The sequence below is a fragment of the Staphylococcus capitis subsp. capitis genome (assembly GCF_040739495.1).
GTDB lineage: Bacteria > Bacillota > Bacilli > Staphylococcales > Staphylococcaceae > Staphylococcus > Staphylococcus capitis.
Map to the genome: position 1 here is coordinate 1,384,113 of NZ_CP145263.1, position 57,671 is coordinate 1,441,783.

Annotated in this window: 47 protein-coding genes and 3 pseudogenes (2 of these 50 cut by a window edge); 17 read left to right on the plus strand and 33 right to left on the minus strand. The window is 31.6% G+C overall.

The genetic code is table 11. The features are described 5' to 3' along the window. From V6C74_RS07000 to phoU, 5 genes are all read left to right on the plus strand, one after another. A protein-coding gene (locus tag V6C74_RS07000) for a PstS family phosphate ABC transporter substrate-binding protein (RefSeq protein ID WP_002453211.1) crosses the window boundary here: on the plus strand, positions 1–822 show its 3' portion. 159 nt of this gene lie to the left of the window's left edge; only the last 822 of its 981 coding nucleotides appear in the window; its start codon lies off the left edge, out of view; it ends in the stop codon at positions 820–822. A 204-nt stretch (positions 823–1,026) separates the two neighbouring features. Then, positions 1,027–1,953 (plus strand): phosphate ABC transporter permease subunit PstC, encoded by a 927-nt coding sequence (gene pstC, locus V6C74_RS07005; RefSeq protein WP_002453209.1) that lies wholly within the window; start codon positions 1,027–1,029, stop codon positions 1,951–1,953. Position 1,954: 1 nt separating this feature from the next. Further along, positions 1,955–2,860: a phosphate ABC transporter permease PstA gene (gene pstA, locus V6C74_RS07010; RefSeq protein WP_002433680.1), complete on the plus strand. Its 906-nt coding sequence runs from the start codon at positions 1,955–1,957 to the stop codon at positions 2,858–2,860. An 84-nt stretch (positions 2,861–2,944) separates the two neighbouring features. Next, positions 2,945–3,823: a phosphate ABC transporter ATP-binding protein PstB gene (pstB, locus tag V6C74_RS07015; RefSeq protein ID WP_002433584.1), complete on the plus strand. Its 879-nt coding sequence runs from the start codon at positions 2,945–2,947 to the stop codon at positions 3,821–3,823. Positions 3,824–3,829: 6 nt separating this feature from the next. Then, positions 3,830–4,477: a phosphate signaling complex protein PhoU gene (gene phoU / locus V6C74_RS07020; RefSeq protein WP_002453208.1), complete on the plus strand. Its 648-nt coding sequence runs from the start codon at positions 3,830–3,832 to the stop codon at positions 4,475–4,477. Positions 4,478–4,543: 66 nt separating this feature from the next. Here the strand turns inward: phoU and pepF are convergent, their stop codons facing one another. Next, positions 4,544–6,352, minus strand: coding sequence for an oligoendopeptidase F (gene pepF / locus V6C74_RS07025; RefSeq protein WP_002453207.1), 1,809 nt, complete (start codon positions 6,350–6,352; stop codon positions 4,544–4,546). A gap of 249 nt (positions 6,353–6,601) precedes the next feature. Between pepF and V6C74_RS07030 the strand changes: the two genes are divergently transcribed. From V6C74_RS07030 to V6C74_RS07050, 5 genes and pseudogenes are all read left to right on the plus strand, one after another. Further along, positions 6,602–6,952, plus strand: coding sequence for a membrane protein (locus tag V6C74_RS07030; protein WP_002433873.1), 351 nt, complete (start codon positions 6,602–6,604; stop codon positions 6,950–6,952). Positions 6,953–7,133: 181 nt separating this feature from the next. Continuing rightward, positions 7,134–8,138, plus strand: a complete 1,005-nt coding sequence (gene nikB / locus V6C74_RS07035) for a nickel ABC transporter permease (RefSeq protein WP_016898150.1) — start codon at positions 7,134–7,136, stop codon at positions 8,136–8,138. Then, a pseudogene (gene nikC, locus V6C74_RS07040) lies at positions 8,128–8,963 on the plus strand (nickel transporter permease). The gene nikB and the pseudogene nikC overlap by 11 nt, the downstream one beginning before the upstream one ends. After that, positions 8,944–9,723, plus strand: coding sequence for an ABC transporter ATP-binding protein (locus V6C74_RS07045; protein ID WP_002453204.1), 780 nt, complete (start codon positions 8,944–8,946; stop codon positions 9,721–9,723). Before nikC ends, V6C74_RS07045 begins: the two are co-directional and overlap by 20 nt. After that, positions 9,723–10,417 (plus strand): annotated as a pseudogene (locus tag V6C74_RS07050) (ATP-binding cassette domain-containing protein). Before V6C74_RS07045 ends, V6C74_RS07050 begins: the two are co-directional and overlap by 1 nt. An 80-nt stretch (positions 10,418–10,497) precedes the next feature. Here the strand turns inward: V6C74_RS07050 and V6C74_RS07055 are convergent. The 12 genes and pseudogenes from V6C74_RS07055 to V6C74_RS07110 form a co-directional block, all read right to left on the minus strand. Then, positions 10,498–11,262, minus strand: coding sequence for an HAD-IIB family hydrolase (locus V6C74_RS07055; RefSeq protein WP_002453202.1), 765 nt, complete (start codon positions 11,260–11,262; stop codon positions 10,498–10,500). 1,188 nt (positions 11,263–12,450) lie between these two features. Further along, positions 12,451–13,704, minus strand: a complete 1,254-nt coding sequence (locus V6C74_RS07060; protein WP_016898148.1) for an aminoacyltransferase — start codon at positions 13,702–13,704, stop codon at positions 12,451–12,453. Positions 13,705–13,732: 28 nt separating this feature from the next. Next, positions 13,733–14,986: an aminoacyltransferase gene (locus V6C74_RS07065; RefSeq protein ID WP_049388949.1), complete on the minus strand. Its 1,254-nt coding sequence runs from the start codon at positions 14,984–14,986 to the stop codon at positions 13,733–13,735. A 273-nt stretch (positions 14,987–15,259) separates the two neighbouring features. Next, a complete protein-coding gene (locus tag V6C74_RS07070) occupies positions 15,260–15,919 on the minus strand; it encodes a type 1 glutamine amidotransferase domain-containing protein (protein ID WP_002453199.1) in 660 nt (219 codons plus the stop codon). A gap of 143 nt (positions 15,920–16,062) precedes the next feature. Continuing rightward, entirely contained in the window at positions 16,063–16,794 is a 732-nt protein-coding gene (gene trpA / locus V6C74_RS07075; protein WP_002453198.1) for a tryptophan synthase subunit alpha, read from the minus strand. Continuing rightward, positions 16,787–17,995: a tryptophan synthase subunit beta gene (trpB, locus tag V6C74_RS07080; RefSeq protein ID WP_016898146.1), complete on the minus strand. Its 1,209-nt coding sequence runs from the start codon at positions 17,993–17,995 to the stop codon at positions 16,787–16,789. Before trpB ends, trpA begins: the two co-directional genes overlap by 8 nt. After that, positions 17,973–18,620, minus strand: a complete 648-nt coding sequence (locus V6C74_RS07085; protein WP_016898145.1) for a phosphoribosylanthranilate isomerase — start codon at positions 18,618–18,620, stop codon at positions 17,973–17,975. The genes trpB and V6C74_RS07085 overlap by 23 nt, the downstream gene beginning before the upstream one ends. After that, on the minus strand, positions 18,617–19,399 hold the full coding sequence (trpC, locus tag V6C74_RS07090) for an indole-3-glycerol phosphate synthase TrpC (protein WP_002453195.1): 783 nt from the start codon (positions 19,397–19,399) through the stop codon (positions 18,617–18,619). Before trpC ends, V6C74_RS07085 begins: the two co-directional genes overlap by 4 nt. A 2-nt stretch (positions 19,400–19,401) precedes the next feature. After that, complete coding sequence (gene trpD, locus V6C74_RS07095; protein ID WP_002453194.1) at positions 19,402–20,397, minus strand: anthranilate phosphoribosyltransferase; 996 nt, start codon at positions 20,395–20,397, stop codon at positions 19,402–19,404. A 2-nt stretch (positions 20,398–20,399) separates the two neighbouring features. Next, positions 20,400–20,966, minus strand: a complete 567-nt coding sequence (locus V6C74_RS07100; protein WP_016898144.1) for an aminodeoxychorismate/anthranilate synthase component II — start codon at positions 20,964–20,966, stop codon at positions 20,400–20,402. Then, positions 20,963–22,368, minus strand: a pseudogene (locus V6C74_RS07105) (anthranilate synthase component I). Before V6C74_RS07105 ends, V6C74_RS07100 begins: the two are co-directional and overlap by 4 nt. A gap of 488 nt (positions 22,369–22,856) precedes the next feature. After that, positions 22,857–23,891, minus strand: coding sequence for a M42 family metallopeptidase (locus tag V6C74_RS07110; RefSeq protein WP_016898143.1), 1,035 nt, complete (start codon positions 23,889–23,891; stop codon positions 22,857–22,859). Between the two features lie 154 nt (positions 23,892–24,045). On the opposite strand from V6C74_RS07110, the gene V6C74_RS07115 reads away from it, so the two are divergent. Beyond that, on the plus strand, positions 24,046–25,137 hold the full coding sequence (locus tag V6C74_RS07115) for a prephenate dehydrogenase (RefSeq protein ID WP_002453188.1): 1,092 nt from the start codon (positions 24,046–24,048) through the stop codon (positions 25,135–25,137). An 80-nt stretch (positions 25,138–25,217) separates the two neighbouring features. Here V6C74_RS07115 and V6C74_RS07120 read toward each other — a convergent pair whose 3' ends face one another. Continuing rightward, a complete protein-coding gene (locus tag V6C74_RS07120) occupies positions 25,218–26,480 on the minus strand; it encodes a Y-family DNA polymerase (RefSeq protein ID WP_002453187.1) in 1,263 nt (420 codons plus the stop codon). Between the two features lie 153 nt (positions 26,481–26,633). On the opposite strand from V6C74_RS07120, the gene V6C74_RS07125 reads away from it, so the two are divergent. Continuing rightward, the gene (locus V6C74_RS07125; RefSeq protein WP_002453186.1) at positions 26,634–26,819 is read left to right on the plus strand and encodes a 2-hydroxymuconate tautomerase; all 186 of its coding nucleotides are present in this window, start codon (positions 26,634–26,636) and stop codon (positions 26,817–26,819) included. A gap of 99 nt (positions 26,820–26,918) precedes the next feature. Here the strand turns inward: V6C74_RS07125 and V6C74_RS07130 are convergent, their stop codons facing one another. After that, complete coding sequence (locus tag V6C74_RS07130) at positions 26,919–27,905, minus strand: LCP family protein (RefSeq protein WP_103175546.1); 987 nt, start codon at positions 27,903–27,905, stop codon at positions 26,919–26,921. Between the two features lie 136 nt (positions 27,906–28,041). On the opposite strand from V6C74_RS07130, the gene msrA reads away from it, so the two are divergent. Further along, the gene (gene msrA, locus V6C74_RS07135) at positions 28,042–28,545 is read left to right on the plus strand and encodes a peptide-methionine (S)-S-oxide reductase MsrA (RefSeq protein ID WP_016898141.1); all 504 of its coding nucleotides are present in this window, start codon (positions 28,042–28,044) and stop codon (positions 28,543–28,545) included. Positions 28,546–28,603: 58 nt separating this feature from the next. Here msrA and mprF read toward each other — a convergent pair whose 3' ends face one another. From mprF to parE, 6 genes are all read right to left on the minus strand, one after another. Next, positions 28,604–31,126, minus strand: a complete 2,523-nt coding sequence (gene mprF / locus V6C74_RS07140; protein ID WP_002453183.1) for a bifunctional lysylphosphatidylglycerol flippase/synthetase MprF — start codon at positions 31,124–31,126, stop codon at positions 28,604–28,606. A gap of 258 nt (positions 31,127–31,384) precedes the next feature. Next, a complete protein-coding gene (locus V6C74_RS07145; protein WP_002453182.1) occupies positions 31,385–32,599 on the minus strand; it encodes an AI-2E family transporter in 1,215 nt (404 codons plus the stop codon). 160 nt (positions 32,600–32,759) lie between these two features. After that, positions 32,760–33,608 carry a PRD domain-containing protein gene (locus tag V6C74_RS07150; protein WP_016898140.1) on the minus strand — a complete coding sequence of 283 codons (849 nt, stop codon included), beginning with the start codon at positions 33,606–33,608 and terminating at the stop codon, positions 32,760–32,762. Positions 33,609–33,777: 169 nt separating this feature from the next. Next, the gene (locus V6C74_RS07155) at positions 33,778–35,241 is read right to left on the minus strand and encodes a sodium:alanine symporter family protein (RefSeq protein ID WP_016898139.1); all 1,464 of its coding nucleotides are present in this window, start codon (positions 35,239–35,241) and stop codon (positions 33,778–33,780) included. Positions 35,242–35,455: 214 nt separating this feature from the next. After that, complete coding sequence (parC, locus tag V6C74_RS07160) at positions 35,456–37,858, minus strand: DNA topoisomerase IV subunit A (RefSeq protein ID WP_002453179.1); 2,403 nt, start codon at positions 37,856–37,858, stop codon at positions 35,456–35,458. Next, positions 37,855–39,849 (minus strand): DNA topoisomerase IV subunit B, encoded by a 1,995-nt coding sequence (parE, locus tag V6C74_RS07165; protein WP_002453178.1) that lies wholly within the window; start codon positions 39,847–39,849, stop codon positions 37,855–37,857. Before parE ends, parC begins: the two co-directional genes overlap by 4 nt. 209 nt (positions 39,850–40,058) lie before the next feature. Here parE and plsY point away from each other — a divergent pair, with 209 nt between their 5' ends. Continuing rightward, a complete protein-coding gene (gene plsY / locus V6C74_RS07170) occupies positions 40,059–40,667 on the plus strand; it encodes a glycerol-3-phosphate 1-O-acyltransferase PlsY (protein ID WP_002453177.1) in 609 nt (202 codons plus the stop codon). 166 nt (positions 40,668–40,833) lie between these two features. Next, positions 40,834–41,130, plus strand: a complete 297-nt coding sequence (locus V6C74_RS07175; protein WP_016898137.1) for a HesB/YadR/YfhF family protein — start codon at positions 40,834–40,836, stop codon at positions 41,128–41,130. Positions 41,131–41,176: 46 nt separating this feature from the next. Here V6C74_RS07175 and V6C74_RS07180 read toward each other — a convergent pair whose 3' ends face one another. The 3 genes from V6C74_RS07180 to V6C74_RS07190 form a co-directional block, all read right to left on the minus strand. Beyond that, on the minus strand, positions 41,177–41,644 hold the full coding sequence (locus V6C74_RS07180) for a thioesterase family protein (RefSeq protein ID WP_002453175.1): 468 nt from the start codon (positions 41,642–41,644) through the stop codon (positions 41,177–41,179). A gap of 135 nt (positions 41,645–41,779) precedes the next feature. Beyond that, entirely contained in the window at positions 41,780–44,485 is a 2,706-nt protein-coding gene (acnA, locus tag V6C74_RS07185) for an aconitate hydratase AcnA (RefSeq protein WP_002453174.1), read from the minus strand. 277 nt (positions 44,486–44,762) lie between these two features. Continuing rightward, a complete protein-coding gene (locus V6C74_RS07190; RefSeq protein ID WP_002453173.1) occupies positions 44,763–46,403 on the minus strand; it encodes a BCCT family transporter in 1,641 nt (546 codons plus the stop codon). Positions 46,404–46,616: 213 nt separating this feature from the next. Here V6C74_RS07190 and mscL point away from each other — a divergent pair, with 213 nt between their 5' ends. Then, positions 46,617–46,973, plus strand: coding sequence for a large conductance mechanosensitive channel protein MscL (gene mscL / locus V6C74_RS07195; protein ID WP_002453172.1), 357 nt, complete (start codon positions 46,617–46,619; stop codon positions 46,971–46,973). Between the two features lie 54 nt (positions 46,974–47,027). On the opposite strand, the gene sbcC is transcribed toward mscL, so the two are convergent. The 7 genes from sbcC to sosA all read right to left on the minus strand — a co-directional run bounded on the left by sbcC (position 47,028) and on the right by sosA (position 55,590). Continuing rightward, positions 47,028–50,057 carry an exonuclease subunit SbcC gene (gene sbcC / locus V6C74_RS07200; RefSeq protein ID WP_049389155.1) on the minus strand — a complete coding sequence of 1,010 codons (3,030 nt, stop codon included), beginning with the start codon at positions 50,055–50,057 and terminating at the stop codon, positions 47,028–47,030. Positions 50,058–50,060: 3 nt separating this feature from the next. Continuing rightward, on the minus strand, positions 50,061–51,185 hold the full coding sequence (gene sbcD, locus V6C74_RS07205; protein ID WP_002453170.1) for an exonuclease subunit SbcD: 1,125 nt from the start codon (positions 51,183–51,185) through the stop codon (positions 50,061–50,063). 111 nt (positions 51,186–51,296) lie between these two features. Next, positions 51,297–51,764 carry a CcdC family protein gene (locus V6C74_RS07210; RefSeq protein WP_002453169.1) on the minus strand — a complete coding sequence of 156 codons (468 nt, stop codon included), beginning with the start codon at positions 51,762–51,764 and terminating at the stop codon, positions 51,297–51,299. A 614-nt stretch (positions 51,765–52,378) separates the two neighbouring features. Further along, entirely contained in the window at positions 52,379–52,615 is a 237-nt protein-coding gene (locus V6C74_RS07215) for a YneF family protein (protein ID WP_016898133.1), read from the minus strand. A 218-nt stretch (positions 52,616–52,833) separates the two neighbouring features. Further along, positions 52,834–54,822 carry a transketolase gene (gene tkt / locus V6C74_RS07220; RefSeq protein ID WP_016898132.1) on the minus strand — a complete coding sequence of 663 codons (1,989 nt, stop codon included), beginning with the start codon at positions 54,820–54,822 and terminating at the stop codon, positions 52,834–52,836. A 129-nt stretch (positions 54,823–54,951) separates the two neighbouring features. Further along, the gene (locus tag V6C74_RS07225) at positions 54,952–55,191 is read right to left on the minus strand and encodes a DUF896 domain-containing protein (protein WP_002453167.1); all 240 of its coding nucleotides are present in this window, start codon (positions 55,189–55,191) and stop codon (positions 54,952–54,954) included. Positions 55,192–55,356: 165 nt separating this feature from the next. Continuing rightward, on the minus strand, positions 55,357–55,590 hold the full coding sequence (sosA, locus tag V6C74_RS07230) for a DNA damage-induced cell division inhibitor SosA (RefSeq protein ID WP_002453166.1): 234 nt from the start codon (positions 55,588–55,590) through the stop codon (positions 55,357–55,359). Positions 55,591–55,732: 142 nt separating this feature from the next. Between sosA and lexA the strand changes: the two genes are divergently transcribed. Beyond that, positions 55,733–56,353, plus strand: coding sequence for a transcriptional repressor LexA (lexA, locus tag V6C74_RS07235; RefSeq protein ID WP_002433936.1), 621 nt, complete (start codon positions 55,733–55,735; stop codon positions 56,351–56,353). Positions 56,354–56,573: 220 nt separating this feature from the next. Here lexA and V6C74_RS07240 read toward each other — a convergent pair whose 3' ends face one another. Beyond that, on the minus strand, positions 56,574–57,590 hold the full coding sequence (locus tag V6C74_RS07240; RefSeq protein ID WP_029625700.1) for a CAP domain-containing protein: 1,017 nt from the start codon (positions 57,588–57,590) through the stop codon (positions 56,574–56,576). Between the two features lie 22 nt (positions 57,591–57,612). Then, positions 57,613–57,671, minus strand: the end of a protein-coding gene (gene guaC, locus V6C74_RS07245; protein ID WP_002453164.1) for a GMP reductase. 919 nt of this gene lie beyond the right edge of the window; 59 of the gene's 978 nt are visible here — the last part of the coding sequence; its start codon lies beyond the right edge, outside the window; the stop codon is at positions 57,613–57,615.

Below are 57,671 nucleotides of genomic sequence, written 5' to 3' on the forward strand. Positions count from 1 at the left end.
AATGAAAAATGGGCGAAAAATCACAAAGACGCTAAAATTTCTTCTGGACAAGCTGGTACAGGTGCTGGATTCCAAAAATTCATTGCTGGCGAAACTGATTTCTCAGACGCTTCAAGACCTATTAAAGACGAAGAAAAGAAAAAATTAGAAGATAAGGGTATTAAATACCACGAATTTAAAATTGCACAAGATGCTGTTACTATCGCAGTAAATAAAGATAATAAATTCGTAAAATCATTAACTAAATCTCAATTAAAAGATATTTATTCTGGAAAAGCTAAAACTTGGAAAGATGTAAATTCTAAATGGCCAAACAAAAAAATCAATGCTGTATCACCTAACTCAAGTCATGGTACATACGACTTCTTCGAAGAGGAAGTAATGAACAAACAAGATATCAAGGCTGAGAAAAATGCTGATACTAACCAATTAGTTAGCTCTGTAACTAAAAACAAAGAAGGTATTGGTTACTTCGGTTATGCGTTCTACGAACAAAATAAAGACAAATTAAAAGAAGTTAAGATCAAAGATGATAACGGCAAATTAACTGAACCAACTAAGAAAACAATCAAAAATGGTTCATATGCTTTAAGTAGACCATTATTCATCTACGTTAAAGATAAATCATTAAAAGATAACAAAGTAATGTCTGAATTCATGAAATTCGTTCTTAAAGATGAAGGTAAATCTGCTGAAGCTAAAGATGAAGTAGCTGCTCCTAAGAAAACTTATAAATCTCAATTAAAAGAGTTAAATAAGTTTTTAGATAAACATCAAAAATCTGATAAAAAATCAGATAAAAAATCAGACGACAAAAAATAAAAATTAGTGTACTTAATATAAAAGGGTTGGGAATTTGCAAAAGTATAAGACAAAGTGGAGAACAACCACTTTGTCTGTACTTTTTTCTTCAGGGAAGATTATTGAGTTTTTATAAACAATTGATTCATTTGAACTCATCATTCCCTAAAGTAATTCCCAATCTTTTTTAAATTATTTTGGGAGAAATTAGAAAGAGGGATTTACATGGCTTCACAAACAAATGTTAGAGAAATGATAGCCAAGAATAATGCTAAAAAGGGTGGAGCAAGTGATAAAATCGTTCCTATCATTTTGGGTATTATTTCAGCTATTTCAATCTTAACCACTATTGCTATTTTATTTACTTTACTCACTGAGACAATCACTTTCTTTACACGTGTACCATTTTCTAAATTCTTTTTAACAGGAACGTGGAATCCTACGGGTTCAAATCCTGAATATGGCATTTGGGCATTGATTATAGGTACATTAAAAATTACTTTCATTGCAACTATCGTATCAGTTCCAATTGGACTAGGCGCTGCAATTTATCTTAATGAATATGCAAGTGATAGAACACGTCGTATCATCAAACCAATCCTAGAAATATTAGCAGGTATACCTACGATAGTATTCGGTTTCTTTGCCTTAACTTTTGTAACACCAATTTTAAGAAGTATTATTCCTGGTTTAGGCGAGTTCAACTCTATAAGTCCCGGTATAGTTGTTGGTATTATGATCGTGCCTATTATTACAAGTTTGAGTGAAGATGCAATGTCTTCTGTACCTAATAAAATACGTGAAGGCGCTTTTGGTCTTGGTGCAACTAAATTTGAAGTTGCTACTAAAGTTGTCTTACCTGCAGCCACTTCAGGTGTTGTCGCATCAATTGTATTGGGTGTTTCAAGAGCGATTGGTGAAACTATGATTGTTTCATTAGCAGCTGGTAGTACACCTACATCTTCATTAAGTCTAACTAGTTCCATTCAAACAATGACTGGTTATATTGTTGAGGTTGCAACTGGTGACGCGCCATTTGGCTCAGATATCTACTACAGTATTTATGCGGTAGGATTTACTCTATTTATCTTCACTATAATAATGAATCTACTTTCACAATGGATTTCAAAACGATTCAGAGAGGAGTATTAATATGAGTTCAACAACAAATCCTACTAATAAAGCGTTAATAGATAAAAATAAGGTAGATAAAAACATTTCTACTCGTGGTACTAAGAATAAAATATTTAAAGGATTATTTTTTCTATGCACAGTCATCGGTCTCGTAGTATTAGTTGCTTTACTAGCACAAACAATTATTAAAGGGGCAGGACATTTAACACCTGAATTCTTTACGAATTTCTCATCTTCAACACCTGCAGATGCCGGTATTAAAGGTGCATTGGTTGGATCTATTTGGTTAATTGTTACTATTATTCCAATTACTATCATTCTTGGAATTGGTACAGCAATTTATCTTGAAGAATATGCAAAGGACAATATTTTTACAAGCATTGTAAAAATAAGTATTTCAAACTTAGCTGGTGTACCTTCAATCGTATTCGGTTTATTAGGTTACACACTTTTCGTTGGAGCAGCAGGTATGGGCAATAGTGTCTTAGCTGCTGCATTGGCAATGTCATTATTGATTCTTCCAGTTATCATCGTTTCAAGTCAAGAGGCTATTAGAGCTGTACCTGGTTCGGTGAGAGAAGCGTCATTTGGATTAGGTGCTAATAAATGGCAAACGATTAGAAGAGTCGTATTACCTGCAGCATTACCTGGTATCTTAACTGGGTTTATCTTATCGTTATCTCGTGCATTAGGTGAAACTGCACCATTAGTAGTTATTGGTATCCCAACTATTCTTTTAGCTACACCTTCTGGCTTATTAGATCAATTCTCTGCACTTCCAACTCAAATTTACACTTGGGCTAAAATGCCTCAAGCTGAATTCCAGAATGTTGCATCAGCAGGAATTATCGTCTTACTAATTATTTTATTAGCAATGAATGCAGTAGCAATTCTTTTACGTAATAAATTCAGTAAAAAATATTAATTAAACTTATAGGGAAATAGTTATTCAAATAGTCGAGGGTGATACGTATAAAGCCTCGACTATATATAGAAGGAGTTTTTAATTATGGCTAATTCACAAGTCGCAGAAAAAAATAAATTAAATGAGCAAACAGAGAAAAATAATGGCTCTGTGTCTACGATTATTACTACTGAAAATGATAAAAAAGACAAGACACCTGATAGTCAAAAAAACATCGTATATTCTACTCAAAATTTAGATTTGTGGTACGGTGAAAATCATGCGTTACAAAACATTAACTTAGATATTTTAGAAAATAATGTAACAGCAATTATCGGACCATCAGGTTGTGGTAAATCAACTTACATCAAAACTTTAAATCGTATGGTTGAGCTTGTACCTTCTGTTAAAACAGCTGGTAAAATCTTATATCGCGATCAAAACATCTTCGATGCTAAATATTCTAAAGAGAAACTAAGAACTAATGTAGGAATGGTCTTTCAACAACCGAACCCATTCCCTAAATCAATTTACGATAATATTACTTACGGTCCTAAAACACATGGTATTAAAAATAAAAAAGTTTTAGACGAAATTGTAGAGAAATCATTACGTGGCGCTGCAATATGGGATGAATTGAAAGATAGATTACACACTAATGCTTATGGCTTATCAGGGGGGCAACAACAACGTGTTTGTATCGCTAGATGCCTAGCAATTGAACCGGATGTTATTTTAATGGATGAGCCAACATCAGCATTAGACCCAATTTCAACTTTAAGAGTTGAAGAATTAGTACAAGACTTAAAACAGAATTATTCAATTATTATGGTTACACATAACATGCAACAAGCTGCACGTGTATCTGATAAAACAGCATTCTTCCTTAATGGTTATGTAAACGAATACGACGACACTGATAAAATCTTCTCTAATCCTTCTGATAAACAAACAGAAGATTATATTTCAGGACGTTTCGGATAATTATATATGGCAATCATTAGACATAAATACGAAGGTCAGCTAGATGAGTTAATCAAAGATTTACGTCGTCTTGGCCTTCGTGTTTATTTTAATATCAAAAATGCATTAGTGTCGTTAAGTGAAGAAAAAAGAACGTTTGCTAGAGAAACCATTGAGAAAGATAAGGAAATTAATCAATTAGATTATGAGATTAATGAAAAAGTCATTATGTTAATCACTAAACAGCAACCAATTGCTACTGATTTACGCATGATGATGGCAGCATTAAAAATTTCTACTGACTTTGAAAGAATGGGGGACAATGCTGCAAGCATCGCACATATACGTCTAAGAGTGAAGATTAACGATGATTATGTGTTTACACGTTTAAAGACGATGGGTAAGTTAGCAATGCTTATGCTAGAAGACTTAAATACAGCAGTTAAAACCGAGGATTTAACATTAATTAAGGAAATTATTGAAAGAGATAAAGACATTGATGATTTATACATTAATATCGTTAACACAACATACTTAATTGACAATGATCCATTCGTTGCTGGTCAAGCACATTTAGCTGCTCGACACTTAGAACGCATTGGAGATCATATTAGTAATATTGCCGAAAGTGTCTATTATTATTTAACCGGAGAGCATTACGATACATTTGACTAATAAAAAAATCGCCCTTATAGGATAAATTATATCCTGTAGGGGCGATTTTTCATATTCAATTATTCTTTATTCAGCTTCAATTTCATCTGTTAATCTCTCTAATTCATCCACCAACTCTGAGATATACTTTATTGTAGCTTTTAATGGAGCTTCAGTAGTAATATCAACACCGGCAGTTTGAGCTAATTCAACTGGAGACATACTACCGCCAGCTTTTAATGTATTTAACCAGTTATCTACAGCTGGTTGACCTTCATTTTTAATTTTTTGAGATACAACTGTACCAATAGTTAAACCAGCAGAGTACGTGTATGAATATAATCCCATATAATAATGTGGTTGACGCATCCATGTTAGTTCAACACCATCAGTCATTTCCACCACATTACCGAAGAATGTTTCGTACACATCTAGCATAATTTTATTTAGGATCGGAGCTGTGAGTGATTCTCCTTCATCTACTAATTGATATACTTTACGTTGATATGCAGCTTCTAATAAATGCGTTACCATATTGTGGTAATAAGTTCTTGATAGAATTGAACCAATCACCCAACGTTTGAATTTAGGATCATTACTACTGTTAAATAGGTAGTTAGCCATTAACATTTCATTCATTGTAGAAGGCGCTTCAACAAAGTACATTGATGCCTCAGATTCCAGTAAATTTTGATGGTCTTGTGCTAATTTAAAATGTCCTGCATGACCTAACTCATGAGCAAGAACGAAAGTTTCAGCCATTTTGCCTGTCCAAGAGATAAACACATAAGAGTGCGTAAAGTAAGGGCTCGCACAATAAGCGCCTGTCTCTTTACCTTTATTTTGTGCGAAATCAATCCAACGATTGTTGTAAGCAGTTTCTAACATATTTACATAATCATCACCTAAAACGTTAAGCGCTCCATAAATATATTCTTTTGAAGTTTCAATAGATATATCAGGTTCATAACTTGGGTCAATAGATATTTTCAAATCTTCAAAGCGCATTTTATCAAGACCATGTACACGTTGAATGATTTTAGCATATTTCTGCATTACAGGAGCTAAATCACTCATAATGACATCAATTTGACGGTCAAACATATCACGCGTAACTTCTTGTTCTTGAAGTAAATAATCTATTACGGAGTCATACCCACGTAAATCCGCTTCAATTTTCTCTTGTTGCACTTGCATGTTATATGTAGCTGCCGTTGTATTTTGATATTTACGTATAGCATCACTAAATGTTTTAAAACTCTTTCTTCTAAATTCAGCATCTGGATGATCTTCGTATTCATTTTCAAAAGTTGCGTAATCCAATGGATAGGTAACACCATTATGTTCAAATGACTCGAAGTCTATATCCAAACTTTTAGTAGTGCCATATAATTCAAACGGACTTCTTAAGGTAGGTGTTAATGTGGCAAGTACTTGTTCTACTTCAGTTGATAATTGATACGGTTTTCTATCATGTAATCTCTTAAAAAAGTGAGGATAATTAGTTTTTTCTTGTAATTCATTTAACGTTTCCTCGGATAATGCCAAGATTTCTGAATCTACAAATGATAATAAACCAGCAATTTTTCCAGACATCGTATTAAGTTTAGCATTTACTTTTTGTGCTTCTTCATTAGAAGTATCAACACTAACTCTTAATTCAGGATAATTATATAGGCGATCTAATTGCACTAAAATGTCCTCATAATCTTTCAACGCTCGTTCGACATTCTCAATGTTAGTAAGTTGATTTTTATATTTAGAATTAAACTCTTTAGAAGACTTAAATACTTGATTTAAAGTTTCATAAAATGCTTCATCATTAATAAAAAGATCTTTGAGGTCCCATGTTTCTTGCTTTGGAACATCTTTTCTTAAAGGTAGACCTTGTGTCATCAGTCACACACTCCTTAAATTAGAATTACTTATATTATACAAAACTCAATTCAGAATAACATTTCATGTGGTTATCTAATAGTTTGTTTATCTAATATATAAGCAGGGAATTAAATATTTAATCTTGTATCATGAATAGGCTAGAATTAAGCGTGATTTATAAAACTTTCCTACTTGAGCCTGAGTAGTTTAATGTACATCAATAGTATAATAAAATTATTATTAATTAGAGAACGAGGAGATAGTATAATGACAATTTTTGATATGCCTAATTATTTATGGATTACTATCTTAGCAATGATTTTGTTAACAGTATTCTGTACTCTTGTTTTACATAAATGGTTTTCGGCCGCAATCATCACATTTGTAGTTTTAGCATTATTAGCATTCTTTATTCCAAATTTCCATGATATTTCTTATCAACCTTTGTTAGGTTATGCTGCCTTTTTAGCTATAATGAGTTTAATCATAAGTTTCTTATTGTGGTTCTTTACTCGTAAATGGCGACGTGAGCGTAAGAAAAATAAACTTGAGAAAGAAATTCGTAAATATGAAGATGATGACGATTTTAAAAAGTCGAGACATCGTTTTCGTAAATAAAATTTTTTAAAGACTCCGCACATTCGGTAATTCGAAAGTGTTGAGTCTTTTTTATTTAACGCTCTTACTATTAATTTTTTAAAATCACTACTATAATAGAAAGATGATAACAAAAACAATTTAATGTTAAATTTTATTATATAAATATTTAATTCATTTAAAGTGGAAGGATGCTTCTATGATGTTTAAAACAATCATTTCCAAAATATTGCAAATGATGATTGTTCTGTTTGTAATCACAACGCTCACATTTATTCTGATGAAATTATCACCAGGTAATCCTGTTAATAAAATCCTTCATCTTGATACAACTCAGGTTTCTCAATCCCAAATTCAAGCAACAGAACAGAAATTAGGTTTAAATGACTCTATATTTGTTCAATGGTGGCACTGGATGAGTCATTTATTACACTTCAATTTAGGTACAAGTTTTCAAACTAATGAACCAGTAACACAAGAAATCGCAGGTTATATTGGCCCAACATTGATTATTACCTTTGGCACTCTAATTGTATCTATGATTATTTCTATACCATTAGGTATTTTTGCGGCATTAAACTATCACAAAACTTTAGATCACTTGATACGTATTTTTACTTCTCTTTCGGTAAGCTTACCTTCATTTTTTATTGGATTAATTTTATTATTTATTTTTAATCAAAAACTCAATCTCTTACCAACATCGGAGGAGGGGTCTATAGACATATATGTATTACCTATACTTACAATGAGCATTGGAATGTGTGCATATTATATTCGACTCATTCGATCTAATTTATTAGAACAATACCAAAGTCCAATTGTGGAAGCCTCTAGGTTACGAGGAATGTCAGAACGTTATATTTTATTTAACGACATCTTTAAACCTTCATTACTTACCATTATCCCATTATTAGGTTTATCAGTAGGTAGTTTAATAGAGGGCACTGTAGTCATTGAAAACTTATTCGATATTCCAGGTTTAGGTTACATTTTAGTAGATAGCATCAAATCAAGAGACTATCCTTTAATACAAGGTTGCGTTTTATTTATAGGCTGTTTCGTAGTGATTATCAATACGATTGCAGATATTTTAAGTTTGATGATGGATCCTAAACAACGTTATAACTATAAAGATGGAATAAATATTTTCAAATCCTCTCGCCAAAGCCAGCATAGACAAGAAGGTGATCGTCATGAAGCGTAAACTAGCCAACCGTAATTATATTTTTTATGTGTTTGGTATTTATATCTTTATAATCATTGCCTTACAATTATTTGTAAGTCAGACGCAGCTTTCAATGTTCATTTATCAGAGACGTTTAAACCTATAAGCTTCAAACATTTATTAGGCACTGACGATTATGGTCGCGATTTGTTTAGCCGTCTTATCATAGGTGCTCGTACAACTTTATTCATTACATTACTTACGTTACTTTTTACTATTTTAATAGGTGTGCCATTGGGTCTTTTGACAGGCTATAAAAAAGGGATTATTGATTCAATCATTATGAGGATTATCGATATCGGTTTAAGTATTCCAGAGTTTGTCATAATGATTGCTTTAGCAAGCTTTTTTCATCCAAGTATATGGAATTTAGTCATTGCGATTACACTTATTAAATGGATGAATTATACAAGTGTAACGAGAGGGATTGTTAATTCTGAAATGAATTATTCCTATATCAAAATGGCTAAACTATTCAATGTTTCAACTTTTAATATTTTATTTAAACATTTATTACCAAAGGTCATACCATCTATTTTGGTCATTATGGTAGTTGATTTCGGTAAAATTATATTATACATTAGTTCGCTATCATTCTTAGGATTAGGGGCGCAACCGCCTTCTCCTGAATGGGGAGCTATGCTGCAAGCAGGACGAAATTTCATCACGTCTCATCCTATTATGATTATTGCACCAGCCACACTTATTTCAATCACAATATTGTTATTCAATCTTACTGGTGGTGCAATTCGAGACCGCTTATTAGAGAAGAGAGGTGCCGAGTTTGACTCTTTTAAAAATTAAAAATCTTAACATTAGCGATCTAAACGGTACAAGTTTAATTAAAAACCTAAACTTAGATGTTCGCAAAGGAATTTTAAATGTAATTATTGGAGAAAGTGGGGCAGGTAAAAGTCTCACAGCTAGAGCACTGTTAAATTATTTACCTAAAGGTCTTGATATGAATTTTACGGAATATCAATTTGAGAATAATGAGGCTCGGGACATAAAAAAATTTTTAGGTAAGGACATTGGTTATATTTCTCAAAATTACGCTCAAAGCTTTAACGAACATACTCGTTTAGAAAAACAACTCATCGCAATATACCGTACTCACTATGATGCAAGTCGTTCTGAAGCATTAGAAAAGATAAAGAATGCATTAAAATGGGTGAATTTAGATGATTCTAATATTATAAAAAAATATAGCTTTGAACTTTCAGGTGGTCAGCTAGAACGCGTATATATTGCTAGTGTACTAATGCTAGATCCTAAACTTATTATCGCAGATGAACCTGTAGCTTCATTAGATGTGGTTAATGGTCATAAAATAATGCAACTGCTTCAACACATTGTCAAAGATCATCATAATACGGTACTACTTATTACACATAATATGAATCATGTCCTTCGTTATGGAGATTATTTTACTGTTATGAAGCGTGGGGAAGTGGTAGAGACTGGTGAAGTTGGCAACCTCTTAGAAAATAGAGTATCTCATTCCTATACAAAACAATTATTAGAAAACAGAAATACCTTGAGTCAAAGGGAGATAAATGAATAATGATAAGATTACAAAACGTCTATTATGAATATAGTAAAAATCATCCAGTACTTAATGGTATTAATTTAGACATTAAAGAAAATGAAAAGGTAGGTATTCTAGGCGAGAGCGGGGCAGGTAAAACTACCTAGTTAAACTAATATTAAATGAGATCAAATCTATAAGAGGTAAAGTTAATGTAGATTCCAAACGTGTATTGCCTATATATCAACATGCATTTGAAAGTTTTGATAGACACTATACAATTCAACAATCATTAGAGGAGCCCCTTATTTATTACAATAAAGTTAAAACTTCATTTATAAAAGAACAAATTTTAAATTATTTAGATGCTTTTCACTTATCTCATCAATTGTTGCAAAAGTATCCCAATGAGGTAAGCGGCGGTCAATTGCAGAGATTAAATATTATAAGAACTTTACTAGCTCAACCAGACATCTTGATATGCGATGAAATAACATCAAATCTTGATGTTATCGCAGAACAAAAGGTAATTGATTTCTTATTGAAATCCGAAATAGACATACCTCAAACGATGATTGTTATATCACATGATTTATCAGTGTTGCAACGTTTAACAAATCGAATTATCGTTTTAAAAGATGAATTAATTGTTGATGATTTCAAAACAAATGAATTATTTGATTCTGAACGTAATGAGTACACTAAATTATTAATTGAAACATTTGAATAATAGAAACTCCCCGCTTAATACATGCTTGATATTGAGTGGGGAGTTTTATATTGATTTTTATGTTCTACGATTAATACCTCTTAAAGATATTTATCTAAGACATTACAAATTGCTTCATTAGTATTATTTATAACTTCTATATTAGGGTTCTTTAAAAAAGATTGATACTCTACATTAGCATTTGAGACGAAATAACCATGAGAAGCATTATTTAACATATGTATATCATTATGATCATTGCCGAATGCGATATAATCCGCATCAGCACCTAATATGTACTGAATCGTCGTATGCTTATCTATACCTTGAGCAGTAACATCAATGTACGATTCATTGTAATGGTGTATAAGCTCAACTCCATTAGATTCAGTTTCTAAAGTATTAGCAATAGTATCAAATTCTTCAGATTTAATATTTAAAAGTATAGCCTTAATCGGGTCCTTTATAGCATCCATATGTATAGATTGTGCCGTACGATTAGGGTCTATACGCTGATATAATTCAGTATCAGCATTTAGATTTGTCGAGTAATTGAATTTATCATCAATGATATACGTTAAATTGTATTGCTTAATGATTTGTTTGATAAGCGTGATATCATGAACGTCTATTTCCGAAATGATTTCGATTTGTCCGTTTTGAGAAATAATAGCTCCATTTCCACCAATTAAAGTATAATCCGCAAATTCAGGAATTACTGGTAGCAAATCTCTTATAGGACGTGCAGATGCGAATATTACATTATTGTGAGCATTTTTGAGTTTTACAAGCCGATGTTTAATAGATTGGTCAACATGATGACCATCAAAACAAATTGTACCATCTATATCAAAAATAAAATTCATTATCGAGTCACTCCAAATTTAGTAATAATGAATTCAGTATAGCATACAAAATACATCAAAATGATTAACTATAGCTACACATTAGATTTATAAGTGTGAATACATATATAGTTGCAATTTCTATTAACTAATATCATAAAGGATAAGATTTTAGAAACATATGCGTTGAGTAATGATTGTAATCCAGCTTACTAATAATGTAAGACAATAGAGAAATAAAACAAATAGTTAAACAACAAATAACGCGAGTAAGTAATATTTTATAGACGACAGGTAAGGTCCTCTGAACAAATATACATAACTTCCTATAATATATATTATGTAAACTAAAATATTTAAAATCATATAACATTACATAACGTGTCGGCCAGTCTTAATATTGTACATATGTATGTAACTTATACTACTTAAAATCACATTATTAGTTCGTTTTATAAATATGCTAATGCAACTAGTAATAATTATTCTGAGTCAGCTATATATTAGATTTTATAGTTTGTTATGCGAGATACAATCACACGCACTCGTTATAACTTATCATATGTAGTTATGTTTTAAGTAATTGCTATAAGTTATTTGAATATTATTTTCTGCAAAAGCATTAATCAATATTGGATAGCTATATTTAATACAATAGCAGATTATAAGCTCGTTATATCTTATGTATATCCCAAATTACCTTCAATATCTTTGTTGTAATATGTTTTAAGCATGGCATAATATACCCTTAAATTGCTTGTTTTAAAGCAATTACATCTTTATAGTTTACATAATATTTTTATAATCACCTATACATTGTAACTAACTTTAAATATCCATACTTTACAGTTGCTTAAATTAATAAACTCACATAAAACTATTTAGAATAAGTAAATAATATAATTTAAACTTTAAGCTCCTTTAAAAGACTACATCATTAAACTTTGTAATTCTCTTTTTATCTAAACATTTATATAAATCATAACTTTTACAGGTATAAAAACTTTATTAAAAATTAATCTAAGAGCATTATTGTGCAATAAAAATAATATGCTATTATTAAATGTGTAGGGAACAACATGATTTCGACAACTAAGATTTATATTCTACCTACACTAGCCAGTTAGAGTTTTCCAACCCTTCTCTAATATGGCAAAAGAGCATATTGGCTCTATCCCAATATGCTCTCAATATTAAATATATAGATAATTATTTTTTCACCTTACTACGTATACGATCTAATGTCGTGAATAACCAATATTTCACTTTATTAATTGGTTTATAGAAATCTCCGATTAATTCTTCAATTTGAACATTAAATCCTCTCTTGAAGCGATAAACGCCATAATCTTCACTATCTTTAGTAAAGTCTCCAGATAAACCATAGAAATTATATCTCGCATAACCATTATCAAAGCAATAATTTATCATATGCCAGTGCATTGCATAAGGTCCCATATACTGGTTGAACTTTTCTGAAGAACCTCCAGAGAAATAATTGACTTCATATGCATTAGCAAAGTATACACCTGAAGCTAAGTTTAAAATAGATCCCTCAGTTTGACGAATTTCACTAGCATTGAGTAATTCTTTTTTGTCATGCTCAATTTGTTTATCTAATTCGGCAATTTTTCTTAATTGCTTATCATTTTTATTTTCTTTAGCCATCATGTCATCACGACGATTTTCTTTATCATTTAAAGAGTGTTGAACTTTTTCTATGTATTCATCTAAGTCTATATAAGCTAATGGTAAAAGAGCTTTGTCGCCATAGTGATCAATGAAGTTATAGAAATATTGATCTGTTTTAGATACAAAACCTGTTCTAGCTTCAGTTTCACGATATAAATCTAAGAATATATCAAATTCATCTCTCTTAAGAAATCTCACTTTAATTCCGTAGTTTATCGCTTTATTGATATTTCTTTTACGTTGACTATCAAATTCCTTTTTCAAAGAAGAAGGTGTCTTACCTTCTAAATCTAAAACGCCCATCCATCTTACTTGGCTAGAAGTATCATATTCAGTTGTGAAACCATGATGTTCATAACCATGTGATTTAAAGAGATTAACTAAAGCGTCGTTCTTCTCAGTTAAAGGATTGATATCTTTATCATAGACTCTATATATCCAATATGGATCTAGTTTTACATATAAACATTGATGTTGGTGTAGATAATTTTCCAATTCTCTTAAATAAAAATCAACTAACCCCAAATCTGAATAATCCATAACTGGACCACGATTTGAATAATATACATAACTTCCCATTGTAGGAATTTTAGAGAAAAGACTTGCTGCGATTACTCTATTGTCATCATCTTTAACACCTAATAATACAACTTGGAATCCATCTGCTTCACGCGTAGCAATATTTTCCTTCACCTGAAAATAATGGCTTTCTAACGATGGATTTTGTACAAAGTTTTCGAATTCTTTAACTGTTAACTCTGTAAATTTCATAATTAGATAATTCCCTTCCTAAAAAAATCTATTTCTTTAACTTTTTAAGTGCGTTATAGATTGCATACATAGGTTTATTGATTGGCTTGATAAAATCACCTACATATTCAATAACATCAGCATTATAGCCTTTTTTGAACTTAATTACTCCTACATCTTCAGCGTCTTCACTGAAGTCCCCACTAACTCCATAAAAATTATAACGGTTAATTCCATGTTCTAAAGCATAGTTTATCATTTTCCATTGAATTGCATAACTTCCGGCATAGTGACGATAACGATTCGATGTGCCACCTGCGTAATAAACAACTTCAAACGGATTAATGAAGAAATATCCAGCTGAAATAGGTAATTCATTACCATGTTCTTGTTGTAAGTTTTTAGCTTCATCAATTTTTTGTTGATTTGCATCTAATTGTTGTTGAAGATTATCTCTTTTGTTATAAGCTTTCTTATTATCAGGTCTCTTCTCAATATCTTTGAGCGCCTTATTTAAATCTTTATTAAGAACATCTCTTTCATTATTAAGTTCTTCAATATACTCATCGAAGTCAACATATGCTAATGGTACTAATACTCTATCTTTAAAGTATTTTAATCGATTATAATAGAAACTATCATCTCTATCGGCGAACTCTTTCGTTTCTGTAGTATCTTCCATAAATGATCTAAAGATAGGTAATTCATCTTCGGATAGGAAACGGACTTTGACACCATTTTTTTGTACTTTCTTAGTATTACGCTTTCTTAAACTATCCATTCCTTTGAGTACATCTTTAGCCGTTTTATCTTTTAAATCTAAAACTGAATGATATCTTACTTGTAAGATAGGATGGAAGCCTTTATGAAAGCCTTCATGTTCAAATCCTAATTCTTCCATCTTATTGAAAAACCAATCATGGCCAGCATTTCCAATAATTTCACCGTCATGATTTAAGTATTGATAAGGAAGATAAGGGTCAACTCTTAGATAAAGACAATTATGCTTTTTTACATATTTACTTAATTCATTAAAGAAAAAGTGAACAAGCTCTTTATTATCATAATCAATCACTGGCCCGCGATTTGAGTAAAAATATTTAAAAATTTTCATTACAGGTACAGCAGTTAATAAACATGCTGCAATCACTTGGTTGTCATTATTTTTAATTCCTACGAGATGTGAATCCGTACCTTCAGCAACTTTAAGTTCATAATTACCTTCCATCTGAGTAAAATGGCTATAAGGCATTTGATCAGTAAAGTCACTAAATTCTTTAGCTGTTAAATTCGTAAACTTCATTATCATAACTCCTATTAATATCTTTATAACTCTCTTTATTTAACATTAAGGATGATAGATTGTTGTTAAATATAAATAGTATGAAACTGTATGATTATATATGTATTCTATACTTCTAATCTAGACAAGTATACAATAGTTATACCCAAAACTAAAATGTTAACTAATTTAAAAATTGCACTAAATTGGTAATCTACATTAGATTTGAATAATTATGTAAAAAATAATATGGACTAAACAAAGGTTTGAGCCCATATTATTTTGTGACCAGTTTTATTTTAATGCATTTACAAGTGCTTTACCAATGACTTCACTTGATTGAGGGTTTTGACCAGTAATAAACTTACGATCTTCTTCTAAATGAGATGTAAAATCATTACTTGTAACAAAATCAGCACCTTGTTCTTCTAATTTAGATTGCGTTAAAAATGGTACTTTTTCTTCTAAGCCCATTGCCTTTTCTTCACTATCAGTAAAAGCAGTTAAGCGTATACCATCTACAAGATATTTACCATTACTTGTTTTAACACCAACAAATGCACTTGGTCCATGACAAACTGATGAAATAATTTTGTCATGATCTCTAAAATGTACTAAAATATTCGCCAGTTTTTCATTATTTGCGAAATCAAAGACTGTACCATGCCCTCCTGGTAAATAAATGGCATCATACTCGTCTACATTTATCTCTTCAATACTAGGTGTAGTATTCAAATGCGAAGTAAATGAAGTATATTTGTTTAATAACTCATCAGAGGTGGAATTAGGGTCTAAATTAACCTTACCACCTTTAATTGATGCTATATCTACATCAATGCCTTCATTTTTCAGAATATCATAAGGTTCTCCAGCTTCTTCTAACCATAAACCTGTTTCTGTACCATCAGGATATTGACTAGTGCTAGTTAGAACGAATAATACTTTTTTACTCATTCACTCTCACCTCTTTAACTTGTTATAAAATTAATTTACCCTGTTTAGCTGTGAAATATTCAAATATAAAATTAAAATAACTACCGTAAAATATGAATAAAGGTTGGGATAAAATGAGTGCCCCAACCTTATAAACATTACTTTTAAATTTGATCAAGGGTCATTCTAATACTTCGTAAATATTGAAACGTCTCATCAGGTTTATTCTCAGCGAATTTTTTTACTATTTCACTGCCGATTACTACGCCATCTGCTATACGCCCAATATCTTTCACGTGTTCTTGATTTCTAATCCCAAATCCAGCAACTACTGGTACATCGGTTACACCTTTAATTAATTGGATCTTTCTTTGTAATTCAGGATGAAATTGGCCGTTTTCTCCAGTAGTCGCATTCATCGTAACCGTGTAAATAAAACCTTCTGCCTTTTTAGCAATTCTCTCAATTCTATCCTTTGAAGTCGTCATTGCTATAATTGAAATTATTTTAATGTTTTTATTTGGGTAGTCTTTTTTAAACTTTTGAGTTAATTCAAAAGGCAAATCTGGAATAATTAGACCATATACGCCTGCTTCCTCACATTTCTTTAAAAATTCATTCTCTCCATATGAAGAGATAATATTATAATAGGTCATCAATACATACTTAGAACTTATAGTTTCTTTATATTGAATTAGCTTTTCAAATATAAAATTAATATTCACGCCTGCTTCAATAGCCTTCGCTCCAGCGTTCATTATTGTTGAGCCGTCTGCTACTGGATCTGAAAAAGGGACACCAATTTCTATAATATCAGCACCTGCTTCACTCAGTGTCTTTAAATTTTCAATAAACTTTAAATCTCCCATTATGTAAGGGATAAATAACTTACTCATCTTTCTCACCACGACTTTCAGTATAATTTCTAATTGTTTCCATGTCTTTATCCCCTCTACCGGAGACAGTAATAACAATGATTTCATCTTTTTTCATTGATGGAGCTAACTTTTCAACATAACTAATCGCATGAGCACTTTCAATTGCGGGGATAATACCTTCAGCTCTAGAAAATCTTATTAGAGCTTCCATGGCTTCTTCATCACTTGCATTTACGTATTTTACTCGTCCTATATCATTATAGTATGAATGCTCCGGACCTATACCTGGGTAATCTAGTCCAGCTGAAATAGAATGCGCTAGCTTTATTTGACCGTAATCGTCTTGAATCAGATACATCTTAGATCCATGTAGCACACCCGGTCTTCCCTTTCCTATAGCTAAAGCATGTTTATTTGAGTTAACTCCTTTACCTGCAGCTTCAACCCCGTAAAGTTTTACATCATCATTAATAAACGAATAAAAAGTTCCAATAGCGTTAGAACCCCCACCGACACATGCTACTAGAGCATCCGGTAAGCGCCCTTCTTTATATTTAATTTGTGTTTTGATTTCACTTCCAATGACACTTTGAAAATCTCTAACCATTGTAGGAAAAGGATCAGGTCCTAAAGCTGAACCTAATAAATAATGAGTATCGTCCACATGGCTTACCCAATATTTGAGAGCCCTATTAACTGCATCAGATAATGTTCCTTGACCATCTTCTACTGAAACAACTTTTGCACCTAGAAGTTCCATTCTAAACACGTTCAATTGTTGCCTTTTAACATCTTCTTTCCCCATAAAAACGATGAGTTCCATATCGAATAAAGCAGCTACTGTGGCACTCGCAACACCATGTTGTCCTGCACCTGTCTCTGCGACTAACTTAGTTTTTCCCATACGCTTCGCTAACAGTGCTTGACCTAGAGCGTTATTAATCTTATGAGCCCCAGTATGATTTAAATCTTCACGTTTTAAATAGATTTTTGCTCCACCTAACTGTTCGGTAAATGATTTAGCATAGGTCAGTGGCGTTTCTCTTCCAACATAGTCTTTAAAATAACTTGCGAGTTCATCTTGAAATGTTTGGTCTTGTTTAGCTTGTTGATAAGCTTTTTTAAGTTCTATAATTGCAGGCATAAGTGTTTCAGGCACATATTGACCACCATAATCACCGAAAAAGCCTAGTTCGTCAGCTTCTGTTTGTATGTTCATCTCTTTCATCTCCTTTAATGATTTCAATCATTTTTGTCATTTTATCCAAATCTTTTACACCATTAGTCTCAATTCCACTAGCTATATCATATCCACACTGACCTAAATTAAGGTGTTTAAGTTCCTTAATGTTATTTTTATCTAAACCTCCAGCTATTAAAAACCTTGATTCTCGAATATTATTAAGTATATTCCAATCGAATGAATCACCCGTACCACCGTAATTTTGAGATGGCGTATCAATGATAAATAAATCAACAGCTTTTTCATATTTCTCAATATTTCTATTTAAATCATTATCGGCTGGAAGTGCTTTGATTATTTTAATTGTGGAATTTAAATTTCTAATTGCTTCTATGAATTGAATAGATTCATTTCCATGAAGTTGCACGACATTGATATGAGTCTCTCTGAGGATTTGTTTTACTAATTCCAATGTTGGATTTACTAAGACTACAACGCGATTAATATAATCTGGAACTAGCTTGGATAAAAATTTTAATTGATTAATACTTATATGTCGCTTACTTTCAGGAAAATGAATAAACCCTACTGCATCAACATTTAAATTTTTAACCTTTTGAATATCTTCTTCACTTTTAAAACCGCAAAATTTTAAAATCATTGATAAATTTTCTCCAATTTTAAGCTTGGTAAAAATACACTTAAGTCGTTACATTTCATTAATGATTCTCCTACTAGTAAGCCATCAATACCTGAGTGTAGAATGTGCTCAACATCACGAGTGCTATGAATACCGCTTTCTGAGATATAATGAAAACCTTTCTTTTTAAAATTTAAGATTTGGTTTGTATGTTCAACGTTAGTAATAAAACGTTTCAAATCTCGATTATTGACTCCAATAATTTTCGGTGATAATTGATGAGCTCTCTCTAATTCATTTTTATCATGTACCTCAACTAAAACTTCTAAGTTTAGTTCCGTTGCATAACCATATAGAGTTTTTAGCTCTATGTCTGTAAGAATGTTAAAGATAAGTAAGACAATTGAAGCGCCTGCTTTCTTAGCCACATCAATTTGAATTTTATCAACAATAAAATCTTTACATAGTACTGGTAAAGTCGTTTGGACTGTTAGTTCTCTTAATCGTTCGAAACTACCGCCAAAGTATTTTTCATCAGTTAAAATCGAAATTGCATTCGCACCATATAATTCATAATCTTTGACTTGGTCTATCAGGTTTCTTTTAGGTAATTGCTTTAGAGTTGGACTTTTTGACTTTATTTCTGCGATCACTGATAACTTTTTGTCATTTTTTAAAGCTTCAATTAACTTTTTCTTATTTGAAACATCTACGTGTTCAAGTTCTTCTAATTTATGCCTATAATATCCCGCGTCGATTAAGTCCTTTTTATAATTAACTATTTCGTTAAGAATTGTCATGATTACACCCCCATCTTTAAATATTGTTTGATAGCTTGACCACTCTCTATAAGATGACGAGCTAATTTAATACCAGAGCGAATATCTTCTACTTTCTCAGCCACATAAAGAGCAATTGCTGCATTGAGTATAACGACATCTCTTTTGCTCGATTGATCGTTTCCATTTAATATATTTATGGCTATATTCTTATTTTCTTCAGGTGTTCCACCTTTTAGTGCGTCATTTTCAGCAGAAGCTAAACCGTAATCTTTAGCATTAATAGTGTACTGTTTGATAGGTTTATCTTGGTTAATTTCATAAATGATATTGTCACCCGACAATGTTGCTTCATCCATACCATTGGCACCATGAATGACTATAGCTCTCTTTCTACCTAAATCTTTAATTGTTTGAGCAATCTTAGCTAGTTGCGTTACATCATAGACACCCATCACTTGATAAGTAAGTTTGAAAGGATTGATAAGCGGCCCTACTAAATTAAATATAGTTGGAGACTTTATTTGCTTTCTAATAGGTTGAATGTATTTCATAATTGGATACGTATCTGTAGCACTAATGAAAGAGAGTCCCCTAGTATTTAAGTGATCTATCACACTAGCCACTTTACTTGTTTGAATCCCCATCGCTTGAAGAACATCGGTACTACCTGAATGAGATGTAATACTTTTATTGCCATGCTTAACAACTGGAACACCGGCGCTTGCTACTATGAATGCTACAGTAGTTGATATATTGAAACTGTTTGAACCATCTCCTCCGGTACCACAAACACACATAGCTCCTTCGTAGTATGGTTGAACTGGATACATTGTACATATAAGATGTTTAACTAAATATGTTAGTTCATTTTGATACATTTCCTTTTGAGTGTAAGACTTTAATAACTTAAGTTTATTGTCTTCATTCACGTTTGGATTTAGTAGAATATCGATAAATTCCTTCATACTCTCTTCCGTTAACTGTTTATTCTCTTCAATATCTTTTAATAATTTCATTTTTAACTACCTTTCATTGCTAGTCTTACAAAGTTATTAATTATTTGTTCTCCATGTTCTGTTGCAAAGGATTCAGGGTGATATTGTATTCCGTAATGCTTTTTATATTTATGTTGAAATGACTGTATACAATCTAATGTTTGACCAGTAATTTCCAGATCAGATGGAAATGTTATAGGATTACTTATTAATGAGTGATATCGCATTATTTTAAAATGATTAGCTAAACCTTTATACAAAGGTGTAGGTTTAACTATTTCTAAATCATCCACTTTACCATGCATAATTTTTCGACCTTGTATAACGTCTCCTCCGTAATAACATGTCAATGCTTGTGATCCTAAGCAGACACCTAATATCGGTTTATTTTCGAAATATTCAATTAATTCAATCAATAAATTATTTTCTAAAGGATGGCCTGGACCTGGAGAAATAATAACTGCTGTGATATTTTTAAGTTCATAAATTCCACTATCATCGGGATATTTAACAATAACATCTGTTCGTTTTGATACTATATCTACAAGGTTATAAGTAAAAGAATCATAGTTATCAATAATTAAAATCATGGAGTAACCTCCAATAAACTCTTTGCTTTCAGTTTAGTTTCTTCAAGTTCTTTTTCAGGTATAGAATCGTAAACTACAACACAACCTGCCTCAATGTTGACTTGTTTATCATCTATGAGCATAGTACGTATAGCAAGTGCGAAATCTAAATTATGATTACAATTGATGTAGCCAACTCCCCCACTATAAATCCCTCTCTTAAAGGGATACGCTTCATAAATTCTTTGAATAGCTCTTAACCTCGGTGCTCCCGAAACTGTGCCTGTAGGTAATAAACTTGCAATAACGCTCATTGGCGATAAATTATCTTTTAATTCACCTACGACTTCACTCACGATATGCATAACATGTTCATATTTCTCAATTTCCATTAATTTTGTGATTTTGGAAGTTCCTATTTTGCTAATCCTATGAATATCATTTCTCCCTAAATCTACTAGCATGCTATGTTCACTTCTCTCTTTTTCATCATTAAGCAGAGCGTGGCTATTTTTCATATCTTCATCTTTATTAGCGCCACGTTTAGTAGTTCCAGCTATCGGATTGGTATAAACAAGCCCATCTTTCACTTTCACGAAACTTTCAGGTGAACTACCTACAACTATTGGAATACTTTTATTCAAATAATACATATATGGACTAGGATTTTGTCTCTTTAATTTTTGATAAAGTTGAAAACTTAATTGTTGTAAATGAGCTGCAAAATGATGCTTATAAAAATATATTCTTGATGGTACAACTTGGAACATATCTCCTTCAGCTATTTTCCTTTTTAATTCTGTTATTATCTGTAAAAATTCTTTTTCTCTTATATTAGTCTTAATTTGACGTTCAGCTATTTCCAACTCTATTTTTTCATAAGCTAAATTGATGTTCTTTAAATCATCAATTCTTTGGTTAACTTTGGCTTCCAACTGAGATTTAGAAGTATCTGAAAATAAATTTGTAGAAACCACATACAATTCATCTTTATAGTGGTCAAAAACATAAGTATCTTCTACTAGATAAAAATTAACGTCATGATCCCTATGGTTATCTAGTTCAATTTCTTGAAGTTTAGGAAACTCATGTCTAACAAAATCAAAACTACATGTTCCAATAAAACCTGAAATAAATGGTAAATGCTTTAATTGCTCATCTTCAATCCTTGCATAATACTTATTAACTAAATTTTTAAATAATCGTAAGGGTGTTCATTCACTACTTTACTTTCTTCTTTTGTTTTAATATTCAATTGATTATCATCAAGAGTAACTGAACCGTAGTCTTCTAAAACAACTATGGAATACCTTCCTTTTAATTTGTCTTGATTTGTACTTTCAAATATTATTTTTGTTTCTCCTAATTGTGCTAAAGCTTCAGGAGTCATCAGCGCATTTAGCTTTTTATAAACTACATCCATATTTATTCTCCTTTTCATTAAAAAAATCAGCCTCCTTGTGAAAAAGGACGCTGACGCGCGGTACCACCTTATTTAGCCGAATATTAAAAATATTCTGAACTCACTCTACATACTTATTTTTTTATTCCGCAAAACCCAACTTCTTTAAAGTAGGTGTTAGTTTACATCAACCACTAACTTTCTGTCACTACCTCATCTTTAAGTACTACATTTTGCTTAAAAAAACACCACAATAACACTCATCTCTCAATAAGGACGCGTTACCGTGGTGCCACCTTAGTTAACAAATTTATTTGTTCACTTTTAAATTATTCAATTATGATTTGAAAGCCCACTTCGTTTACTGCATCGTGCTAATTTACATCAACCATTAGCTTTCTTAATGCTACAAATTGCAATAACTACTTATCTGTTCAAATTGTCTAACTTTTCTAACAATTCAGTATCATACATTTTAGAGTTAACTTTGTCAATATAAATTTACACTTTTATTCATTGATGGGTGATAAACAATAAGCATAAAGTAAATCTTGAGTGGCATTAATTGAATCTATATGCGTTCTCTCCATCGCATGCGAAGATTCAATACCTGCTCCGAATAAACCATGACGAATATCAGCACCAGCTTTCAAAGCTGCTGAGGCATCTGAAATATAATATGGATAAATATCAACTTTATACGGAATCTCGTTAATTTTACAAAGGTTAACGAGATGATTTTTTAATGCTTTATGATATGGACCAGATCCATCTTTTGCGCAAATTGAAACAGTGTGCTCATCAGAATTTTGACCATCTCCAAGCGCTCCCATATCTAAAGCTATAAATTCGACTATATCTTCAGAAATGCTTGAATTTGCGCCATACCCTATTTCTTCGTTGTTAGAAATATAAAATTGTGTTGAGTGTGGTAATTCCGTACCTTCGTTTTTAAGTTTTTTTAAAAGTTCTAGAATCATTCCGACACTCGCTTTATCATCTAGATGTCTAGACTTAATAAATCCTGATTGAGTGATAACTGTTCTAGGATCAAATGATATAAAATCACCCACTTCTATGCCTAAATCTCTTGTTTCTTGAGCGTTATGAGTTATTTCATCAATTCGTACTTCCATATGTTCTTGATCTCTTGGAATATTGTGATTATCTTTGTAAACATGGACACTTGTTTCATGTAGACAAATAGTTCCTGAGAACAATTGACCATTTTGAGTTTGAATTTCACAATACTCTCCCTCTATAGCATTAAAGTGAAATCCACCTATTAAATCTAACGCTAATCTACCATTTTCTTTAATCTCTTTAACCATTGCTCCCAATGTATCCACGTGTGCAGTTATACAACGCTTTTCGTTTTTATTTATACCATCAACTGTAATAAGGAGTCCGCCTTTATTAGTAACTACTGTAGGATAACCTAGTTCTTCAACATAGTTTTTAACATAATTAATCGCTTCATCAGCATTACCAGATGGACTGCTAATTTCAGTTAACGTTTTTATAGTTTCTAAAATTCCAGTCATATTATCCCCCTTTTACAACTTAAATTACTTTTATTTTAAACTAAATCTTCCTCATACTCTAACAATTATGAATAATTATTTAGAGTATTGCTTACTTCTCTTCTCTCATTTACAATGATACTATTCTGAATATTTCGAAATAAGGTGATTGTTAATGCAACACATATTATTTGTTGGTCTTGGTCTTATTGGTGGTAGTTTAGCTAGTAATTTAAAATATTATAATTCAGATATAACAATTATGGCTTTTGATGCTAACGAAACTCAGCTAGATAAAGCGTTGTCCATTGGTATAATTTATAAAAAAATAGCTGATTATAAAACGGCAATTGAACAAGCTGATGTGATTGTTTATGCTACGCCTGTTGAACAAACTATTAAGTATCTATCAAAGCTACCTAATTATAATACTAAGCCTCATTTGATAGTAACCGATACTGGAAGTACTAAATCTACAATTCAAACTTTTGAAAAGCAATTATTGGACAGTAATATTCATTTAGTTGGCGGTCATCCTATGGCAGGTAGCCACAAATCTGGAGTATTAAACTCTAAAAAACATTTATTCGAAAATGCCTATTACATTCTCGTATTTAATGAAAAAGAAAATCAAGAAGCAGCTGATTATTTACAAAACTTATTTAAACATACTTTAGCTAAGTTTATTACAACAAGTGCAGATGAACATGATTTTGTAACTGGTATAGTCAGTCATGTACCTCATATTATTGCATCTAGTTTAGTGCACTTAAGTGCCACTCATGTTGATAAGCACGCATTAGTAGAAAAATTGGCTGCTGGAGGCTTCAGAGATATCACTCGAATTGCTAGTAGTAATGCTCAAATGTGGAAAGATATCATTTTAAATAATCAAACACATATTTTGTCTTTATTAAGTGAGCTGAAAAATCAAATTACAACCATTGAAAATATGATACATTCTCACAATGACGAAAACATTTACGATTTCTTTGCTAAAGCTAAAAACTATCGAGATCATCTCCCCGCTAAACAACGAGGAGCACTCTCTGTGGCGTATGATCTATATGTAGATATTCCGGATAAACCGGGTATGATAAGTAAAGTTACACATATCTTATGTTTACATAATATTTCTATAAGAAACCTTAAAATTTTAGAAGTACGTGAAGATATTTATGGTGCATTACAAATAAGCTTCAAAAACCCTGAAGATCGAGAACGTGGTATCAAAGCTTTAAAGAACTTCGATACTTATATTGAATAATTTAAATCCCCTAAAGTGTGACAAATAACATGTCGTTCACCGCTTTAGGGGATTATCTCTGAATTTTTAACGTTAATCATCTACATTTTGTGACCAGCCATAAGTCCTAATCGACCATGCTTAGTCCCTGCTTCAGTATAAGATGTCGCTTTAGAAACGATACCTCTGCCATATTTTAAGTGTAAATGGTCAATTGTTTTAGCTAGTTTTTCATCTCGCTTACGCTCATACTCATCAATAAATAAATTTAACTGACGATCTTGTTCATCTACAAACTGTGTTAAAGATACACTTAGCGTCCTATACAACGCATTTTTATCACATAATCGATTCGCAAAATAATTAATCACTTTAAAAATATCTCTTTCTAAATTTGTAGGATCTTCTAGCGTGTACTGCTTATGTACACCGCCATCATCAGCATAACCAAAGGAAAAATGTATCGTACGTGCTAATTTTTTCTGTGCTCTTAATCTACTTGCTACATCTTCAATGAGTTCTTGCATGACTACTTTTGATTCCTCAAATCGATAATCTCTCATCAAAATTTGGCTTTTACATATTGAAGGATTTGTTACTTTATATTTTTCTCTTACTTTACTTTGATCAATACCGTTAGCATGTAAATGCATATCTACACCTAAAATACCAAAATCTCTTTTTAAATAGCGATACGGATATTGGGCTAAATCCCCAATTGTAAATATTCCTCGCTTATTTAATTTCGCTTCAGTGCGTTTATTAATACCCCAGAAATCTCTTAATGGTTGAATAGGCCATAACTTGTTAGGCACATCTTGATATCGCCATTCTGCAATTCCATCTTCTGTATGTTTTGCTTCTATATCCATTGCTATTTTGCTCAATAACATATTAGATCCTATACCAACAGTACAATGAATACCTGTTTCTTCTAATATTTCTTTTTTTAATCGTTCGCAAAACGCATAAACTGTAGAACTAAATCTATGATAGCTATCAGTAACATCCATAAAAAATTCGTCAATACTATATTGATGTAAGTCTTCAGGTGGCACGTAACGTAATGCAATTTTTGAAATAGCAACAGAAACATTTAAATACTTTCTCATACTTGGATTAATAATATAAATATCATTTCGATGTGGTATTTCAAAAAGTCTAGATCCAGTTTTTATACCTATTTCTTTCAATTTTGGTGTAGCAGCTAACACTACTGACCCCTGTCTTTTCGTATCAGCTACTACTGCTAGCTTGGTTTCTAAAGGATCTAAGCCCTTTTCCATACATGAAACACTCGCAAAAAAGCTCTTCTGATCAATGCATAATACATCTCTATCCTCTAATAGATTATAGTCATACATAACTATGCCTCCCTTACAAAATATATTATATACGAACACACGTTCTTATTCAATACAAACAAGAACGAATGTTCTATTTTATTTAAATCTCTACCATGAATTTCGTGATATACTAAAGAAGACATTTCTATTTAATTAAGGAGGATGCATATTATGCCAATCGTGAATGTAAAGTTATTAGAAGGACGCACAGATGAGCAATTAAAGGATTTAGTTAGTGAAGTTACGCATGCAGTAGAAAAAACTACTGGAGCAAACAAAGAGGCCATCCACGTCGTAATCGAAGAAATGAAAAAGAGTCACTACGCAGTTGGTGGAGTAAGAAAGTCAGATCAATAAAACGCAAAATCCCTGAAATGAAAGCAAATAATCATAAATGCTAACATCTCAGGGATTCAATTATTTTATCACATATTTTATTTTCTCATCGTCTAAATTTTATTCATCAAAAAAGTCTTGAATCGCTTTTTTATTTTTTTCTTTATTAATTTGAAGCGCGCTACCATCATTATTAGTATTTATATCTTGATACGTGTTTTTAACAGGGACAGTTAATGATTTAACATCTTTATCACCACGAATACCAAAGCTTAATCCAGTTTGGAAAATAGCTGAATTAGGCATATCAGTATTAACATAACCTCTTAAAATACCTGCAACTTTTGGAAGTTTTGCAACAGTATTAAAATTCACTAACTCTTGTTTTAAAGTTTGCATAACTTGTTGTTGACGGCGAACACGCCCGAAATCTCCTTCAGCATCATGACGGAATCTCGCATAACCTAATAGCTCTTTACCATTTAATCTGTGATGACCTTTTTTCAATGAAACGCCTATATTTTCAGACATATCCTTCTCTACGTCTATAGGAACACCATTAGGTTCAAGTTCGTCAACCATTTTCTCAAATCCAGTAAAATCTACAACCGCATAATATTCAGGATTTATACCTAAATTTTTATTAAGCGATTTTCTTAATAACTCAGGTCCACCAAGCGTGTATGCTGCATTAATTTTATATTTATCATAACCAGGAATATCTGCGTAAATATCTCTCATAACAGACATCATTTTCATTTTTTTATTAACATAGTCGTATTGTACAACCATAATTGAGTCCGTGCGAGATTTACCGCTTTGAGCTTTATCTGCTCCAAGAACTAATACAGATATTTTACCATCATTTTTAACGGCTCCATTAAATTTATGCATCTTTACATCTTTAGCGTGCTCTTTTGCATACTTCATACCACTATTATACTGATGAGTGATATAAACAATTATTGTAATAAGAATGATGAGAATGATTAAAATGATAAAAGGTAATTTGCGTAGTCCTTTTTTATTTCGTCGCCTAGAAGGTGTCGATGTTGTGCCAGTGTGACGTCGATACTCTGTTTCTCTATTATCCTTCTGTTCTGTCATATTTACCTACCTTATATCTTCAAAATTACATATCTATATACTATAATTAATATGTATTAACGTTATAGAAAAAGTATTCAAATTGCAAGAGTTTTTTAAATAAATGGTACTACGGTCCAATGAAAGGATGTCATAAATGAATATTAATACGGCATACTTTGCTGGTGGTTGTTTCTGGTGTATGACCAAACCCTTCGATACATTTGATGGTATCGAAAAAGTAACTTCTGGTTATATGGGTGGACAAACGGAGAATCCAACGTACGAAGAAGTTAAAAGTGGTACCACTGGTTATTATGAAACAGTAAAAATTGAATACGATGTGGCACTCTTTTCATATCATAAACTATTGGAAATATTTTTTTCAGTAATTGACCCACTGGATGAAAATGGACAATTTCAAGATAGAGGTTCCCAATATCAAACAGCTATTTTTTACACTAATGAAGACCAAAAGAAATCTGCCGAATCATATATCGAAGCACTTCAAGATAGTTTAAATGCAGATAAAGCAATAGCTACGAAAATCTTACCCGCTTCAACTTTCTACGAAGCTGAAGACTATCATCAAGATTTCTATAAAAAGAATCCCGAACGATATGCTAAAGAACAACAAGATAGAGCAAATTATTATAAATAATGGATAGAAAAATAGCGATAGTACTGAGTCTTTACTTTCAGTACTATCGCTATTATTTTTATTTATGTTGAATGACTCTCATCACTTTCAACATACTTTCCCATAGAGAACTATCTTTACGATAAACTAAAAATCTTGGTTCCCAGTTAGGGCTATACTTTTCTTTATAACGTCTTAAACCTTGGAAACGATATAATCCATTAAAATGTTCAAAGACTCGCCCTGCTAAACGCTCTCTTAAATAAGAGTAATGTAATGTGCCTACATTAGAGAGTGTAGCCATTCCCATGTTAAAGGCTTTATATCCCTTTTCCTGACCCCATAATAACATGTGTAAATAAAGTCCATCCATCAGAGGTAAATCAAGTTCTGGCAACCATCGAATTAAATCGACAGATATAGCATCATTAAAATGCGTAGGCATTAAACTACAGAATGCAATCATCTTACCATGTTCATCTCTCATTACACCTATAGGCGCTTTAGAAAGATATGGTTGTGTGAATTGACCTACAGAGAAATGCATTTCATTTCTACCATCTAACCATCTATCACTCACATATTTGAGTTCATTAAAGAAATCTTGTGAGAATGGTGGTTCAATAATTTCAAAAGAAATATTTAAATCATCAAATTTATTTAATGTCGCTCTAAAGCCACGACGTTTTTTACCTGAAGTTGTGAATGATGTTAAATCAATGATTGCTTCCTCACCCAGTTTGAAAAATTGATTCCCAAAATGATGATAAAGAGGCATATAATTATCACTAACTTGATAGAAAATAATGTCATATCCTCTATATTCTGCGTATTGATAAAATGATTCTAACAATGATTCAAACGTATTTGCATCTCCTATAGGATCTCCTAATACAACTAATGCATTAGATTTATAACGATACATGAGGAATGCTTTTTCATTTTCATGAATAAAACAATCCTTATCGCCACTATAAACAAGATGACTTAAGTAATTGCCACCATATTCATGAATAATGGCTTCACATACTGATAAATCTGTTGTTTGATGTGGACGGTCAAATTTGTAATCAAACAACCATGCAATAAGGCCAACTATTATTATCACGATTAGAATAGTAACCCAGAAGTAATATCTCAATAATGATGTATCTACTTCAATGTGATAAATATCTAATGCATATAAAGTTTCAGCAATTAAAATATGATTTAGATATAAGACAATCACACTAAGTATCAGCATGAGAACTAATTTTCTAAATCGGAAAGGACGCTTGAGCACTTGAGCACGACGGTAAGCTAAAACTAATAAAACAAACATGACTACAAGCCAAGTTAATAATAAGAAAGATGCGTAAGTATAAATTGTAGCTCCTGCAATTAAAATAATAGAAAGCATCGCATAGATAATCGCACGACGCCTCTGTTTAAAAATACCTCTCACATTTAAAATTAATAATAAACAAGCACTCGTATGGATAGATAAAGTTAAATAATAAGCAAAGTGGTTTCCATCGTATAACCCATCATAAACAATCGTTAAATTATTAATGAAGAAAATAATGCTTGTTAAAAATATTAAAATTGCGAGTGAAAATGAAGGTATTTTAGCTAAAATGTCTTTTTGATAAGACATTAAGAATGACGTAAAGTCTTTGGCAGGAACATAATATTTCGAACCTTCAAGATATTTTTTAGCAGTTGTACCAAACTCAAAGGTAGATAAAATGAGTGCAATAATTACTGGAACAAAGTAATAAGCAAATCGATAAAGAAGTAATGCTAGTAATATTCTTTCTTCTGAAACATCTAAAGATTTAAGTCCTAGTAAAACTACTAAATCAAAGGCACCAAATCCACCAGGAATAAAACTCACTAAGCCTGATAACGCCGCAATCACGAAAATACCAATAAACGTCATAAATGACACATGGATACCTACGATAAGTGCAGCAAAGTATAACACAGTAGCTGCCGCCATCCACTCAATACAAGATACAAGTGTACAATATACACCCATAAAACGATTAGACTTATCCGCTGGTTTAGCGATCGTATAAATGATAAATACAGGTAAAAATAGTGCTACAACATATAAAATCCAGCGTACCCATGTGATTTTATCCAACATATGAGATGCGTTGAAAACGTGTAGAACAACTAATATGGATAAGAGACTCAGTCCAGTGAGCATTGAAATTAATATAATCGAAATATAGTGTACAAGTTTCTTAATATCATCTGTATAATTTTTATAAACGAAGGCTCTAACTCCTGCGCCGATAAAGCCACTAAAACCTACGATAGCATTAAGCGCATTGATAATATAACTCACTCTTAATACTTTAGTCACCGACATATTAAGCTTTAATGATTTCACTAAAATAATATCATATAGCGATAAGAGGATGAGAGATGCGCCTCCACCTGCAAATAATAAAACTAGCCACAATCGATTTATTTTGCCAAATTGCATCAAAGTATCTTTAAAATTAATATGAGCTAATTCACGATACAACGTGAAGATGACAAAAATAAATAACGCTGTGGCGAAGATAAATTTTAAGATAGATAATAATTTACTTTTCACTTCTTGCGTCATTTTTTCACTTCAATTCTAATTTAAATCTATTACATGACAAAAATATATCATAAAGAAAGGTTTTATAGAATATAAATTGATAGATAAATACCTAACATTATTGTAATGCTGATATCTTTTCTCTGACTTAGATAAATAGCGATAGCTTTCTTTAATCAGAAATGCACGACAAAATTAGAGTTATTTATCTGATATCAAATTAAAATAATAAAGTTCATATGAAAAACCCCCTATAATTATAGGGGATTTTTAAAAATATTAATTTGCCATTTCTTCTTCTTGTTTAATACTATAATCTCCGGCATCTTCACCATAATAACGATTATATCTTCGTTTAAATAATAAGAATAGATGAGATACCAATACTTTTAGTACAGCATATAATGGGATACCAATGATTACACCCACGACATTCATTAAATTACCTGCACATAACAAGATAAAGATAATTGTTAATGGATGTATTTTAAGTGTTTTACCCATTACGTTTGGAGAGATAAAGTGTCCTTCAAAGAATTGAACGAGTGTCCAAACAATAACTAATTTAAGTAACATCCATGGTGATGTAATGATGGCAATCACGATAGCTGGTGAAATCGCAATCGTTGGCCCTAAGTAAGGAACAACACTTGTTACTGCTGCGATACTAGCTAACACTAATGGATATTTAAGACCAATAATTGAATATCCAATTAATAGTAATACACCTATACAGAAAGAAACAATGATTTGACCTTGAATGTAAGAACCTACTTGAACGCTCATTTTTTCAAGTAAATCATGAAAATCCTTTCTAAATTTAGGTGGCATAATTTTTGTTGAATAATCTTTGAAACGATGACCATCTTTTAGCATAAAGAATAAGATGAATGGCGTCGTTACTATGACAACACCAACGTTTGAAACAGCCTCAGCGAATGACGCAAGCTTAGGTCCAAATCCATCAAAGTACTCTGATAACATCGAAGGAATCTTTTTCTGTGCTGATTCTAACCAATCATTAACTTGACTCATATAACTAGATAAGAAGGAGTTAGTAGTTATCTTCTCAACTGATTGAGTAATTTTATTTAAATAGTGTGGGGAATTTTTAATAAACCCTTCAATTTGTGAACCAATGATAGGAATAAGTAAGTTAACAATTAATGTAATGATTCCCACAATAGCTACATAAATAATTGTAATACCTAATAATCTTGGAATACGATATCGCTCCATTAAGTTCACTAATGGATTAAAAAGATAGAATAAGATTAATGAGACAATGATAGGTGCAGCAATTGTATTAAATACAATAATAAATGGTTCAAATACATAGGAAACTTTATCGAAAATAAAGATTACAATTCCTAATAAAACCAATGCAACTAAACCATAGATAAGATCATTGCCACCTAAGAATCTCATAAATCTTGTTTCAGAAAAACTAAATATATGTTTTTTCTTTTCACTAGATTTATTTTCGTTTGACATTAAATCACCATACCTCACATTCATAAATCAAATTAAATTATGATTTAAAATAATTTAGACTCATAAACAAAATATTCAAAAATACAATATTTATGATAACACAAAATGAATGAAGTTAATCATTTTTATCCCAACTCAATCCAATAATAAACTTAACGTATTATTCGATTTTAATTTGAGCTTCAAAATGATGTATATGTATCGCAAGATATACAATTTCTGACTCATTGATAATAACTTCAAACTGACGTTGTATCATTTTTAAAATTTTATAAGCCGTATTAAAACATTGTGGATAAAGATTTTTAACCATTAAGATAAAGTTTTCTTGTGCATCCACATTCTCCCCTTTGGTTAACCTATAAATTAAAAATTGTATATGTCTAATAAAACGTTGGTATTGCGTTGTCGTTTTATCAATTTCATGATTGAGATCAGATTCGATAATCGCCATACTTTTGTTAATTAATTTATTAATAACTGATATATCATGTATCGATAAATCTTTAGAATTAGAAGCAATATGTAAGGCTATAAATCCGATTTCATCTTCAGGGAAATGCACATCTAACGTGGAATTCAGTTTATCAATGACTCGCTTAGCAATTTGATATGCGTCACTGTATAGATGCTGCGTCTCTATTGCAAATGGATTTGAAATAACTTGATTTTGTTTAAGTCTTTTATATGCAAAGATAATATGATCTGTAAGTGCAACAACTAAATTTTTATCATCAGTTCGAATCGAGGCCCCAGAAATAATATTTACTGATTCGATAACAGCTTGGACAACATGGTCTTCCCCCATCTCGACCAACGTTTTATAATGTTCTTTCTGCTGTTGCTGTTCTAATTTATATAGCTTTTCAATTGAAGCATTCTCATCAAGCATCATTCCAACTTTTTTATTAAAACCAATACCCTTGCCAATTAGCACAACTTCATGGTTATTACTTTTACATATGAGGACGTTGTTATTTAGTGTTTTCGTTATCTCGTAATTCCCCATTATAATCACCTTTCTCTTATCATTAGTAAGATTATAATGCTATTTTTTGAAAATGGAAAGCAACTTATTAAAGCGCTGATAATTACTTTTGTACTAACAATTATCAATCATATGATTAAAAAAAACGACTTGAGAGGCAATCATGCATCAAGTCGTTACTCTAACTATATTATTTATCATTACGTGGTATTTTAGCTTGAGATCCCCAAGATTCAATACCAAATAAATTAATTTCAAGATTTTCAGGTTTAAATACAGGTTTTTTACCTTCTTTACGCTGCTGTTGATAATCTTTCATAACAGCGAACGCGATATTAGACAATCCTATAATAGAAATAATATTAACTATGGCCATTAGACCCATAAATAAGTCTGCAGTACTCCATACTGTTTCAGTTTTAGCAACTGCTCCGATGAATACTAACACAACTACTAAACATCTAAATACAAATAAAATTGCTTTGTTTTTAGATAAGAACTCAATATTTGATTGTCCGTAATAATAGTTACCTACAACTGATGAAAAAGCAAATAAAGTTATAGCCACTGTTAAGAAAATACCACCTGCTGAACCTAAATGTTCATTTAAAGCTGATTGAGTTACTGCTACACCTTGAGGTGCACTTTCGCCAAATTTTAATCCAGAGTATAGAAGAATCATGATAGCTGTTGCTGTACAAACTAACATAGTGTCAAAGAATACTCCTAAAGATTGGATTAAACCTTGTTTAACAGGATGTGGGACAGCAGCAGTAGCGGCAGCATTTGGTGCAGAACCCATACCTGCTTCATTTGAGAATAATCCGCGTTTGATACCTTGTAGTATAGCTGCACCAACAGCCCCACCAGTTACTTGTTGTAATCCGAAAGCACTTTTAATGATAGTACCAATCATTGGAACAATTTGATCTATATTCAGTAACAAGATAACTAAAACCATTCCTATGTATATGATTGCCATAATAGGTACTATAAGTGATGATAATGTTGCAATGCTTCTTACACCACCAAAAATAATTATTGCAGTAATTACAGCTAATATAATACCAGTAATAACTGGACTAACATGGTATTGTGTATGAAGTGATTCCGCAATAGTATTGGATTGAACTGTATTAAATACAAATGCAAATGTGATTGTAATTAATGTTGCGAATACGATACCTAACCATTTTTGGTTAAGACCTTTTGTAATATAATACGCTGGTCCCCCACGGAAACCACCTTCTTTATCATGCACTTTATATACTTGCGCTAGTGTTGCTTCCATAAATGCACTGGCTGCACCAATAAAAGCTATAATCCACATCCAGAAAACTGCACCAGGTCCACCTAATACAATAGCTGTAGCTACGCCTGCAATATTACCAGTACCTACACGTGAACCAGCACTAATAGCAAATGCTTGGAAAGGTGAAATACCTTTTTTACCACTACTTAGAGTTTCAGGTTTCTCAGTGAGTGCTCTAAACATTTCAGGTAGCATTCTTAATTGAACAAATTTAGAACTTATAGTAAAGAAAAAGCCTGCAGTTAATAAAAGTCCAATTAGATATTGCGACCAAATCAAATCATTCCCGACCTGAACAAAAGATTTAAACCAGCCAGGAATCAAATTATCGAAATCTTGCAAATTGAATCCCTCTCATCTTAATAAATTTATTCTCTTTAACGCATCAAGAGATTTATGTTCCCATTAAGAATCTAAAAACTTAATAAATATACTAATTTAAATAATTAAGTCCTATTCTGATTCTTTTAAATAGACATAAATCCCTTGTGCTTACTTTAGTTAATATTATTAAACTTTATTTTATCATTTAATGCTATGGTTGCATATACTTAATTTACTCTAAGGTCATGCTTACCACTTGACCAAAGTCCTCGACATCAATAATAAATGAGCCATTAGTGTATTGTTCTGATAGATGGACTTCATTAATATTACCGGACTCTTCATTACTGTTAGAGAAAATCGTATAAGTTTGTTGCCCTTCTTTAACCACTGCTGCATCAACAATACGATGTGGGTTTTTCTTAAGTTCTTTCAATAAAGTGATACCACGTTGAGCACGTTTAGCGACTTGTAATACTTTATAACTGATACGTTTAATAGCACCACGTTGTGTGATCATTAAGATAGAATCAGAGTCAGAAACACTTTCTGTCATTACAACATGATCTTCATCTTTAAGGTTAATGGATTTAATCCCTGCCGCTCTTAAACCAGTATCAGATAACTCATCAGTTGAGTAAGTAAGTGACATACCTTTATGTGTAAGTACTGTTACTAATTGATCAGATTCTAATCGTATTACATTAACAATCTCATCATGGTCTTTCACTTTCATACCTACAAGCGGCTTATTAAATCTTGTAGTTTTAAATTGAGGAACACTACTTTTCTTAATCATGCCATTTTTAGTAGCCATGACATAGAATGCATTATTATTAAAGTCTTTTTCATTATAAACATCAACCACTTGTTCATCTTCATCAATAGGAACAATTTGTGAAACATGTTGACCAAGTTCCTTCCAACGTATATCTGCTAACTTATGTACCGGAATAAATAGGTAGCGTCCTTTATTAGTGAAGACTAGTACAGTATCTTGAGTATTCACTTCTTGATATTTTAATAAACGGTCTCCATCTTTTAAGCCTATTTCAGTAACACCACTTGCATTGAAACTACGTGTAGATGTACGTTTGATATAACCATGATGAGAAACACTTAAAATAACTTCCTCACTAGGAACCATGACTTCTTTATCTATTTTTATTTCAGAAATTTCAGCTTCGATTGTTGATAAGCGATCAACTTTAAACTTTTTCTTAATTTCATTTAATTCATCTTTTATCACACTTAACAATGCATCGTGATCATCTAAAATATTTCTTAATTCTTTAATTAAAGCCTCTAATTCAGCATGCTCATCTTCTAAGGCTACAATATCTGTATTTGTTAATCTATACAGTTGTAACATTACGATAGCTTCAGCTTGTGCTTCAGTAAAATCAAATTCAGCAACTAAGTTGTCTTTCGCATCTTTTTTATTCTTTGAATTACGAATTAAAGCAATAACTTCATCTAAGATAGATAATGCCTTCATTAAACCTTCAACGATATGCATGCGTTTTTCCGCATGATCTAAATCATAACGCGTTCTATTAGTTACGACTTCAATTTGATGATTTAAATAGCTTTCTATAATTTCACGTAATCCCATTAATTTAGGTCGACCATCGCTGATAGCAACCATATTAAAATTATAAGAAATTTGAAGATCAGAGTTTTTGTATAAATAATTCTTAATTGATTCACTATTAACGTCTTTTTTTAGTTCGATTGCGATACGTAAACCAGTTCTATCTGTTTCATCACGTACTTCTACGATGCCATCAACTTTTTTGTCAGCACGTAATTCATCTATACGTTTAACTAAACTACTTTTGTTAACTTCATATGGTATTTCAGTAATGATAAGTTGCTTACGGCCGCTTCTTAATTCTTCTTCATCCACTCTTGAACGTACGACTATTTTACCTTTACCAGATTCATATGCTTTCTTAATGCCATCTATACCTTGAATAATCCCACCAGTAGGAAAATCAGGTCCTTTAATATGTTTCATTAACTGATTTACTGTAATGTCAGGATTATCGATATATTTTAAGGTAGCTTGAATAACTTCTGCTAAGTTATGTGGTGGAATATCAGTCGCATATCCTGAAGATATACCTGTAGACCCATTTACTAAAAGATTAGGAAATCTTGAAGGTAATACCATTGGCTCTAGAGTAGTATCATCATAGTTCGGTATAAAGGCTACTGTTTCCTTATTAATATCTCTTAATAATTCTTCAGATAATTGACTTAACTTAGCCTCTGTATAACGCATCGCAGCTGGCGGATCATTATCAATACTACCATTATTACCATGCATTTCGATTAATACATGTCGAAGTTTCCAATCTTGACTTAGACGTACCATAGCATCATATACTGAAGAATCACCATGAGGATGATATTGTCCAATAACGTCACCGACTGTTTTAGCACTTTTACGGAAATTCTTATCAAATGTATTACCACTTGAATACATAGCGAATAAAATTCTTCGTTGTACTGGTTTTAATCCGTCACGTACATCTGGTAATGCACGTTCTTGAATGATGTACTTACTATAACGTCCGAAGCGGTCACCGATAACATCTTCAAGGGATAAATCTTGAATTATCTCACTCAATTCGTTTCCTCCTCAATATATTCTTCGTTTTCAAGAACTTGAACTTCTTTATTATCTAATATGCTTTGATCTTCTTGCATACCAAATTCAACATGGCTTTCGATCCATTCACGACGTGGTGCAACTTTGTCACCCATGAGGGTTGTTACACGTTTAGATGAACGTACTTCATCTTCGACTTGAACACGAATTAATGTACGAGTCTCAGGATTCATTGTTGTCTCCCATAATTGTTCAGGGTTCATCTCACCTAAACCTTTATAACGTTGTAACGTAAATCCTTTGCCAAGTTGCTTTTGTAATTTTTCTAATTCATCATCAGTCCATGCATATTCTACTTTCTTAGTTTTACCTTTACCTTTTTCTAACTTATAGAGAGGAGGTAATGCGATAAATACACGACCCGCTTGTACTAATGGTTTCATGTATTTAAAGAAGAAAGTTAATAACAGTACTTGAATATGCGCACCATCAGTATCGGCATCGGTCATAATAATCACGCGATTATAATTGCTATCCTCAATTTTGAAGTCATTACCAACACCTGCACCAATAGTATGAATAATTGTGTTGATTTCCTCATTTTTGAAGATATCTTCTAGACGTGCTTTTTCAGTATTAATTACTTTACCTCGAAGCGGCAAGATTGCTTGGAATTTGCGATCACGACCTAGTTTAGCAGACCCACCTGCTGAGTCACCCTCAACAAGATATAATTCATTTTTATCTGTGTTTTTACTTTGTGCTGGTGTGAGTTTACCTGATAACAAAGTATCTTTATGTTTATTCTTTTTACCAGAACGTGCATCTTCACGAGCTTTACGTGCTGCTTCACGTGCTTGTTGTGCTTTAATTGCTTTTTTAACTAAAGATTTAGATAATTGGCCTTTTTCTTCTAAATAGAAAGGCAATTTTTCGGAAACAACTGAATCAACAGCACTTCTCGCTTCAGAAGTCCCTAGTTTAGATTTAGTTTGGCCTTCAAATTGTAGTAACTCTTCAGGGATACGTACAGAAATAATTGCAGTGAGCCCTTCTCGTATATCATTACCATCTAAATTTTTATCTTTATCTTTTAATTCATTGATTCTACGTGCATAATCGTTAAACACACGTGTCATAGCAGTCTTAAAACCTACTTCATGTGTACCGCCATCTTTAGTACGAACGTTATTTACAAAACTTAAAATACTTTCAGAATATTGATCATTATATTGAAAAGCCACTTCAACTTCGATATTGTTAGCTAACCCTGAAAATGTAGTAACATCATGAAGTACTTCTTTACCTTCATTGACATAGCTAACAAATTCTTTAATACCTTCTTCATAGTGATAAACTTCTTCACGTTCTTTACCACTACGTAAATCATTAAGCGTAATCTTGAGGTTCTTTAGTAAGAATGCCGACTCTTGTAAACGTTCACTTAATACATCAAAGTTAAAGGACGTTGTCGCCTTGAAAATTTCAGGATCCGGTTTAAATGTAACTTTAGTACCTGTCTTTTTAGTTTTACCTTTTTTATTAAGTCCTGTAGCTGGTATACCACCGTCTTTAAAACTTTGAGTGTAAATATTACCATCTCTATGTATCTCGACTTCTAACCATTCACTTAATGCATTAACGACCGAAGCACCAACACCATGAAGTCCTCCAGAAGTTTTATAGCCACCTTGGCCAAATTTCCCACCGGCGTGTAATACTGTGAAAATAACTTCAACAGTTGGTTTACCAGACGCATGAATACCCGTTGGCATACCACGTCCATTATCTTCAATTGATATACTGTCATCTTGATTAATTGTTACAGTGATTTCATCACCATAACCGTTTAAAACTTCATCGACGGAGTTATCGACAACTTCATATACAAGATGATGTAATCCTCGTTTATCAGTTGATCCTATATACATCCCAGGTCTTTTTCTAACAGCTTCAAGGCCTTCAAGTACCTGAATAGAATCATCTGAGTAAGTATTTTGTTTATTCACTGCCAATGATTTCGCCCTCCTACAAACGTACGTTCGTTTTTAAAACTATACAATAGTTATTCTTATATAAATTGACTTAAATTGCAAGTATCATTTATACAATCAGGTTGTTTTGATTGCTTTCTTCCAATAATTTAAATTATGAATGTTCTAATTGATTATGAATATGGTAAAATGAAGCTAAGTCACTAAAGGATGTGTAAGTTTTTATGATGATTGTCGTCATGTTAGTTTTAAGTTATCTTATTGGCGCATTTCCAAGTGGATTAGTTATTGGTAAATTATTTTTCAAAAAAGATATTAGACAGTATGGCAGTGGCAACACTGGAGCAACAAATAGCTTTCGTGTTTTAGGGAGGCCAGCAGGTTTTATAGTTACATTTTTAGATATCTTTAAAGGATTTATAACGGTCTTTTTCCCGTTATGGTTCCCTGTTCACGCTGATGGCATAATCAGTACATTCTTTACGAATGGATTAATAGTAGGTTTATTTGCAATTTTGGGACATGTATATCCTATTTACCTTAAATTTAATGGTGGAAAGGCTGTTGCGACAAGCGCAGGTGTCGTATTAGGCGTAAACCCTTTATTACTTCTCGTTTTAGCAATTATCTTCTTTGGGATATTAAAGATATTTAAGTATGTTTCTTTATCAAGTATCATTGCTGCAATCTGTTGTGTCATTGGCTCAGTCATTATTCATGACTATATTTTATTAGGAATGAGTGCACTTGTATCAATTATACTAATCTTTCGTCATAGAACTAACATTGTTAGAATTTTCAAAGGTGAAGAACCTAAAATTAAATGGATGTAACTTAAAATTAATTCACGCTAGAAGTTAATAGCTTCTAGTGTTTTTTTATGATATCAACTTTATTTAGATTAAAATCGTATAAATGATGCGATTATGATAATTATGCTATAATGCGTATACCTTAATCACAACAATTAAGTGCTAATTAAAATTGGAGGTATGAAATATGGATATTGAACTTACTAAAGAGGCAGTTGAATGGTTCAAAGACGAACTAGATTTACCCGAAGATAATAAAGTACTTCAATTTTATGTAAGATATGGTGGCGAATTTCAGCTTAAGCAAGGATTTAGCCCTGCTTTTAGTGTAGATAGAAGAGATGATATAGAAATAGGTTTTGAACAAAGCTATGATGGTTTAAATGTTGTCGTAGCGGAAAAGGATTTATGGTACTTCAAAGATGATGTAATATTAGTAGATGTAGTCGATCATGAAGATGAAATCTCTTATACTAAAAAATAAAATTCCCCGCTTTTGACTGAGTCAGAAGCGGGAATTTTAGTATAATTTATAGATTGTTGATGCCAGCTGTCACTTCAAATTCTTTACCTTCTTTATTAAGTTCTGCAACTCTACTATAAGTAGCATGCCAATCTGGGAAGTAACGATCTAAACGTATAGGTCTAAAGTTATCATCTTTCATACATATTAATTCCGTTGAACCAGTTGTAGCTAATTCACCCTTTTCATTATAAACCTCATAGCAATATAAAGAACGCAATCTTGAATATTTTTCAACCCAAGTTTTGATGGTCACTTTTTCTGGATAAAAGATTGATTTTTTATATTGAATATTTAAGTCAGTTACAGGTGATATGATACCCGTTTTTTCCATATCTGCATAACTAAATCCAAGTTTTCTTATGTAATCAGTACGCGCAACTTCAAACCATGTAGCGTAGTTACCGTGATAAATAACTCCCATTTTATCTGTTTCCTGATATCTTGCTTCTATTTCCGTCAAACTATAAATCATAAGCATTTGTCCTTCTTTCAACTCATCATTTCTATTTACAATTTAAGGATAACACAAAGAAGCCGTGCCAACACAAGTGTTAGCACGGCAATTGTTTAACTTAAGAAATCTTTAAAGCTATTAAGTCTTAGGAGATTATTGAGCTAATTTATTTCTTAATACCATTTGTAAGATACCACCATGACGATAGTAATCTAGTTCAACTAATGAGTCGAAACGTACAATTGCTTCAAATTCTACAACTTCACCACTTTCTTTTTTAGCTTTAACTTTAACTAAATCGTGTGGTTTTACATCTTCAGAAATTTCAACTGAGATTTCTTCTTTACCATCTAAACCTAATGACTCTGCTGAATCACCCTGCTGGAATTGTAATGGTAATACACCCATCATTACTAAGTTAGAACGGTGGATACGTTCATAACTTTGAGCAATAACAGTTTTAACTCCTAATAAGTTTGTTCCTTTTGCTGCCCAGTCACGTGATGATCCCATACCATAGTCATTACCAGCTAAAACAGCTAATCCTGTGCCATCTTCTTTATATTTCATAGCAGCATCATAGATTGGCATAATTTCTTCAGTTGGCCAATAAGTCGTGAAACCACCTTCAGTTCCTGGAGCTAATTGGTTTTTAATACGGATATTAGCAAATGTACCACGTACCATTACTTCATGGTTACCACGACGTGAACCATAAGAGTTAAAGTCACGGATTGGGACATTATGATCTAATAAGTATTTACCTGCTGGCGTATCTTTACCAATAGCACCTGCTGGAGAAATATGGTCAGTAGTTACTGAATCTCCAAATTTACCCATTACGCGTAAACCTTTAAGTGGTTCAATTGTTCCAGGTTCTTTAGATAAACCTTGGAAGAATGTTGGGTTTTGGATATATGTTGAGTTTGGATCGAAGTCATATAAAGGTTCATCAGTAACGTCGATTTCATTCCACATTTCATTGTTATTGTATACATTTTTATATTCTTCTAAGAATAGTTCTGGTGTAACAACACTATCAACAGTGTCTGAAACTTCTTTAATTGAAGGCCAGATATCTTGAAGATATACATCTTCACCATCTTTACCTTTTCCAATTGGTTCATTTTGTAAATCGATATCCACAGTACCAGCTAATGCATAAGCAACAACTAATTGTGGTGAAGCTAGGTAGTTAGCTTTAACTAATGGATGAATACGACCTTCAAAGTTACGGTTACCAGATAAAACTGAAGTAACTAATAAATCTTCGTCAGCAACCGCTTTTTCAATTTCAGGTAATAATGGACCAGAGTTACCGATACAAGTTGTACAACCGTAACCTACTAAGTTGAATCCTAAGTCATCTAAGTATTCTTGTAATCCAGAATCTCTTAAATAACCTGTAACAACTTTAGAACCTGGAGCTAATGAAGTTTTAACAAATTCAGGAACTTTAAGTCCTTTTTCAACTGCTTTCTTAGCAACTAAACCTGCACCTAACATAACGTAAGGGTTAGAAGTATTAGTACAAGATGTAATCGCAGCGATAGCAATGTCACCAGTTTTCATAGTTGATGTAGAGCCGTCATTAAACTTAATTTCAGCTTTTTTATCAAATTCGCTCTTATCAAGACCATGGCCTTGGTTACCAGCTGGTGCTGTAACTGATTTTTCGAATTCATCTTTCATATCGCTTAAGAAAATTAAGTCTTGAGGACGTTTAGGACCAGATAATGAAGCTTCAACTGTAGATAAATCTAAGTCAATAACATCAGTATATTCTGGATCTTCTTTTTCAACGTCGAAGAACATATTATTTTGTTGTAAGTATTCTTTTACAAGCGCAATATGATCATCTTTACGTCCAGTTAATTTCATGTATTTAAGTGATTCTTCATCCACAGGGAAGAAACCACAAGTTGCACCATATTCTGGAGCCATATTCGCAATTGTAGCACGGTCAGCTAAAGGTAAGTGTTGAACACCTGGACCAAAGAATTCTACGAATTTACCAACAACACCTTTTTTACGTAATTCTTCAGTAACACGTAAAGCTAAGTCAGTTGCTGTAGAACCTTGAGGTAATGAGTTAGTTAAACGAACACCGATAACTTCTGGAATTGGGAAATAAGATGGTTGACCTAACATTCCAGCTTCAGCTTCAATACCACCAACACCCCAGCCTAATACACCAATACCGTTAATCATTGTAGTGTGAGAGTCAGTACCTACTAATGTATCTGGGAAAGCAGTTTGTTCACCATCAACGTCACGCACATGGACAACATTTGCTAAATACTCTAAGTTAACTTGGTGTACGATACCAGTTGCTGGAGGTACAGCGTTATAGTTGTCAAAAGCTTTAGTAGCCCAGTTTAAGAATTGATAACGTTCATAGTTACGTTCGAATTCTAATTTCATATTTCGTTCTAATGCATCAGGATTCGCATAGCTATCTACTTGAACTGAGTGGTCAATGACTAAATCAACTGGCACTTCAGGGTTGATTTTATTGATATCTCCACCAACATCATTCATTGCTTTACGTAATGATGCTAAGTCTACGACTGCAGGTACACCTGTGAAGTCTTGTAGAATTACTCGTGAAGGTTTGAATGGTACTTCACCTTCATTACCTTCTTTACCAAATTCACTTAAAGCTTTAATGTGATCATCAGTAATTACAAAATCATCTTCTTGTCGTAATACAGACTCTAGTAAAACACGAATTGAGTAAGGTAATTTAGAAATTTTAGTTAAACCTTGTTCTTCTAATGTCTTCAAATCATAGTAAGTGTATGATTGGCCATTTAATTGGAATTGTTTCTTTGCTTGTTCTTTAATATTAGAAGCCATTTGTTATCCCCCTTGATATTTCTATATATTTATATGCCGTTAATTAAATTGTATTATTATATGTTTATCAAAACAACTGTGTACCATTAGAAAACGCTTTATTTTCATTTCGCATTTTTAATCAGGTTTTATAAGAAAAAGTTATCATTAGCCAATGGTGCAATAAGTAAATATTATTAATTGAGAATGGTTATCAATCCCAATTAAATTTATTAATAAAAAAACCTATAAGCATGAAAGTCAATTCACACTTATAGGCTCAATAGTTAATTACGAATTATTCTTCTATTTCTTTTTTTCTTCTAGATTCTCTTTTTTCAAGAATATCTGATTCATAATCTTCTTGTTGATATTTCACATAATCTTGTAAACGATGTTTATTTGGAGTTAACGTCAATCCTAAGAATTTACGTTCTTGGTTCGCATCTTTATAGAAACTAATCATCATCATTATAACAACAAATGAGAATGGGAAGGCACTAATGATTGCAGCACTTTGAATAGCGTTTAAGGCTTTAGAACCATCGCCGCCACCTGCTAATAATAGAACAAATGCAATAAGTGCTTGAGCAACACCCCATGTCACTTTAACCATGATACTAGGGTTAAGTGAACCAAATGTTGTTTGCATACCTAATACGAAAGTTGCTGAGTCCGCAGAAGTTATAAAGAATGATGCAATTAATAATAATGCAATAATTGATAATACTATACCCATAGGTATATGATGGAATACCCCGAATAATTGCGTTTCAGGTGACATTTTGAATAATTCAGGATGTTTTTTACCTGTTTCAATACCAAGCACACCAAATACACTAAACCAAACGAAACTTACAAGTGCTGGTACAAGTAAAACACCTGAAATGAATTCACGAATTGAACGACCTTTTGAAACGCGGGCGATGAATACACCTACGAATGGGCTCCAACTTAACCACCAGCCCCAATAATATAATGTCCAAGTTGACATCCAATCTCGTTTTTGACCATTAAGAGCTGCTGTGTCAAGACTGTTAAATAAGAAGGTATTTAATAAACTACCAGTTGAACTAGTCATCATATTTAAAATTAATACTGTAGGTCCAATGATTAAAGTGATAATCATTAAAATAGCACCTAAGCTGATGTTTAAGTTACTTAAATATTGAATACCTTTACTTAGACCTGACCATGCGCTTGCAATGAACAAGATTGTAACAATTACGATAATAATCCCTTGAACTAATGTATTGTTAGGTACATTAAATAAGTAGTTTAAACCACCATTGATTTGTAAGGCTCCCATACCTAATGAAACTGCTACACCTACTAATGTAGCAAATACTGAAAGAACATCAATTAAAGTTCCTATTGGTCCCTCAACTTTATTACCTAAAATAGGTCTTAATGTTCTTGAAATTAAACCTGGCTCACCTTTACGGAATTGTGCATAAGCAAGCGCTAATGCTACTACACCATAAATAGCCCAAGCATGGAATCCCCAATGGAAGAATGTAGATCTCAGAGCTTCTGTATAAGCTGCAGTAGTTTTAGGATCTGCTGTAGGTGGAGCGGCAAAGTCAGCCATTGGCTCTGCTGCACCATAGAATACTAATCCAATACCCATACCTGCACTAAATAACATTGCAAACCAAGAAATAGTATTAAATTCTGGTTTGTCATTAGGTTTACCTAGTTTAAGTTTCCCAATTGGACTAAAAATTAGGAAGATACAGAAGAAAACAATAATAGTAGTTAAAATTAAGTAATACCATCCAAGTTTATCAGTAATCCACATTTTAGCATTGTTGGTAATGTAGTCGAACTTTTCAGGCCAGATGGCACCAATGATTACTACAATCGCAACAATGATTGAACTATAGATAAACACCGATGAAAACTTCTTGTTTTTCTTCTCATGAGAAGAAGAATTCATAATTAATTACTCCCTTCATCCGAATATTAAATTTTCAAAGTAGTAAAATTAAAAAATTCTTTTTTTATCTTAAAAAATTTAATTTTACTAATGCACCTCTTTAGGATAACAAACGTCTTTTTCATAATCAAATTTACTTAAATATAGTATTTGCTAAAATATTTATATGTTGTATAATTGATTTTATATTTTAATTAGAAAGGAATTAAGTATATGTTAAAAGAATTTAAAGACTTTGCTCTTAAAGGAAATGTATTGGATTTAGCTGTTGCTGTAGTAATGGGTGCAGCTTTTAATAAAATCGTTACATCATTAGTTCAATTCATCATTATGCCATTGATTGGTAAAATTTTCGGTTCAGTTGATTTTGCTAAAGATTGGTCTTTCTGGGGAATAAAGTATGGTCTTTTCATACAATCAATAATTGATTTTATAATCGTTGCTTTTGCACTTTTCATCTTCGTAAAAATAGCTAACACTATTATGAAAAAAGAAGAAGAAGAGGAAGAAGTCGAAGAAAACACTGTATTATTAACTGAAATTAGAGATTTACTTAGAGAGAAAAATTAATAAATTTATAAAACAGTCGCTATGAAATAATCATAGCGACTGTTTATTTATATACTAATTTCTTTTAAATTTAGTCTCGCTTTGATACTGATTGGTTGTTACCTCTAAAATAAGTGGAATTCTTTGTTTTAATTCACTTACATGTGAAATAATCCCTACCATTCTACCGGAAGATTTCAAGTTAATTAACGTATCTAGCGCTGTTTCTAATGTTTCTTGATCTAGCGTACCGAACCCTTCATCAACAAACATTGATTCTAAATTAATTCCTCCAGATTCTTGTTGAACAATCTCACTTAAACCTAGCGCTAATGCAAGAGAAGCTTGGAATGTTTCTCCTCCAGAAAGAGAACTAATATGTCTAGACCTATTAGAATGAAAATCAAATACATCAATTTCAAGACCGCTGAAGCCTTGAGAAACAGCTTGTCTTCTTATCAATTGATACCTATTTCCACTCATAGTTAATAGACGTTGGTTTGCTTGGAAGATGATTTTTTCTAAATAATAAATGAGTACATAATTCTCTAGGGTTAGCTTGTGGCTGTTCTTACCAGAAAGAATTTCAGTTAGTAAAAATATTTCTTTTTGCTCTTTCAATTCTTCATTAAGTGTGTTAATTAAACTTTCAATTTTATCTATATTTTTTATATTAACTTCGTGCTTATAAGCTATTGTTGCAACTTCTGAATTAATTTGATCTAATTCTTGATTTTTTGTTCTTAATTGCGTTTCAATATCTTCTAAATTAGTTAAACCTCTGCCATCAACAAGTTTTTCTAATTGGCTAATCTCGATCTCATAGGTTTGATATTGTCTGTTATAGTCATTAATTTTTTCTTCAATATTACTTTTATCTTCACTTAAACTTATTGCTTCTTCAATTTCTTCATATGATTCGAACCCATTTCGGTACATCTCATCTTTAATGTTATTAGTAAGCTGTTTGTCTTCTTCAACTCTAGCATCTAAATTCTGTTTATAATGCTTAAGGTTAGTTGACTCTATATTTACGTTGTTTTTCAGTTCAAGTAGTTGATCCTTTATAGTTTCTTTACGCTCTTTAAAAGATTGAATTTCTTGCTTTTTATTCTCGTAGTATTGTTTAAATGAAACGCACGATTCAAACTTTGTAATTTTCTCGAAATCATTTAATTTAATATCTAACTGTTCAAGTTGCGCTTTTTTATTATTTATATCTAATTCAGATTTATGAAGATTTTGATTTAATTTTTTCTCTTCATCATAAATTGACTCTAAGAATTGGTTTTCTTTTTGTTGAAGACTTTTAGCATTTTCTATCTCTTGTAACTTCGATTTGAGTTCATCTATATTATGAATTTCTTGTTCTGTAAAATTTATTTCTTTTTTTCGATTAGTTAGTGCTTCATTTTTACTTTCTAACCTAATAATATCCTCTTTGATAGAGTTTTTACTCTTATCAAGTTCGTCTAATTGTTTTTTATTTTCAGCAATTAGTTCAAAATTAATATGTTCGCCTAGTGAATGAATCTCATTACCACAAACTGGACATGTATCTCCAATTGAAAGGGCCATTTGAATTTCTTTCACAAATGTTTCCTTATTGTTTAAATCAATGTTAGTTGCATCAACTCGGGAAATAATATTTTCTATATTGGCATATTTAATTTTTAGCTCTTGAATTTGCTTTTCATTTTTAGATTGTTCTTGTTGGATTTCTCGAACTTGTTCTTCCCTTTCTAAATACCTTTCAGTATCATCGATTAAATTTTTGAACTTATTTATCTCATCGACATATTGATCAATTATTTCATAATTTCTTGTTTTTCCTTTAGCCTGATTCAGTAGTTTTTCTTTTTTTTCTTTTGATTCAGAATACTTTTTTTCTAACTTATTTAATTCTTCTTGAATAATAGGCCTTTGCTCAAAAGCTTTAATGTAATCATCAAGATTATTATAAAAGTTATAAGTTTTCTCGAGATATTCGTTAATTTTGATAACTTCTTGTTCTTCTGATTCTAAAGATTTAAGAGTCTTTTCTACATTATTAATTTGAGTTTTATATTCTTCTTCCTTAGATTTTGATTTAGTGATTTCTCTCTCTAATTCCTCAATCTCTCTATTAACAACTTTTTGCCTTTTGAAATAATTAATCAAAACATTGGATTCTCTTATTTTCTTTAATTCAATCTTAAGATGATCAATACTATCTTGGTTTTGTTTAAGATTTTCGAATGATTTCTTTTTTGTTTCTAAAGAATTTATGTTTTGGTTCAATTCTTTATTAAAAGTATATTCGTCAGTTATTTTTTCTATTTCTTGGTTCAACTTATCTTTTTGCTTTTTGTAACGAGTTAATATATTTTTACCATGCTTAATAAAATCTGGTAAATGCTCTAAAATTTTCTCTGTTTGCGAGCTCTCTATACCTTTTAAATTAAATAAATAATCATCTTTGAATGTATTAAGTTCATTCCATAAGTAATCTATTTCATTATATCTATTTTCTATTTGAAGTTTTTCTTCTTTAACACTTTCTATTAAATACTTTTGTATTTCTTCAAATCTTTCACTATTAAATAGTGTTCTTAAAATAGATTGTTTTTCTTTACTATTTGATTGTAGAAACTTTTTGAATTCACCTTGAGGCAAAATAAATAATTGCCTAAATTGTTCAGCGTTAACACCCATAATTTTAGTTATAAATTGATTACCCGCGTTAACCCTACTTTCTCTTAGTTCGTAAACATCATTTTTCAACTCATAAATATCAAGTTTAGCTTGGGTTTTAGTTGTATTACCTTCTTTTATAAAAGGCGCTTCCCTATGAATTTTAAATGTTTGATTATTTAGTTTAAACTCATATGTCACACTCATAGGTTCTTTACCATTGGCAAAATGACTTCTTAAGTCACCCTCTTTTCTATTTTTAGTTGAAGCTTCTCCGAATAACGAATACACAATAGCATCAAAAATCATTGTCTTGCCTGACCCTGTTTTACCACTTATTAAAAAAAGTTCATTATTTTCAATTTGACTAAAATTTATTGTCTCATTAAGAAAGGGTCCAAAATTATTTAACTTTAAGTTCAATGGTTTCATTTATTAGACCTCCTTTCGCATGATATTATTTAAAATTTCTGCTATTTTATTAGACTGATTTTCGCTGATAGACTCATTAGTCATCGACTCATAGAACGACTTAATTATAGATTGGTCATCTTGCTTCTTTATCTCCACGTTATTAAATTCTTCAATACGTTCGAATGTATTGTTAGTTAATGCTAATGTATTAGGATAAATTTGTTTCAGTTTCATCATTGGATCATTAATATGAGACATATTAGTTAATTTAAAATGAAAATAATTATCCTTATTTTTCACAGCAACTCGTTCTTCAATAACATCATCATAGTCGCCTTCTATAACCTCTAATTCTCTAAGAGGTTCAATTGATATAAATGTATCTTCTACATTATTAACTTCATCGATATTAACTATGCGGTAACCTTTTGCTTGATTGACTTCAGAAAATGAATACTGTAGTAGCGAACCACTATATTTAATATTTTTGTCATTTATACTGAAAGGATGATGTAAGTGCCCTAACATTACATAATCAAATTGATTAAATGAGTGTTTCTCAACTGATTCTACAGTTCCTATAGTTAAAGGTCTCTCTGAATCGGATGTCTTTCCACCTTTAACTGTTAAATGACCAATTAAAATACTCATCTTATTTTCATCAATGTTGTGAGACATATATTCTAAGCAGTGATTTAAAGCCTGTTGATGGGTTTTAATTTCCTTATCTTTAAAAAAGTTTTGTACTTCACTTATTGTCGCAAAAGGTAACGCAAAAAATTGTACCCCGTTAATTTCTATAGGTTTATGTATATCCTTGAGTTTGGTTCTTATGTATAAATGATTGTGTTCAAACCATGATGAGCCATAATTTAACCTTTCTTTTCCATCATGATTCCCACTGATCATAATGACAGGTATATGAAGTCTAATATTCAACTCTGCAATGGTGTTTTCAAGTAAACTCATCGTTTCCTTACTTGGATAAGAGGTGTCATATAAGTCACCTGCTATGACTATGACATCAGGTTGTTCTTCTTCCATATGATTAATAAATTTAGTTAAAACATATTTTTGATCATCAAGTAATTGTTTACCATTTAAGATTCTACCGAGATGCCAATCAGCAGTGTGTATAATTTTCATAACCATCCTCCTAATAAGAACATTTGTTCGCATTTAAATTTTACATTTCTTTTGATCTACTTTCAAGTAAAAAATGCCACTCATCAAATAATATGACAAGTGGCTAAAACACTATTTAACTAGTGATTTTTTTAACTTTTTATATTTATAGAACATTGCTAATCTCCAAGGCACAATCATACAAAACGCTAGTAAGAAAAACATACCAGCTATTTCTCCTGGATTGATTTCATTGCTGATAAAGATTTTGATGATAGTTCTAATAACTAGTAACGAAATTAAAATTACTGGAAATGCTTTAGAACGTTTCATGTAAATTTCGCTGCCTTTGACTTCAAATCTTGATGTAAAAATTAAGACAGTTGAGAAGAGTACGCCTAAAATTAGTGACTCTAACATTTCCATACCAGTTAATCTAAAATATGGGATAATATACATTAAAGCCCCAGTTGCCATAAAAAACGGTGGTAATATGATTTTTTTCTCATTAACCGGGAACTTTTGAGCTTTCATTCTAATTACAATAACTACTGCGCCCATTAAAAAAGCAACGACAATAGAAAATACTAAATAAGCCAATTTGACACCTTCTTATGACATAAACTTAATACTCTTAATTCATCATATGATAGTATATCACTATCCTTATATCAATGACTACTTTAAACTTACTAAAATTCAAAAGATTTAAAAGCTAGGTTTATCAATAACTAATTTAAATTTCCATACAGTTAAAAAATGTCTTAGCAGATTAATCTTTCCACTAAGACATGAGTTATTGAAGGTTTATTATAAATGACCAGTCTATAGTTTAATTAACAAATAAATTAAAATGATAGAGATGGTTAAGTCTACTACATTAAAACCCAATTTAAGTAATTCTTTATTACGACTTGTCATTATTTATCGCCCCCAATTAAATAGTAAACCAAGTTTATTGCTATGTACCTTAATAATTTTAACTTTTTTAATACACTTTTGTTTTTAAGTTACGATTTACAATATATTTTGATTAACCACTATAATAACTATCGTTGGATAATAACTAGTTCACAAATTTAATTTATTATCTCGATCAAATTCAATATTAAGCAAAGATTAAATAAAATTCAGCATCATCCTTACTACTACAGGTGACAAAAAAAGCATCACAGTGATTATTAATACACTGTGATGCTCGAAATAATATTGCTTTATTTGCCTTTCATGTTTTGGTCCATATTTTTGTTCATCATTGTCATCATTTGATTGATTTTCTTTTGTGATGGTTTCTGACCCATTTGCATCATCATCATACGTAGCATTTCTTCATTGATAGGTGGGTTTTTCTTGAGGTAATCCATCATATATTTTCTTGCTAAAAAGAAACCACCGATTAATCCTACGATAAGTGCTAAAATGATTAAAATAATTGCTAACCAAGTTGCCATTGTTTCACCCACTTTCTTTATCCTACTGAATTTTACTAAATTCACTTTGTTATTTCAAGAGGCACTTTATAGTGATAACTAATATCTACCATTAGCAATGATAACAAATTTTAGTTTTTCTAAACAAATTTACTATTAAAATTATATAAAAATAAAAGGCTACTAGCTAATAAACTTGAACTAGTAACCCTTTTCAAATTACTAATTATTTAAAAATATTAGAATGTACGAATTTGATTTAATATATTTTCTTTAGTGAATCCATATTTTTCAACTACTAAATCACCAGGTGCACTTGCGCCAAAACCATCAATACCAATAACTTTACCTTCTGTTCCAACATATTTATGCCAACCTAAAGGTGATGCCATTTCAATAGCTACACGCTTAGTGATTGAGGCTGGTAATACAGATTCTTTATAATCATCTGATTGTTTATCAAATGCAAACCAGTTCGGCATTGATACGACTCTAACACCTTTTCCTTGTTTGTCTAAATCTTTGGCAGCTTCTACTGCTAAACTAACTTCTGAACCAGATGCCAATAATAAGTATTCAGGTTCTTTTTCTGTTTCAAATACTACATAAGCACCTTTACGGACCCCTGCTTCTATTGTTTCTTCAGCAACATCTAAAGTTGGTAAGTTTTGACGTGTTAAAACTAGAGAAGTTGGTGTTTGTTCTGATTCTAATGCTACTTCCCATGCTACACGTGTTTCATTACCGTCTGCTGGTCGGATAACATTCATATTAGGAATAGCACGTAAGCCTGCTAATTGTTCAATCGGTTCATGTGTAGGACCATCTTCACCAACAGCTATTGAATCATGTGTAAAAATAAATGTTGAGTTAAGACCCATGATAGCTGATAAGCGTAATGCAGGTTTTAAGTAGTCACTAAATACGAAGAATGTTGCTGCATAAGGGTGTAATCCACCATGAGCAGCCATACCGTTCACTGCTGCACCCATCGCAAATTCACGAACACCGAACCACACATTTTTACCTTCAGGTGTTTCTTTATCATAATCTTTAGCCTCTTTAACATTAGACTTATTAGAACCTGCTAAATCAGCAGAACCTCCGAAGAACGATGGCACTGTTTGACTAAGTTTTTGAATAATTTCTCCAGAATCTGCTCTTGATGCTCCTTTATGATCTAAATCATATTTAGGTAACTCTTTTTCATAGCCTTGAGGTAATTTACCACTAATAGCTAACTTAAATTCTTCTGCTAATTCAGGATATTCCTTACTATATTCTTCTAATTTGGCTTTCCAAGCATCTTCATTTTCGTTCGCACGTTTTAACATTGAAGTTTGGAAGATTTCGTAAACCTCGTCAGGTACATTGAATCGTTGTTCAGGATCAAGTCCATAAGCTTCAAAAGTAAGTTTTCTTTCATCTTCGCCTAATGGAGCTCCATGTACTCCATTTGAACCAGCTTTATTTGGAGAACCGAAACCGATAACTGTTTTAACTTCAATAATAGTTGGACCTTGTTGTGATTTAGCTTTATTAATAGCATTATCAATTTCTTCTAAATCATTGCCATCTTTAACTAAAATATAATTCCAACCATATGCTTCAAATCTAGATTGTGTATCTTCTGAGAAAGACTTATTTAAATCTCCATCAAGTGAAATATCGTTAGAATCGTATAAAACGATTAACTTATCTAATTGATTATGACCAGCAAATGATGCAGCTTCATGCGAAATCCCTTCCATTAAATCTCCATCTGAAGCTAAAACGTATGTGTAATGGTCAACCATATTAAAATTATCTTTATTAAATTTACCAGCTAAGTGATCTTCAGCAAGTGCCATTCCCACTGACATTGCGAATCCTTGACCTAGTGGCCCAGTTGTTACTTCTACTCCATCTGTATGTCTAAACTCTGGATGACCTGGAGTTTTAGAACCCCATTGTCTAAATTGTTTTAGTTCTTCTAATTCTAAACTACCTGATACATGTAATAAACTATATAGTAAGGCAGACCCATGTCCTGCTGAAAGAATAAATCTATCCTTATTAAAATAATCTTTAGATTGGGGGTTAAAATTAAGATGACGTGTCCATAATGTATACGCCATAGGGGCAGCTCCCATTGGTAAACCAGGGTGTCCTGAATTTGCTTTCTCGATAGCATCAATACTAAGTGCACGTATTGTGTCGATAGCCAATTGGTCTTTTTCGTTAAACATCGTTGTGTCTTCCCTTCTTCAAATAATATCTAAATATAATTATAACTTATTTTAATTTAAAATGATAAAGAAAAATCTGATAAATTAGCTCCTAATAAATGTTCAAGAACTACCCTGAACGATCTTATTTCACTCTTTATTATTTTTATTAGATTGAATTTTTTTAACCTTTTCAGGTGTAACATCATTTCCTTCAGGATCTATCACTTTAGTATTTTCAAGTTGTTGCTTGAACCCTTTTCTAAATGATTCTAAATATTGCTTTCTTAATTTAGATTGCTCCTTAGCTTCATCTTCTGTTAAACCTTTTTCTTTCTTTTTTTTAGCTAGTTCATTGATTCTATCTATATTTAAATCTTTCTTAGACATCATCGTCACGCTCCTTGTTAATTTTAAAAACAAAATGTGTAAAACTTTAAAAATCTATATGATTCCCTACATTAAATTCTTGTGTAGAATATATCAAAAAAATGAGCATAACCAAATAGTTACGCTCATCATCGATACTTACTCAACGTATATTTTTAAAACTTACTAGTTAACTAAAGCGAACACTTTATTGTCATTCTGTTCGCTATTTTGTTTGTCTTCAACTTTATAATTTGATTTATTATTATCCTGTTGATGAATTTCATGATCAGTCATTTCGTACGTTTGTTCTGAGTGCGCACTTTGATTTACACTTAAAAAGAATGTTAGGAACACCATGCAAGAGATGAGTACTACAGCTATATATAATAAAAACTTTTGTTTTGTCTTAATTAACATTAATCTCACTCCTAGAACGTTTGTTTGTATATTTAATTTATCAGAACTAATGTTCTCTGTCAACATCAAAACGAACAAACGTTTGTTTTGAAAGAAGATTAATGCTATAATATACTTAAATAAAATTAGGGAGTGCCTATATATGAGAGAATTAACTAAACGACAAAGTGAGATTTATGATTACATTAAACACATCGTACAAACCAAGGGTTATCCACCTAGTGTTAGAGAAATAGGTGAAGCTGTAGGCTTAGCATCAAGTTCAACAGTACACGGACATTTATCCAGATTAGAAGAAAAAGGTTATATTCGAAGAGACCCTACTAAACCTAGAGCCATTGAAATAGTTAGCGAACAACTAGAGGAAGTTAATGTTGAAGAAACTATTCATGTACCTGTTATAGGTAAAGTTACTGCCGGTGTTCCTATTACGGCAGTTGAGAACATCGAAGAGTATTTCCCGTTACCCGAACACTTAACTTCAACACACAATAGTGATATTTTCATTCTAAATGTAGTAGGAGAAAGTATGATTGAAGCTGGTATTTTAGATGGCGATAAAGTAATTGTGAGAAGCCAAACGATAGCTGAAAATGGCGATATTATAGTAGCAATGACAGAAGACGAAGAAGCTACAGTTAAACGTTTCTATAAAGAGAAAAATCGTTATCGATTACAACCTGAAAATAGTACTATGGATCCTATTTATTTAGATAACGTTATTGTTGTTGGTAAAGTCATAGGATTATACAGAGAAATGTAACTATCAATTTCTCTCTAATTAAGACCTCCTATAAAAAATCTCATATTGAATATATAAAAAGACAAGGTAGTTTTTCGTACTACCTTGTCTTTTGTTTAGAATCTTTGTTTAAAACGTCTTTTATTTTATCTAGTATATCGGGTTGTTTCTCTTTATTCGTTTTCATGTTTATCTACATCCTTACGAACATTGTTTACCCTTATTCACTTAAGATAAACTTTTACTCTGTATAATTCTCAGTCCAAAATGGCTGTTTCTCTTTATTAAAGTCGACACCTACACCTAAATTTCGATAATGGGTATTAAGTATATTCTTTCTATGTCCTAATGAATTCATTAACCCTTCATGAGCATAAATACTATTAACTTGGCCATAAGCAAGATTTTCTCCAGCTGCATTAAAATCAATATTATCACTTTTCAATCTATCGAAAGGAGAATGCCCTTTATTGTCAGTGTGATCGAAGAAGTTATTTTTAGACATATTTTTACTATGTTTTCTAGCAGTATTTGAAATTTTGCTTGAATAACTTAATGTATTTAGACTATGTTGCTTTCTTTCCGAGTTAACTATATCAAAATTTTGTAATTCAAAGCTTTTTTCTAATTCTTTAGATGGTGCTCCATATTGTTGACGTATGCGATTTTCCATATTCTCACTTACTTGTAATAACGCAGTCACTCCACTACTTTGATGTTTATCGTAAAAAACTGTTGTATAAATATGATCTTTATGGAAAACATCGTATTCGTTGTTTGTTACCTCAAAACGATATCGCCTTTTATTAATATATTTTATCGGACTACCTAACCGATCTCTTACAGTTTCTTTAGGAGTAGCGTATTTAATTTTAGATTTTGAAGAAATTATATTTTGATTAGAATACATGGCATTAACGTGATTTTTTATATAACTAATCATAATAAAATGATCATAATCTTCATTATAATATGTGTACCACTTAGTTCCATATTCATTAGAAGTAATACGTTTTTCTTTACCTAATTCACTTTCAACGGTTTTCTTAGACATATTCATTTGGATATTATTTAGTGCAAACTCTTGTTTTCTAGGAACAGATAATGATTTATCATTACCATTTAAATCGTTATTAATCCAAGTATCAACTTGTTGTCGCACTTCCTTTTGAAAATGTACTAATGGCTGAGCTTCTTTAATGGGTGTGAAAATAACAATACATAATAAAACTACAACGAATAATAGAAATCTTTTAATTTTTTACACCTACTATTTAAACTTAGTCTCTATCACCATTGAAAATTGAGTTTCTCACGATAACATAGTCTACAGTTCTTA

What these genes read in the sequence shown, in the direction of transcription:
- pstC (WP_002453209.1), top strand. Translation starts at nt 1,027, where the DNA reads ATGGCTTCACAAACAAATGTTAGAGAAATGATAGCCAAGAATAATGCT.
- pstA (WP_002433680.1), top strand. Translation starts at nt 1,955, where the DNA reads ATGAGTTCAACAACAAATCCTACTAATAAAGCGTTAATAGATAAAAAT.
- pstB (WP_002433584.1), top strand. Translation starts at nt 2,945, where the DNA reads ATGGCTAATTCACAAGTCGCAGAAAAAAATAAATTAAATGAGCAAACA.
- phoU (WP_002453208.1), top strand. Translation starts at nt 3,830, where the DNA reads ATGGCAATCATTAGACATAAATACGAAGGTCAGCTAGATGAGTTAATC.
- pepF (WP_002453207.1), bottom strand. Translation starts at nt 6,352, where the DNA reads ATGACACAAGGTCTACCTTTAAGAAAAGATGTTCCAAAGCAAGAAACA.
- V6C74_RS07030 (WP_002433873.1), top strand. Translation starts at nt 6,602, where the DNA reads ATGACAATTTTTGATATGCCTAATTATTTATGGATTACTATCTTAGCA.
- nikB (WP_016898150.1), top strand. Translation starts at nt 7,134, where the DNA reads ATGTTTAAAACAATCATTTCCAAAATATTGCAAATGATGATTGTTCTG.
- V6C74_RS07055 (WP_002453202.1), bottom strand. Translation starts at nt 11,262, where the DNA reads ATGAATTTTATTTTTGATATAGATGGTACAATTTGTTTTGATGGTCAT.
- V6C74_RS07060 (WP_016898148.1), bottom strand. Translation starts at nt 13,704, where the DNA reads ATGAAATTTACAGAGTTAACAGTTAAAGAATTCGAAAACTTTGTACAA.
- V6C74_RS07065 (WP_049388949.1), bottom strand. Translation starts at nt 14,986, where the DNA reads ATGAAGTTTACGAATTTAACAGCTAAAGAATTTAGTGACTTTACTGAT.
- V6C74_RS07070 (WP_002453199.1), bottom strand. Translation starts at nt 15,919, where the DNA reads ATGAGTAAAAAAGTATTATTCGTTCTAACTAGCACTAGTCAATATCCT.
- trpA (WP_002453198.1), bottom strand. Translation starts at nt 16,794, where the DNA reads ATGAGTAAGTTATTTATCCCTTACATAATGGGAGATTTAAAGTTTATT.
- trpB (WP_016898146.1), bottom strand. Translation starts at nt 17,995, where the DNA reads ATGAACATACAAACAGAAGCTGACGAACTAGGCTTTTTCGGTGATTAT.
- V6C74_RS07085 (WP_016898145.1), bottom strand. Translation starts at nt 18,620, where the DNA reads ATGATTTTAAAATTTTGCGGTTTTAAAAGTGAAGAAGATATTCAAAAG.
- trpC (WP_002453195.1), bottom strand. Translation starts at nt 19,399, where the DNA reads ATGACAATTCTTAACGAAATAGTTAATTATAAAAAGGACTTAATCGAC.
- trpD (WP_002453194.1), bottom strand. Translation starts at nt 20,397, where the DNA reads ATGAAATTATTAAAAGATATTGAAGAGAATAAACAGTTAACGGAAGAG.
- V6C74_RS07100 (WP_016898144.1), bottom strand. Translation starts at nt 20,966, where the DNA reads ATGATTTTAATTATTGATAACTATGATTCTTTTACTTATAACCTTGTA.
- V6C74_RS07110 (WP_016898143.1), bottom strand. Translation starts at nt 23,891, where the DNA reads ATGACTGGAATTTTAGAAACTATAAAAACGTTAACTGAAATTAGCAGT.
- V6C74_RS07115 (WP_002453188.1), top strand. Translation starts at nt 24,046, where the DNA reads ATGCAACACATATTATTTGTTGGTCTTGGTCTTATTGGTGGTAGTTTA.
- V6C74_RS07120 (WP_002453187.1), bottom strand. Translation starts at nt 26,480, where the DNA reads ATGTATGACTATAATCTATTAGAGGATAGAGATGTATTATGCATTGAT.
- V6C74_RS07125 (WP_002453186.1), top strand. Translation starts at nt 26,634, where the DNA reads ATGCCAATCGTGAATGTAAAGTTATTAGAAGGACGCACAGATGAGCAA.
- V6C74_RS07130 (WP_103175546.1), bottom strand. Translation starts at nt 27,905, where the DNA reads ATGACAGAACAGAAGGATAATAGAGAAACAGAGTATCGACGTCACACT.
- msrA (WP_016898141.1), top strand. Translation starts at nt 28,042, where the DNA reads ATGAATATTAATACGGCATACTTTGCTGGTGGTTGTTTCTGGTGTATG.
- mprF (WP_002453183.1), bottom strand. Translation starts at nt 31,126, where the DNA reads ATGACGCAAGAAGTGAAAAGTAAATTATTATCTATCTTAAAATTTATC.
- V6C74_RS07145 (WP_002453182.1), bottom strand. Translation starts at nt 32,599, where the DNA reads ATGTCAAACGAAAATAAATCTAGTGAAAAGAAAAAACATATATTTAGT.
- V6C74_RS07150 (WP_016898140.1), bottom strand. Translation starts at nt 33,608, where the DNA reads ATGGGGAATTACGAGATAACGAAAACACTAAATAACAACGTCCTCATA.
- plsY (WP_002453177.1), top strand. Translation starts at nt 40,059, where the DNA reads ATGATGATTGTCGTCATGTTAGTTTTAAGTTATCTTATTGGCGCATTT.
- V6C74_RS07175 (WP_016898137.1), top strand. Translation starts at nt 40,834, where the DNA reads ATGGATATTGAACTTACTAAAGAGGCAGTTGAATGGTTCAAAGACGAA.
- V6C74_RS07180 (WP_002453175.1), bottom strand. Translation starts at nt 41,644, where the DNA reads ATGATTTATAGTTTGACGGAAATAGAAGCAAGATATCAGGAAACAGAT.
- acnA (WP_002453174.1), bottom strand. Translation starts at nt 44,485, where the DNA reads ATGGCTTCTAATATTAAAGAACAAGCAAAGAAACAATTCCAATTAAAT.
- V6C74_RS07190 (WP_002453173.1), bottom strand. Translation starts at nt 46,403, where the DNA reads ATGAATTCTTCTTCTCATGAGAAGAAAAACAAGAAGTTTTCATCGGTG.
- mscL (WP_002453172.1), top strand. Translation starts at nt 46,617, where the DNA reads ATGTTAAAAGAATTTAAAGACTTTGCTCTTAAAGGAAATGTATTGGAT.
- sbcC (WP_049389155.1), bottom strand. Translation starts at nt 50,057, where the DNA reads ATGAAACCATTGAACTTAAAGTTAAATAATTTTGGACCCTTTCTTAAT.
- sbcD (WP_002453170.1), bottom strand. Translation starts at nt 51,185, where the DNA reads ATGAAAATTATACACACTGCTGATTGGCATCTCGGTAGAATCTTAAAT.
- V6C74_RS07215 (WP_016898133.1), bottom strand. Translation starts at nt 52,615, where the DNA reads ATGGCAACTTGGTTAGCAATTATTTTAATCATTTTAGCACTTATCGTA.
- tkt (WP_016898132.1), bottom strand. Translation starts at nt 54,822, where the DNA reads ATGTTTAACGAAAAAGACCAATTGGCTATCGACACAATACGTGCACTT.
- V6C74_RS07225 (WP_002453167.1), bottom strand. Translation starts at nt 55,191, where the DNA reads ATGTCTAAGAAAGATTTAAATATAGATAGAATCAATGAACTAGCTAAA.
- sosA (WP_002453166.1), bottom strand. Translation starts at nt 55,590, where the DNA reads ATGTTAATTAAGACAAAACAAAAGTTTTTATTATATATAGCTGTAGTA.
- lexA (WP_002433936.1), top strand. Translation starts at nt 55,733, where the DNA reads ATGAGAGAATTAACTAAACGACAAAGTGAGATTTATGATTACATTAAA.